General features: G+C 35.1%; 59 protein-coding genes, 1 pseudogene and 1 riboswitch (2 of these 61 cut by a window edge). Of the genes and pseudogenes, 6 read left to right on the forward strand and 54 right to left on the reverse strand.

Going from position 1 to position 57671, the window contains the following annotated elements:
• The 16 genes and pseudogenes from JNUCC72_RS03080 to JNUCC72_RS03155 form a co-directional block, all read right to left on the reverse strand.
• Positions 1-171 carry the 5' portion of an HU family DNA-binding protein gene (locus JNUCC72_RS03080; RefSeq protein ID WP_056974976.1) on the reverse strand. Its footprint begins 105 nt before the window's first position, so 171 of the gene's 276 nt are visible here — the first part of the coding sequence; the start codon lies at positions 169-171; the stop codon falls past the left edge of the window.
• A gap of 162 nt (positions 172-333) precedes the next feature.
• A complete protein-coding gene (der, locus tag JNUCC72_RS03085; RefSeq protein WP_454142792.1) occupies positions 334-1644 on the reverse strand; it encodes a ribosome biogenesis GTPase Der in 1311 nt (436 codons plus the stop codon).
• A gap of 64 nt (positions 1645-1708) precedes the next feature.
• Positions 1709-2890, reverse strand: a complete 1182-nt coding sequence (gene rpsA, locus JNUCC72_RS03090; protein WP_454142794.1) for a 30S ribosomal protein S1 — start codon at positions 2888-2890, stop codon at positions 1709-1711.
• Positions 2891-2947: 57 nt separating this feature from the next.
• Positions 2948-3613: a (d)CMP kinase gene (gene cmk / locus JNUCC72_RS03095; protein ID WP_454142796.1), complete on the reverse strand. Its 666-nt coding sequence runs from the start codon at positions 3611-3613 to the stop codon at positions 2948-2950.
• 13 nt (positions 3614-3626) lie between these two features.
• The gene (locus JNUCC72_RS03100; protein ID WP_454142798.1) at positions 3627-4193 is read right to left on the reverse strand and encodes a LysM peptidoglycan-binding domain-containing protein; all 567 of its coding nucleotides are present in this window, start codon (positions 4191-4193) and stop codon (positions 3627-3629) included.
• Between the two features lie 56 nt (positions 4194-4249).
• The gene (locus JNUCC72_RS03105) at positions 4250-4825 is read right to left on the reverse strand and encodes an ECF transporter S component (RefSeq protein ID WP_454142800.1); all 576 of its coding nucleotides are present in this window, start codon (positions 4823-4825) and stop codon (positions 4250-4252) included.
• Positions 4826-4916: 91 nt separating this feature from the next.
• A riboswitch (FMN riboswitch) is annotated at positions 4917-5042 on the reverse strand.
• Between the two features lie 23 nt (positions 5043-5065).
• Complete coding sequence (locus JNUCC72_RS03110; protein ID WP_454142802.1) at positions 5066-5788, reverse strand: pseudouridine synthase; 723 nt, start codon at positions 5786-5788, stop codon at positions 5066-5068.
• The gene (gene scpB / locus JNUCC72_RS03115) at positions 5788-6351 is read right to left on the reverse strand and encodes an SMC-Scp complex subunit ScpB (protein WP_454142804.1); all 564 of its coding nucleotides are present in this window, start codon (positions 6349-6351) and stop codon (positions 5788-5790) included. The genes JNUCC72_RS03110 and scpB overlap by 1 nt, the downstream gene beginning before the upstream one ends.
• A complete protein-coding gene (locus JNUCC72_RS03120; protein ID WP_454142806.1) occupies positions 6352-7089 on the reverse strand; it encodes a segregation and condensation protein A in 738 nt (245 codons plus the stop codon). It lies immediately after the preceding gene.
• Complete coding sequence (locus JNUCC72_RS03125; RefSeq protein WP_454142808.1) at positions 7079-7447, reverse strand: reductase; 369 nt, start codon at positions 7445-7447, stop codon at positions 7079-7081. The genes JNUCC72_RS03120 and JNUCC72_RS03125 overlap by 11 nt, the downstream gene beginning before the upstream one ends.
• A 22-nt stretch (positions 7448-7469) precedes the next feature.
• Positions 7470-8375 (reverse strand): site-specific tyrosine recombinase XerD, encoded by a 906-nt coding sequence (gene xerD, locus JNUCC72_RS03130; RefSeq protein WP_454144702.1) that lies wholly within the window; start codon positions 8373-8375, stop codon positions 7470-7472.
• A complete protein-coding gene (locus tag JNUCC72_RS03135; protein WP_454142810.1) occupies positions 8353-9252 on the reverse strand; it encodes a CvfB family protein in 900 nt (299 codons plus the stop codon). Before JNUCC72_RS03135 ends, xerD begins: the two co-directional genes overlap by 23 nt.
• Before the next feature lie 10 nt (positions 9253-9262).
• A complete protein-coding gene (locus JNUCC72_RS03140) occupies positions 9263-9724 on the reverse strand; it encodes a DUF441 domain-containing protein (protein ID WP_454142812.1) in 462 nt (153 codons plus the stop codon).
• 169 nt (positions 9725-9893) lie between these two features.
• Positions 9894-11258, reverse strand: a pseudogene (gene pyk, locus JNUCC72_RS03145) (pyruvate kinase); the annotation flags it as partial.
• 24 nt (positions 11259-11282) lie between these two features.
• Complete coding sequence (pfkA, locus tag JNUCC72_RS03150) at positions 11283-12242, reverse strand: 6-phosphofructokinase (RefSeq protein ID WP_339969494.1); 960 nt, start codon at positions 12240-12242, stop codon at positions 11283-11285.
• A 108-nt stretch (positions 12243-12350) separates the two neighbouring features.
• Positions 12351-15479, reverse strand: a complete 3129-nt coding sequence (locus JNUCC72_RS03155; protein WP_454142815.1) for a DNA polymerase III subunit alpha — start codon at positions 15477-15479, stop codon at positions 12351-12353.
• Positions 15480-15589: 110 nt separating this feature from the next.
• Between JNUCC72_RS03155 and JNUCC72_RS03160 the strand changes: the two genes are divergently transcribed.
• Positions 15590-15769: a YjzD family protein gene (locus JNUCC72_RS03160; RefSeq protein WP_056974961.1), complete on the forward strand. Its 180-nt coding sequence runs from the start codon at positions 15590-15592 to the stop codon at positions 15767-15769.
• Between the two features lie 10 nt (positions 15770-15779).
• Here the strand turns inward: JNUCC72_RS03160 and JNUCC72_RS03165 are convergent, their stop codons facing one another.
• The 10 genes from JNUCC72_RS03165 to JNUCC72_RS03210 all read right to left on the reverse strand — a co-directional run bounded on the left by JNUCC72_RS03165 (position 15780) and on the right by JNUCC72_RS03210 (position 27299).
• Positions 15780-17345 carry a bifunctional metallophosphatase/5'-nucleotidase gene (locus tag JNUCC72_RS03165; RefSeq protein ID WP_454142817.1) on the reverse strand — a complete coding sequence of 522 codons (1566 nt, stop codon included), beginning with the start codon at positions 17343-17345 and terminating at the stop codon, positions 15780-15782.
• A gap of 129 nt (positions 17346-17474) precedes the next feature.
• Complete coding sequence (gene rpmF, locus JNUCC72_RS03170) at positions 17475-17657, reverse strand: 50S ribosomal protein L32 (protein WP_339969483.1); 183 nt, start codon at positions 17655-17657, stop codon at positions 17475-17477.
• 143 nt (positions 17658-17800) lie between these two features.
• Positions 17801-18106 (reverse strand): lipopolysaccharide assembly protein LapA domain-containing protein, encoded by a 306-nt coding sequence (locus JNUCC72_RS03175; protein WP_454142819.1) that lies wholly within the window; start codon positions 18104-18106, stop codon positions 17801-17803.
• Positions 18103-18900 carry an SDR family NAD(P)-dependent oxidoreductase gene (locus JNUCC72_RS03180; RefSeq protein WP_454142821.1) on the reverse strand — a complete coding sequence of 266 codons (798 nt, stop codon included), beginning with the start codon at positions 18898-18900 and terminating at the stop codon, positions 18103-18105. Before JNUCC72_RS03180 ends, JNUCC72_RS03175 begins: the two co-directional genes overlap by 4 nt.
• A 5-nt stretch (positions 18901-18905) precedes the next feature.
• Positions 18906-19835 (reverse strand): ribonuclease Z, encoded by a 930-nt coding sequence (gene rnz, locus JNUCC72_RS03185; RefSeq protein ID WP_454142823.1) that lies wholly within the window; start codon positions 19833-19835, stop codon positions 18906-18908.
• A 7-nt stretch (positions 19836-19842) separates the two neighbouring features.
• On the reverse strand, positions 19843-21795 hold the full coding sequence (locus tag JNUCC72_RS03190; protein WP_454142825.1) for an acyltransferase family protein: 1953 nt from the start codon (positions 21793-21795) through the stop codon (positions 19843-19845).
• A gap of 20 nt (positions 21796-21815) precedes the next feature.
• Positions 21816-23111 carry a GTPase ObgE gene (gene obgE, locus JNUCC72_RS03195; protein ID WP_454142827.1) on the reverse strand — a complete coding sequence of 432 codons (1296 nt, stop codon included), beginning with the start codon at positions 23109-23111 and terminating at the stop codon, positions 21816-21818.
• A 100-nt stretch (positions 23112-23211) separates the two neighbouring features.
• Positions 23212-25011, reverse strand: a complete 1800-nt coding sequence (gene uvrC / locus JNUCC72_RS03200) for an excinuclease ABC subunit UvrC (RefSeq protein WP_454144704.1) — start codon at positions 25009-25011, stop codon at positions 23212-23214.
• A gap of 73 nt (positions 25012-25084) precedes the next feature.
• Positions 25085-25831 (reverse strand): amino acid ABC transporter ATP-binding protein, encoded by a 747-nt coding sequence (locus JNUCC72_RS03205; protein WP_454142829.1) that lies wholly within the window; start codon positions 25829-25831, stop codon positions 25085-25087.
• The gene (locus tag JNUCC72_RS03210) at positions 25824-27299 is read right to left on the reverse strand and encodes an ABC transporter substrate-binding protein/permease (protein WP_454142831.1); all 1476 of its coding nucleotides are present in this window, start codon (positions 27297-27299) and stop codon (positions 25824-25826) included. Before JNUCC72_RS03210 ends, JNUCC72_RS03205 begins: the two co-directional genes overlap by 8 nt.
• A gap of 145 nt (positions 27300-27444) precedes the next feature.
• Between JNUCC72_RS03210 and JNUCC72_RS03215 the strand changes: the two genes are divergently transcribed.
• Positions 27445-27573, forward strand: a complete 129-nt coding sequence (locus JNUCC72_RS03215; protein WP_454142833.1) for an SPJ_0845 family protein — start codon at positions 27445-27447, stop codon at positions 27571-27573.
• Between the two features lie 4 nt (positions 27574-27577).
• Here the strand turns inward: JNUCC72_RS03215 and yihA are convergent, their stop codons facing one another.
• The 7 genes from yihA to rpsO all read right to left on the reverse strand — a co-directional run bounded on the left by yihA (position 27578) and on the right by rpsO (position 35453).
• Positions 27578-28168 (reverse strand): ribosome biogenesis GTP-binding protein YihA/YsxC, encoded by a 591-nt coding sequence (gene yihA, locus JNUCC72_RS03220; protein WP_454142835.1) that lies wholly within the window; start codon positions 28166-28168, stop codon positions 27578-27580.
• The gene (clpX, locus tag JNUCC72_RS03225; RefSeq protein WP_454142837.1) at positions 28155-29405 is read right to left on the reverse strand and encodes an ATP-dependent Clp protease ATP-binding subunit ClpX; all 1251 of its coding nucleotides are present in this window, start codon (positions 29403-29405) and stop codon (positions 28155-28157) included. The genes yihA and clpX overlap by 14 nt, the downstream gene beginning before the upstream one ends.
• A 143-nt stretch (positions 29406-29548) precedes the next feature.
• Positions 29549-30862: a trigger factor gene (tig, locus tag JNUCC72_RS03230; RefSeq protein WP_454142839.1), complete on the reverse strand. Its 1314-nt coding sequence runs from the start codon at positions 30860-30862 to the stop codon at positions 29549-29551.
• 164 nt (positions 30863-31026) lie between these two features.
• Positions 31027-32217, reverse strand: a complete 1191-nt coding sequence (gene tuf / locus JNUCC72_RS03235) for an elongation factor Tu (RefSeq protein ID WP_454142841.1) — start codon at positions 32215-32217, stop codon at positions 31027-31029.
• A 178-nt stretch (positions 32218-32395) separates the two neighbouring features.
• A complete protein-coding gene (locus tag JNUCC72_RS03240; RefSeq protein ID WP_454142843.1) occupies positions 32396-33295 on the reverse strand; it encodes a hypothetical protein in 900 nt (299 codons plus the stop codon).
• Between the two features lie 13 nt (positions 33296-33308).
• On the reverse strand, positions 33309-35036 hold the full coding sequence (locus tag JNUCC72_RS03245; protein WP_454142845.1) for a ribonuclease J: 1728 nt from the start codon (positions 35034-35036) through the stop codon (positions 33309-33311).
• A gap of 147 nt (positions 35037-35183) precedes the next feature.
• Positions 35184-35453: a 30S ribosomal protein S15 gene (gene rpsO / locus JNUCC72_RS03250; protein ID WP_454142847.1), complete on the reverse strand. Its 270-nt coding sequence runs from the start codon at positions 35451-35453 to the stop codon at positions 35184-35186.
• A 207-nt stretch (positions 35454-35660) separates the two neighbouring features.
• On the opposite strand from rpsO, the gene rpsT reads away from it, so the two are divergent.
• Positions 35661-35918, forward strand: coding sequence for a 30S ribosomal protein S20 (rpsT, locus tag JNUCC72_RS03255; RefSeq protein WP_454142849.1), 258 nt, complete (start codon positions 35661-35663; stop codon positions 35916-35918).
• A 74-nt stretch (positions 35919-35992) separates the two neighbouring features.
• On the opposite strand, the gene holA is transcribed toward rpsT, so the two are convergent.
• The 10 genes from holA to JNUCC72_RS03305 form a co-directional block, all read right to left on the reverse strand.
• Entirely contained in the window at positions 35993-36994 is a 1002-nt protein-coding gene (holA, locus tag JNUCC72_RS03260) for a DNA polymerase III subunit delta (RefSeq protein WP_454142851.1), read from the reverse strand.
• Complete coding sequence (locus tag JNUCC72_RS03265; protein WP_454142853.1) at positions 36991-39243, reverse strand: DNA internalization-related competence protein ComEC/Rec2; 2253 nt, start codon at positions 39241-39243, stop codon at positions 36991-36993. The genes holA and JNUCC72_RS03265 overlap by 4 nt, the downstream gene beginning before the upstream one ends.
• The gene (locus JNUCC72_RS03270) at positions 39230-39868 is read right to left on the reverse strand and encodes a ComEA family DNA-binding protein (RefSeq protein ID WP_454142855.1); all 639 of its coding nucleotides are present in this window, start codon (positions 39866-39868) and stop codon (positions 39230-39232) included. Before JNUCC72_RS03270 ends, JNUCC72_RS03265 begins: the two co-directional genes overlap by 14 nt.
• A gap of 54 nt (positions 39869-39922) precedes the next feature.
• Positions 39923-40933 carry a SepM family pheromone-processing serine protease gene (locus JNUCC72_RS03275; RefSeq protein ID WP_454142857.1) on the reverse strand — a complete coding sequence of 337 codons (1011 nt, stop codon included), beginning with the start codon at positions 40931-40933 and terminating at the stop codon, positions 39923-39925.
• Between the two features lie 3 nt (positions 40934-40936).
• On the reverse strand, positions 40937-41419 hold the full coding sequence (gene coaD, locus JNUCC72_RS03280; RefSeq protein ID WP_454142859.1) for a pantetheine-phosphate adenylyltransferase: 483 nt from the start codon (positions 41417-41419) through the stop codon (positions 40937-40939).
• Positions 41416-41979, reverse strand: a complete 564-nt coding sequence (gene rsmD, locus JNUCC72_RS03285) for a 16S rRNA (guanine(966)-N(2))-methyltransferase RsmD (protein WP_454142861.1) — start codon at positions 41977-41979, stop codon at positions 41416-41418. The genes coaD and rsmD overlap by 4 nt, the downstream gene beginning before the upstream one ends.
• Before the next feature lie 4 nt (positions 41980-41983).
• Entirely contained in the window at positions 41984-42289 is a 306-nt protein-coding gene (locus tag JNUCC72_RS03290; protein WP_454142863.1) for a DUF2129 domain-containing protein, read from the reverse strand.
• A gap of 1 nt (position 42290) precedes the next feature.
• The gene (locus JNUCC72_RS03295; protein ID WP_454142865.1) at positions 42291-43475 is read right to left on the reverse strand and encodes an FtsW/RodA/SpoVE family cell cycle protein; all 1185 of its coding nucleotides are present in this window, start codon (positions 43473-43475) and stop codon (positions 42291-42293) included.
• Between the two features lie 98 nt (positions 43476-43573).
• Positions 43574-45421, reverse strand: coding sequence for a translational GTPase TypA (gene typA / locus JNUCC72_RS03300; RefSeq protein WP_454142867.1), 1848 nt, complete (start codon positions 45419-45421; stop codon positions 43574-43576).
• 168 nt (positions 45422-45589) lie between these two features.
• Entirely contained in the window at positions 45590-45862 is a 273-nt protein-coding gene (locus tag JNUCC72_RS03305) for a UPF0223 family protein (RefSeq protein WP_454142869.1), read from the reverse strand.
• A gap of 169 nt (positions 45863-46031) precedes the next feature.
• On the opposite strand from JNUCC72_RS03305, the gene def reads away from it, so the two are divergent.
• The 3 genes from def to rnjA all read left to right on the forward strand — a co-directional run bounded on the left by def (position 46032) and on the right by rnjA (position 48620).
• Positions 46032-46586: a peptide deformylase gene (gene def, locus JNUCC72_RS03310; RefSeq protein ID WP_454142871.1), complete on the forward strand. Its 555-nt coding sequence runs from the start codon at positions 46032-46034 to the stop codon at positions 46584-46586.
• Positions 46587-46715: 129 nt separating this feature from the next.
• Entirely contained in the window at positions 46716-46928 is a 213-nt protein-coding gene (locus JNUCC72_RS03315; protein ID WP_454142873.1) for a DNA-directed RNA polymerase subunit epsilon, read from the forward strand.
• A gap of 6 nt (positions 46929-46934) precedes the next feature.
• A complete protein-coding gene (gene rnjA, locus JNUCC72_RS03320) occupies positions 46935-48620 on the forward strand; it encodes a ribonuclease J1 (RefSeq protein WP_454142875.1) in 1686 nt (561 codons plus the stop codon).
• Between the two features lie 44 nt (positions 48621-48664).
• Here rnjA and recD2 read toward each other — a convergent pair whose 3' ends face one another.
• The 11 genes from recD2 to ileS form a co-directional block, all read right to left on the reverse strand.
• Complete coding sequence (recD2, locus tag JNUCC72_RS03325; RefSeq protein WP_454142877.1) at positions 48665-51004, reverse strand: SF1B family DNA helicase RecD2; 2340 nt, start codon at positions 51002-51004, stop codon at positions 48665-48667.
• Complete coding sequence (locus tag JNUCC72_RS03330; RefSeq protein WP_454142879.1) at positions 50997-51650, reverse strand: tetratricopeptide repeat protein; 654 nt, start codon at positions 51648-51650, stop codon at positions 50997-50999. The genes recD2 and JNUCC72_RS03330 overlap by 8 nt, the downstream gene beginning before the upstream one ends.
• Complete coding sequence (locus JNUCC72_RS03335) at positions 51650-52312, reverse strand: histidine phosphatase family protein (protein ID WP_454142881.1); 663 nt, start codon at positions 52310-52312, stop codon at positions 51650-51652. Before JNUCC72_RS03335 ends, JNUCC72_RS03330 begins: the two co-directional genes overlap by 1 nt.
• A 122-nt stretch (positions 52313-52434) precedes the next feature.
• Positions 52435-53526 (reverse strand): tRNA 2-thiouridine(34) synthase MnmA, encoded by a 1092-nt coding sequence (gene mnmA, locus JNUCC72_RS03340; protein WP_454144706.1) that lies wholly within the window; start codon positions 53524-53526, stop codon positions 52435-52437.
• Positions 53527-53575: 49 nt separating this feature from the next.
• Positions 53576-53920, reverse strand: a complete 345-nt coding sequence (locus JNUCC72_RS03345) for a hypothetical protein (protein WP_454142883.1) — start codon at positions 53918-53920, stop codon at positions 53576-53578.
• Positions 53921-53978: 58 nt separating this feature from the next.
• Positions 53979-55136: a cysteine desulfurase family protein gene (locus JNUCC72_RS03350; protein WP_454142885.1), complete on the reverse strand. Its 1158-nt coding sequence runs from the start codon at positions 55134-55136 to the stop codon at positions 53979-53981.
• A gap of 20 nt (positions 55137-55156) precedes the next feature.
• Entirely contained in the window at positions 55157-55849 is a 693-nt protein-coding gene (locus JNUCC72_RS03355) for a 5'-methylthioadenosine/adenosylhomocysteine nucleosidase (RefSeq protein WP_454142887.1), read from the reverse strand.
• 21 nt (positions 55850-55870) lie between these two features.
• Positions 55871-56092 carry a hypothetical protein gene (locus JNUCC72_RS03360; protein ID WP_454142889.1) on the reverse strand — a complete coding sequence of 74 codons (222 nt, stop codon included), beginning with the start codon at positions 56090-56092 and terminating at the stop codon, positions 55871-55873.
• Positions 56089-56637 carry an NUDIX hydrolase gene (locus tag JNUCC72_RS03365; RefSeq protein ID WP_454142891.1) on the reverse strand — a complete coding sequence of 183 codons (549 nt, stop codon included), beginning with the start codon at positions 56635-56637 and terminating at the stop codon, positions 56089-56091. The genes JNUCC72_RS03360 and JNUCC72_RS03365 overlap by 4 nt, the downstream gene beginning before the upstream one ends.
• A gap of 60 nt (positions 56638-56697) precedes the next feature.
• Positions 56698-56904: a cold-shock protein gene (locus JNUCC72_RS03370; protein ID WP_454142893.1), complete on the reverse strand. Its 207-nt coding sequence runs from the start codon at positions 56902-56904 to the stop codon at positions 56698-56700.
• On the reverse strand, positions 56904-57671 hold the 3' end of the coding sequence (gene ileS / locus JNUCC72_RS03375; RefSeq protein WP_454142895.1) for an isoleucine--tRNA ligase. 2013 nt of this gene lie beyond the right edge of the window; 768 of the gene's 2781 nt are visible here — the last part of the coding sequence; its start codon lies off the right edge, out of view; it ends in the stop codon at positions 56904-56906. Before ileS ends, JNUCC72_RS03370 begins: the two co-directional genes overlap by 1 nt.

The following is a 57671-nucleotide window of genomic DNA, read 5'->3' on the forward strand; positions in this document are numbered from 1 at the left end:
AGAGCGAGTACGAACTTCGAAAGTTCCAAAGCCAATCAATTGAACTTTTTCTTCTTTAGAAAGGTCTTCTACGATTGAGTTGAAAACTGCGTCAACAGCTGTTGTAGCTTCTTTTTTAGTAATGTTAGCTTTTTCTGCAACACTTGAAATTAATTCAGCCTTATTTGCCATCTTAGATTTCACCTCCTAAATAATTGGAATATGTATTATATACCCAATGATATAATTTTTAACAACACTTGTTAAAAATTGGAAACAATGAAGACTACCACTCACCATTCCTAACCTTAAAATTATCATAGAAAAGGCTTGGCGACAAGGTTTTTTTGAAATTTATTTCCTTGCACGAGCAATAATATGAATTGGTGAACCTTCAAAATCAAAAGTTTTTCTTAATTGATTGATTAAGAAACGTTTATATGAAAAATGCAGTAATTCAGGATCATTAACAAAGATCACAAAAGTTGGTGGGTTAGCTGAAACTTGTGTCATGTAGTAGACTCTTAAACGTTTTCCTTTAACTAAAGGTGTTGGTGTTAAGCGGGTTGCATCCAATAATACGTCGTTTAGGACAGCTGATTGAATACGTTGGCTATGGTTAACACTAACACGTTTAATTAAGTCTGGTAAATTAGATAGACGTTGTCTTGTTTTGGCTGAAACAAACACAATCGGTGCATAATCTAAATATTGAAATTGTTGACGGATTTTGTCTTCAAATTTCTTCATGGTATCTGTATCTTTTTCAACAGTATCCCATTTGTTTACAACAAAAATGACACCACGGCCGGCTTCGTGAGCATATCCAGCAACATGCTTATCTTGTTCAATAATTCCACGACTAGCGTCAAGAACGACTAGAACAACTTGAGAACGATCAATCGCACTCATCGCACGCATAACAGAATATTTCTCAGTTGATTCATAAACACGTCCACGTTTACGCATACCAGCTGTATCAACCATCGTAAACTCTTGACCAGATTCATCAACGAACTTGGTATCAATAGCGTCACGAGTGGTTCCTTCAACATCAGAAACAATCACACGATCTTCACCTAGCATTGCATTAACTAGAGAAGATTTACCAACATTAGGACGTCCAATCAAACTAAAACGAATACTTTTATCTTCTTCTTGGTCTTCATCTTTTGGTAATTTTTTAACAACTTCATCTAGTAAGTCCCCTAAACCAGTTCCTTGCGAACCAGAGATAGGATAAGGATCACCTAATCCTAAACTATAAAAGTCGTAAATGTCTTGTCTTTGTTCTGGGTTATCTGCTTTATTAATTGCTAAGATTACAGGCTTATCTGCTCTGTATAAAATTTGGGCAATTGTTTCGTCATCATGAGTTAAATGAGTTTTGACATCAGCGATGAAGATGATAACATCTGCTTCTTCAATCGCAATCTCTGCTTGAGCTCTAATTTCTTGTTGAAACATACCTGGTCCTAGCTCAATCCCACCTGTATCAATTAAGTTAAAGTGGTGACCAAGCCATTGACCATGGGCATAAATTCTATCACGAGTCACACCTGGTGTATCTTCTACGATAGAAATTCTTTCGTTAACGATTCGGTTAAAAATCGTTGACTTTCCAACATTAGGACGACCAACAATTGCAACAGTTGGTGTAGCCATATTTTTTCTCCTTTTTTCATAAAAAAAGCTGACTCACTGTCAGCCTTTTTTAGAATGATTAATTTTAGTTATTTTTTAGTTCGTCACCAATGATATCTCCGATTGAGAAGCTGTCATCGTTATCCATGTAATCTGCTTCATTTTGAGCTGATTCGTGGTTTTGAGATGCTTCGTTTGAATCGTCTGACTTCATTGATAGTGAAATACGTTGGCTATCTTTATCAATTGATAGTACGCGTACTTCAACTTGGTCGTTAACTGAAAGAACGTCACTTGGAACACGTACGTGATCGTTTGAAATTTCAGAAACGTGTACTAAACCTTGAACACCTGATGCGATTTCAACAAATGCACCGAAGTCAGTTAATGATTTAACTGTACCTTCTACAACATCACCTGCTACAAGATCAGAAGTTGCTTGTTCAAATGGTGAAGGTTGTGTTTGTTTAATTGATAACGCAATTCTTTGGTTTTCGCTATCTACTTCTAGAACTTTAACTTTAACATCTTGTTCTGGAGATAAAACATCAGAAGGTTTTTCAACACGTTTGTATGAAATTTCTGAAATGTGTACTAAACCAGTTACGCCACCTAAGTCAACAAATGCACCGAATTTAGTTAAGTGTGCAACTTTACCTTCTACAACATCACCAGGCATAATTTTTTCTGAGATGTTTTCAAATGCTGCTTCACGTTTTTCGGTTACAAAGTCTTTACGTGATAAGATAAGACGGTTTTGTGATGGATCAATTTCAGTAATCTTGAATTCTAATGTTTGACCAACATATGGTTTCAAGTTTGATACGTAGTGATCACTAATTAATGAAGCTGGTAAGAATCCGCGTGCACCAACATCAACAAGAAGTCCACCACGAACAGCTCCTGTAATTTTACCTTCAACACTTTTATCTGCTTCAAAGTCTTTTTGTAATTGTTCAAATGCTTTTCTAGCAGCTAAACGAGTTACGCTGAAGATGAATTCTCCGTTTTCTTTATCGCCACCAGCACGTCTTAGTACTAATGCTTCAAAGTGATCGCCAGATTTTGCTAAGTCTTTTAAGTTAGCGCTACGATCTGCAGTGAATTCGCGTTTTGGAATAACACCTTCAACACCAGCGTTATCAACACCTACTACAAGTTGTCCATCTTCTACAACAAGTACTTCAACGCCAACGACGTCTCCAATGTTAACACCTGTCAATTCATCTAAAATATCTTTCATCATGATTTCGTTATTATCAGCCATAAATAAAAATTCCTCCCACTTTCTCAACTCTATTTTAGAGTAAAACCTAGTAAATGACTAGCTTTTTTTACCTTTTTCTATAATTTTTTTTAATTCATCAACAACTTCGTCTATAGATAAACTTGTTGTATCTAATTCGATAGCATCCGCAGCTTTAACTAAGGGTGATATTGCACGATGCTGGTCTTTATAATCTCTACTTTTAATATCTTCTTCGATCTGACTTAGCGAGATTTTTTCACCACTTTGTTGATAATCCAACAGTCTTCTTTGTGCACGTTCTTTTACGCTTGCTAATAAGAAAACTTTGACTTCGGCATCGGGTAAAACAGTTGTTCCAATGTCTCGGCCATCCATTACCACATCGTGTTTCCCAGCGATTCGTCTTTGTTCAGCAACTAAGAATTCTCTAACCTGTTTGATTGAAGCAACATCGGAGACTGAATTAGTCACCTCAACGCTTCTAATTGCTTGACTTCTATCTACACCATTAATTAAAATGTGCTGTTGATCATTAATGCTCTCAAAAGTCAGGTTAATATTCTTTAGTTTTTGTGATAGTAACTCTTCGTTAGTTAAGTCAATATCATCCTTAAGAAATTCAAGTGTGACGCCTCGATACATAGCACCTGTGTCTAAATACATATAATTCAAATCGTGTGCTAATTTTTTTGCAACCGTACTTTTACCAGCAGATGCTGGTCCATCAATTGCGATTTGCATTTAAACTCACCTACTATTTAATTTTTAAGTTCATACCAGGTTGCAATACAGCCTCTGTTGTCAAGTTGTTTAACTTAACCAGTTGGTCAACAGTAATACCTTGTTTTTTAGCAATCAAGTATAAGCTATCACCATTTTTAACAGTGTAAGTCTGTGCCTGCACTGTTTCTTGTGTTGATTGGTCTTGAGCTTGATTAGTTGTGGTAGACTGTTGTGCCTGTTGTTGAGTCGTGTTTTGATCTGTAGTAGTTTGTGATGAACTTGTCACCGATTCACTAGACTGTTTTTCTTCGACGCTACTACTTGAAGAAGCAACTGAAGACTCAGAACTAGAACTACTACTTGATTCACTACTTTGACTCTGAGAACTTGAAGACATAACCTCAGATGAACTGTCAGAGCTCGAACTAATACTAGGCTCACTACTTCCACCGTTGAATCGTGTCCATATAAAAATTATTATAACGATCATTACAATAATTCCTAAAAGCCATAGAAACCAACGTGGCTTTTTACTTTGTGGATGTCTTGATTTCATCCTAGAAAGAGATTGCCTTGAATCGGTACGTTTATCTTCCATAAAAAAACCCCCATGCTGTCTATAATTTTATCATAAACATGGGGGTATTTGATATATTATTTATTAGAAACTTCTAACATTCTTTTTAATTTTGTAATGACTAAGCGATAAACGACTACAGAGGTTATCGTTAAAATGATTCCTTTTACTAAATTAAACGGCACAATCACTGTTACTACATAGTTAATCAATGATGTTCCTAAGTTGAAGTTAAGTAAGTTAATGTAAAGTGGTGTAAATATAAACAGGTTCCCTAAAGCTAGTAAAACAGTTAAGGAAACAACTGAAAGCGTTCCGCTCTTAACCCAATTCCATACCGTATCTTTCTTCAAAGTCCCAATTAGTGGCAATGTAAAGGCAAGTGATGCTACAAGTGACGAACTCATTCCAATCAATGATACGACATTTCCACCGAATAAAACAAAATTCAAGAATACTTTTATTAGTGCCGTCAAAATAGCACCCATTGGTCCAAATAAGCCACCACCAATAACTACCATAATATCACTGAAATCAAACTTTAAATAAGGAAACATGGGAATTATCGGGAATTCAAACTGCATCAAAACTAATGACACAGCACCAAATAACGCTAAAATAATGACCTTTTGTAACGACTTTTCTTTAAACATAAAACAATTCTCCTAAAAAAATATATTTTAGAAAAATAAAAAAATCTATTGCTTCAATATTCAACAACAGATTTTTTAGACGCACAAAAAAATCTGCCTTCTTCCATCTAGACTATAACTATCGGTTTCGTAATTTCAACGAATCAGCCAACTTAAAAAAGTTAGGTCGCGGACTTTGACCGCCGGTCGGGAATTACACCCTGCCCTGAAGACAACAATTTAATTATTTAACTAGTGTCACTATTTTACTATAAGTTTCTTAAGTTGTGCAACCTCTTGACGAGATAGTTCACGATATTTACCTGAAACTAGACCTGTTAAGTCTAAAAACGCATACTGTTCACGGCTTAGCTTATCTACAGGATGCCCAACTGCTTTGAACATGTTCTTCACTTGATGGTTTCGACCTTCATGAATAGTTAGACGAACAATACTTGTTTTCTTCTTAGAATCAGAAGAAATCACCTTCACCTTAGCAGGAGAGGTTTTGCGCCCATCAATCACAATTCCTTTTTGAAGCTGTTTTATTTCGTCTTTCTTCAAAAAGCCAGCAACTTTAGCTACATAAACTTTATCAACCTTGTTTTTAGGGTGCATTAATCCATTAGCTAAATCACCATCATCAGTCATCAAAATCAAACCTGAAGTATCATAGTCCAAACGGCCTACTGGATACAAACGATAGTCAAAATCTTCAAAGAAAGATGTCACTGTCTTTCTGTCTTTTTCATCTTTAGCAGAAGAAATAACACCTCTTGGTTTATAGAACAAAAAGGTATGTGACTTAGTTTGTTTTTCAATAGGAACCCCATCTACTTCAACAATATCTTGAAAAGAAACCTTAGTTCCCAGTTCCTTTACGACTTGATGGTTTACACGAACACGACCATCAATAATCAATTGTTCTGCTTTTCTTCTGGATGTTACACCAGCATTTGCAATCACTTTTTGTAATCTTTCCATTATGATTCACTCACCTCTTCTTCATTGATACTTTGTGTATCAATTAAACTTTCTGTCTTAAATTCTTCTATTTTTGGCATTTCATCTATTGATTCAAATCCAAAATATTGTAAAAAATAGTCTGTTGTCACAAATAGTTTGGGACGTCCAGGAACATCTTTTTTACCATTTTCGGCAATTAAGCCACGTGCATTAAGCGTTTGAATTGCTGCTTGACTTGCAACCCCTCTAATTTCATCAATTTCTACACGAGTAATAGGTTGTTGATAGCAAATAATAGCTAAAACCTCTAGTGCTGCCTGGCTTAGATGGACTTGCATATCTTTTTTATAGTACTTTTTCAGCACAGATTCTGCTATTGCTTTAGTGACAAGCTTATAGGTTTGATTCACTTTAATCAGCTGTAATCCACGTTTGCTATCTTGTTCAAGTAGTTCTTGATAATCCTTAATGACTGGCTCTAGTTCTTCAGCTGTTAGATTAAGTAGTTCTTGTAGACTTTTATCATCAATGCCTTGATCACCGGCCACGAACAAAACAGCTTCTAACTCAGCATGGTGCATCTAGATACTCCTTTCTGAAATGACAAAATCATCATTTTGATTTGCCTGTAGTACCTTGATTTTTTGGTTTTTACTTAACTCTAAAATTGCTAAAAACAGTGCAACTAAATGAGAAACCGTCTTAATTTTTGCTTCATGAACAAAATTAAAAAAGGAAAATGAAGAAGACTTCTTAAATTGATTCATGACCAAGTTAACCTGATCTTTAACATCATACTTATCAGGCTTGATTTTAGTTAAAGTCAATTTTTCGCTTTTAACTTTTTTTAGAAGTACAGAAAAAATATCTGCTAACTTTTGCGGTTTAACTTCTCCATCTTCAAGTTCTTTGGGATATTCATCAGGAACAACCGAAACTTCTTTTGATAAAGCAATCGGTTGATTCTCAAGTGCATCCCCTAAGTAGTGTGCTGCCTTTTGATAAATTTCATATGTTAAAAGCTGATCAACTAATTCTTGCCGAGGGTCTGCAACTTCGATGGTACTTTGATCTTCAAAATCATTTTGAGGCAACAAAACATCGGACTTTATTTTGAGTAACGTAGATGCCATAATAAAGTACTCACCAGCCACTTCAAGCTGTAGTTGTTGCATTTTTTCGAGATAATTCAAATATTGCTTAGTAATTTCAGCAATTGGAATGTCATAGATATCAAGCTCTTGTGATTTTATTAAGTGCAAAAGTAAGTCCAAAGGACCTTCAAAATTTGGCAAAGTTACTTGTAGTTTATTCGTCATGTTTTGAACGACTCTCTTCAAAGTTTTGGATTAATTTAGCATTTTCAGGAGTCCCAATGATTAAATCTTTGGGATAAGTATACTGTAATTCACTTAGCATATCGTTGATGTAAGGTGTATAGCGATAATTAGGCGATAATGAAACATACCGCACCATCACAAATCCTGCGCCTTCTTGAACACCTAAAACACCAATAAAGTCATTCGTCTTTTCTTTGTATAGATAAAGCACAAACTCACTTTTACTTTGATATAGCTTCATTTCTTCTTTTAAATTTTCAACAGACTTTAAATCATCTAAATAAGACAAAAAGCCCATCGCTATTTTTTCATAATCATTTTTGTATTTAATTAACACGTTAAGGTTCACCTACATTTTATTAAGATCTTGGGAAAGATTTTTGATAAATCTTTGCAATTCTAGCCTTAGAGATATGTGTATAAATCTGTGTCGTTGAAATATCACTGTGTCCGAGTAATTCTTGGACAATTCTCAAGTCTGCGCCATTTTCTAACAAGTGTGTTGCAAAAGAGTGTCTCAAAGTATGTGGTGTGACATCTTTGTCGATTCCTACCATTGCAACGTACTTTTTAATCATCTTCCAAACGGTCTGTCTAGAAATTTTGGTTCCGCGATGATTCAAAAACAGTGCCCTTGTTTTGACACTTGATTTTGCTAATAAAAATTGACGTGAATGATTAATATAGTCTTTAATCCAAGAAATTGCAACATCACTAATTGGAACTAATCGTTCTTTATTACCTTTTCCGACAATTCGAATTAATTTAAGCTCTAAGTGCAAATCATTCATCGTTAAGTTAACAATTTCGCTAACACGTAGACCTGTTGCATACATCACTTCAAAAATTGTTCGATCGCGTAAACCTAAGATTTGTTTTGTATCTGGTGATGCTAATAATGCATCAACTTCTTTCACCGAAAGCGAAACAGGTAGATGCTGTTGTTTCTTAGGTGAAGAAACATTTTGCATTGGATCAGCTTGAACATAGCGATGTTTAAACAGCCACTGATAAAACTTTCTAAGTGCAGAGATATAGCGCATCATAGTAGTTGATGATTTTTTTTGGTGATGTTGCTCACTAAGAAAATCATCAATTTTGAACGTATCAATATTAAAATCAGCTATTTTTTGTTTGACGAGAAAATCAATGAACGTCTTAATATCACGTCGATATGCTTGAACAGTATTGAATGACAATCCCCGTTCGATTCTAACAAACCGGAGATAGTCATCGAGTAAATCAGTCATTTGTTGCTGGTTCATCTTCATTTAACCTTATTTCGCCTTTTTCTTTATCTTGCGTAATTAGATTTTGCTTCATTAAGTTACCCAGTGCACGCTTGAAACTAGCTTTACTAATTCCAAATTGACTTTTAATTTGCTCAGCATCACTTTTATCATAAAAAGGCAATGTGTGCGTTTTATTACGTTTTAGCATCATAACTATCATTTGAGCATCATCATCAATTACCTCAAATGCTCGAGGCATTAAACTCAAGTTCAAACGACCATGCTGGCCATTACCAATCACTCGGGCTTTTACTTTTTCACCAAGTCGTAGTGCTTCACCATACATTTCGGTGTGGTGAATAAACCCTAAGTAATATTCCTCAGTCACAATGAATGCACCAATTTGTTTGGTTGCATAAACCGTTCCTTCTAGTTCTGTATTCTTCAAGTCTCTAGGATAGCGAACGCTTAATTGATCCATGACTTCTTCATCAGCTAGTTTACCCCAGATACGGTCTTTGTGATCAATCTCTAAACGAATCATGACGCGGTCATCTACTTTAGGCCATTTAAATGAATCTAGTGGTAAGTCATCTAATGAGATTACGATATCTTTGTCCTTTAAGCCAATATCAACAAAAACACCTAGTTCTCTTCTAACTTCTCTGATAGTACCGTATCCATAAACATCTACCATTGCTTCTGGATAGAATTGTGTCATCTTTAATTGTTTATGTTGATTTTCATAAGCGAATCCAATAATTTGATCCCCTTTATCTTTGATATCAATGTCTTGAATATCGTTTTTGCCAAGGTAAAAAGTCTGGCCATCTACCTGTGCAAAAAACGCATCCTTATTCATATCTGTTATTGTTGCTTCAATAACTTTTCCTAATTTATCTTGTAACATATTTTCATCCTTAATTTTGTATAAATTGGTTGATGACCATCAAAATAACATAGGTCATTCCTGATGCAATAACTGGACCTGCTGCAATACCTTTTAAGAAAACCACACCAAAAATGGTTCCAAAAACTAAAGCAACTGTTATTTCTGGACTCTGAGCAAGTAACCCAACACCTTTAGCAGACAAAATGGCAACTAATATTCCACAAGCAACCGCTATATATCCAGAAGGTGTTTTGAAGGCTTCAAGCAAATCTTTAAAAGTAATTCGCCCGGTCGCAATCGGTACTAGAATTGCCATTGAGATAATCGTGATACCGACATTCATTCCTTTAGCTTCAACATAACTGAGTACTTTTGTTGAATAAGGGACAAGTTTGAATAACATGACCGCTAAAGTTGCAACAATCAGCGAAGTATTTTTTCCAAAAATGGAAACTGCCAAAATTAGGGCAAGAAAAATCCAGCTTTCCAAAATCCCACTCCTTTATTTACTTACTAGTACTCTTTAGTATACGTGATAACAAGGCTTTAAACAAATGAAAAAGCCAATCCATATGGATTGGCTTTTTAACTTATCTTAAGCTAATAAAGAAGTATTAAACTTAAAGAATGAATTAAGCTTCAACAACGCTTACTGTGTTACCTGAGATAACAACAACTTTGTCTCCGCTTGCTACTACATCGTTATCTTTAGCAGCTTTAACTGCATCGTCGAATGCTTTGTCTTCTGTTGTAAGAACTGGAAGAACACCCCAAACAACTGTTAGAGAACGTTGTGTGTTTTCGCTAAATGTTGAAGCAACGATTTTAGCGTTTGGACGGAATTTAGATACTAAGTTAGCTGTGTGGCCTGATTTTGTTGAAACCACGATAGCTTTAGCACCTAATGATTCAGATGTACGAACAGCTGCTGCTGCAAGAGCTTCTGTTTCTGATTGAGCTGGGTAATCAGCTAATCTAGCTTTTGATAGAGTGTTGTTTGCGTACATTGATTCTTCACTACGTAGGTCGATAGCAGCCATAGCTGAAACAGCTTCAACAGGGTATTCACCGTTTGCTGATTCACCTGAAAGCATTGTACCATCTGTACCATCTAAAACAGCGTTAGCAACGTCAGAAACTTCAGCACGTGTAGGACGTGGGTTTTCTTGCATTGAGTCAACCATTTGTGTAGCTGTGATAACTGGTTTACCTAAAGCGTTACATTTTTGGATAAGTGATTTTTGAACGAATGGTACGTTTTGGAATGGAATTTCAACACCCATGTCACCACGAGCAATCATAAGACCATCTGAAACTTCAAGAATTTCATCGATGTTGTCGATACCTTCTTGTGATTCGATCTTAGGAATGATGTGAACGTGTTCGTTACCTGTTTCTTCAAGAATTGCACGAATATCTAAAACGTCTTGAGCTTTACGTACGAATGAAGCAGCGATGAAGTTAATGTTTTGTGTTAAACCAAAACGGATGTCGTCTGCATCTTTTTCTGTAATACCTGGAAGGCGAATTTCAACACCTGGTGCGTTAACACCTTTTTTAGAACCGATTTTACCAGTGTTTTGAACTTCAACAACAAGTTCTTTGTTAGCTTCGTCTTTTTCAGTGATTAATAGGTCAACTAAACCATCATCGATTAAAACGTGTCCGCCAACGTGTGTATCGTCGAATAAACCTGGGTATGTAACAGCGATTTTATCAGGGTTACCTACTAAAGTAGCATCCATTGAAACGCGCATTGTTTTACCTTTTTCAGCGATGAATTTTCCGCCTTCTTGGTCAGTTGTACGCATTTCAGCACCTTTAGTATCTAAAAGAATACCTACTAATTTACCAGTTTTCTTTTCTGCTTCGTGAACCATTTGAATACGTTCTTGGTGTTCTGCGTGGTCACCGTGTGAAAAGTTGAAACGGAAAACGTTAGCACCTGATTCGATTAATTTTGCGATTGTGTCAACATTATTACTTGCAGGTCCTAATGTACTTACAATTTTTGTTTGTTTCATAGTAATAGTCCTCTTCCTTGTTTGTTATTTTGCTAATGATTTGTTCAAATCATATAGTGATAAATCCGCATGATGTTTTTCATCGAATAAATCTAAGATTGAGTGATGTGTAATTTGATTATTTTCCATACCAACGGCTAATCCACCTTGGCCATCCAATAATAAATCAACAGCATAAGCTCCCATTTTACTTGCTAAAACACGATCTCTGGCTGTTGGAACACCACCACGTTGCATGTGTCCTAAAGTATTAGCACGGGCATCAAAATCACCATGTTTCTTAAGCTCAGCTAAGAAATCTTCTGATGACATCACACCTTCAGCTAGTACGATAATACCGTGCTTCTTGCCGTTTTCGAATCCTTTTTTAAGATCTTCAGCAATTTGCTTGATGTCGTAATCCTTTTCAGGAACAACAATAGCTTCAGCACCAGCAGCAACACCTGACCATAATGCAAGGTCTCCGGCGTCGCGACCCATCACTTCAACAACGAATACACGTTGATGACTTGACGCTGTGTCTCGAATTTTATCCAATGCATCAACAGCTGTTGTTAAAGCTGTATCGAAACCAATAGTGAAATCTGTGTAAGGGATATCATTATCAATTGTACCTGGTAAACCAACTGCATTATAACCATGTTCAGTTAGTCTTAAAGCACCGTGATAAGATCCGTCTCCACCGATAACAACTAATGCGTCGATACCGAATTTTTTAAGCTGTTCAATACCTTTAAGTTGCCCTTCTACCTGAGCAAACTCTGGATATCTTGCAGAGTATAAAAAGGTTCCGCCTGTATTAATACGATCTGCTACTGTTTCAGAAGTCATTTGGAAAATGTCTCCTGCAACAAGTCCTGCAAAACCGTAGTTAATTCCAAACACTTCAAGTCCAGCATCCATTGCTTTACGAGCAACGGAACGAACTGCTGCATTCATGCCTGGGGCATCGCCACCGCTTGTTAAAATCCCAATGCGTTTCATGAATTCACCTCAAACCTTCTTCATAAATTTGCTTATCAGAACCATTATTATAGTAACATTTTTTTATTATGATGTCTTTAACTTTGTCTGATTTTTACAGTTTAATTCTTATTTTTTGTCCTGTTGTGCCCTGTCATTAGGCTTATTTATCATAATTTTTTTAACATTTTCTAAGATTAATTGCATTTGTGAAATATCGTAACGATCTGGCTGGGTTTTTACTCTCAATAAGTAGACGCCAGATTCTGCCATCAGATCTTGATACTCTTGCCACTTCTGTGGAAACACTGTCACAGAAAATGGTTGATGTAATTCAACAAAGTGTAAAAATGCCATCTCAGCACCAGCCTTAGTTTTAATAACCTTAATGTCCGTTAATTGTCCAACAAGATTTACCGTTTCGTTCATTTGAATATCTTGAAAAGATTTAGCACCTCGTTGATTAAAATACTTAATCACTTCTTCAATAGGATTTTTACTAATCGTTGTACCAAGTACAGACTCTTCTTGAATCAATTTTTCTTGTTGAGTATAATCCGAAACATTTGGCAATTTAGGTAACAAAACATCTAACAACGATAAATTATTACCTGATAGCTTCAAACTTTCGAGCAATTCTGGTAATTTAGCTAATATTTTACGTCTATTTGGCTCTAATGAATCAAAAAATCCCGCGTATGCTAGATTTGTAATGAGCTCTGGTTTTAAAAACTGTTTAGGTAGTCGTCTTAAAAAGTCAATAACATCGTGATAGTTCTTACTTTCACGTTCTTCTAAAATAGACTTGATAAAATCACGACGCATCCCTTTAATCGCACGTAATCCAAAGTAAATTTGATTATTTTTAAATCTAAACTCACCCACACTTTGATTGATATCGGGGCCATTTATTTTAACGCCTGCTTGACGAGCTAAACGTAAATAAGTAACTAGTTTTTCTTTGTCATTTATATGGCTATTTAGCAAACTAGCATAAAAAGCTTGAGGATAATGTGTCTTTAAATAAGCTAACCAATACGCCACTTTACTATAAGCTACCGCATGAGAACGGTTAAATCCGTAGTTGGCAAAGGCTTCAATATAAGAATAAACCTTATGTGCGATTTCACTAGAATGTCCCTTAGCCATGCTTCCTGTGATGAACGCTTTCTTCATTTCAGTTAATTTTTCAGTATTTTTCTTAGAAATAGCTCGACGTAACATATCAGCTTGTCCCAATGTAAAACCCGCAAGTGCTTGTGCGGCCTGCATAACTTGTTCTTGGTAAACCAAAATACCATAAGTCGGTTCCAAAATTTGTTTCAAACTGTCATCTGGGTAATCTATTGGCAGTTCGTGATGCTTTCGTTTAATAAAAGTCTCGATATTTTGCATTGGACCAGGACGATACAAAGCATTGGTACTGACAATATCTTCAAAACTATCGGGCTTAAGTTGTTTAAGTACACGGCGAATACCTGTTGACTCAAATTGAAAAATACCGTCTGTATCACCTCTTTGAAAAGTCTCAAAAGTCTTCTTATCAGTCAATGGAATACGGTCTAAGTCAATAGAGATATTCTCAGACTGTAGATTAGCAATAATTTGACTTAAAATAGTTAAGTTTTGCAAGCCTAAAAAGTCCATCTTCAAAAGCCCTAACGATTCACAATAGCCCATGGTTTGCTGCGTGATTGGGATATCAGCAGACCCCTTTTGTAAGCCAACCTTTTCTGAAAGTGCTTCTTTTGAAATGATAACTCCAGCAGCATGCGTTGAAATATGACGAGGTAGACCTTCAAGTTGCGTTACAGTTGTTTCAATTAGTTGATTCAAGGGACTTTCACCCAATTTTTTTACAAGCTCGGGGTTCTTTTGTTTTGCTTCTGCAAAAGTTTGATGAGCTGTTTTTGAAATCAGTTTGGACCATTTATTTGCTTCTAACTGACTGAAGCCTAAAACTTTTAGCGTATCTTTCATCGCTTGTTTTACACCAAATGTCCCAAAAGTCATAATCTGAGCTACATGATCAAATCCATATTTTTGATAAACATAATTAATCACTTCGTCACGTTTGATGTCAGGAATATCCAAATCAATATCGGGCATATTCTGACGTTCGGGATTTAAAAATCGTTCAAAAAGTAAATTATAAGCAATTGGATCAACATCTGTAATCTTCAAACTGTAGGCTACAAGTGACCCCGCTGCCGATCCTCGACCAGGACTAGTCAAAATATCATGTGTTAACGCGTAGCGAATAACATCCCAAACAATTAAAAAGTAATCGCTAAATCCCATTTGTTCGATTACATTTAACTCGTAAGCCAGACGTTCAGCGTAAGCCTTAGGTAGTTGCTCAGTGTTAAAACGCTGCTTTAAGCCATACAGCGTAAGATGTTTTAAATAATCGGTTGATGTTTCATATTTTGTTTGTTTGAATTTTGGTAACTTCACACTCGAAAAGTCGATTGTGACCTGACACGTTTCACTGATTAACGCTGTATTCTCAAGTGCCTCTTCATAACCAAAATTACGATACCTCTCTGCGACTCGTTGACTTTCATCTAAAAACAAGTTCCCCGTCTTTTGTTCATCAATAACGTCCTTATCAATTAAGCTACCTGCATCAACTGCCTGCAACACGCTCTGCGTAAAAGCATCTTCAGATTTTAGATATTGAACATCTTCCAAAGCTACTGAACTTAAGTGATATTGTTTAGACCAATCTAAAACTTTTTGATTATAAACAGCTTCACTATCTACTGCCTGTATACCAAAGTAAAGAGCCGAAGTTTCAGGAATCAAATCTTGTAGTTGCCTGATTCCTTGATCAATTAAAGAGGGATTGTTTTGAACTAGATAAGCTAATTCGCTGTATTTAGGCGGAATAATAATGACAAGTTCGTCTAAATGCTTGGATACATCAGCTAATGAAAACGTAGCTTCATTTAGTTGCTTTAAGGAAGATAATTTCAAAATGTTTTGATAGCCTTTATTATTTTTAGCAATTAAAACAACCCTGAAAATTTCTTGAGCTTGGATATTTCCTCGGACTTCTAATTGCATCCCCAAAAGCGGATGAATACCAGCCTGTTTTGCAGCTTGATAAAAGTCAATTAATCCATAAGTGACATTGATATCTGTCAAAGCAAGACTTTGATAGCCTTTGACTTTAGCAGCATTCACCAAATCTTGAACTTTGGTTGGACTTTGCAAAAGACTATAACTACTGATGGTTTGTAAATTTGTAAACATTTGACCAAGCTCCTTTATTTTAAATTTAGTATAACAAATTTTAGACTTGTCTTATAAATGATTTATCTTTAAAATGATGTTGAATTACACGACTGAAAGAAGGGAAAAGTATGAAATATATCGTTGTGATGTTTTGGTCAATCGTTTTTTCAATGGTGACTGGTTACCTTGCAGGTTCATTGACTCAAACTTCTTTTGAACCAATGCAATCCTTAATTATGGGAATTGTAATGGCTGTTTTACTTAGTGTAACAATTACTATTGCAGAGCGCCAAAATAAAAAAGCTTAACTTTGATGAGTTAAGCTTTTTTTATTTTGTATTCGAAATGCTTAGGCACCTCAATAGGTGCATTTTCTTTAATATATTGCGCGATTAACTCGGCCATGTCTGTTGATACTTCATAACTAATATTATCAGCACCATAGTGAGGATAATTTCCTCCTCCAACAGCTCGATACTGACTTAATGCTACTTTGAATTTATCAGTCGCAGCTACTGGTTGTTTTTGATAAGTCAGACTTGATACCCGTTGCCCATATGGTTTAGCGATATCAAATGTATAATCTAAAGGATAAAACATATCGTAATTATATAATTGGGGTTTTGGCACACAGAAGGCAGGATTGATTTTGATTTCATTTTGATCATCTAAATCAAAGAATGTTGCCGCATGCTCTAAAACATCTTTTAATTGTTCCCCTGTTAGTTCAATCACAGCTAATATGTTAGGAAACGGATAGTTACTCAAGATATCCCTCATAGTTACTGATTCGGGTAGGCCTTTAGCCTGGTCGTTTAAGATTGCTGTAGCTGACAAATCAGCTTTTGTTGCACTCAATTGAATCTGATTAATCAAGTCAATATAATGACTACCCTCAATACGTGAGACCAGTGGATCACTTATTGTGAAGTCTCCTGTGACTTGTCCTAATTTTTGGTCTAAAAAGTCCTCAGTTTCTTGATGTAACGGATCAATTAAAGTTGTCACTTCTTTTGATTCAGAAAATAGCTTTGTTGGAACCAACTCAGCTGTTTTATCGCTAATCTTAACTCCAGATTGATCTTTATCAAAAGTTAATTCAACTTTCCCATAAAATTGTCCGCGGTAACCTGGTTGGATGACAGCGATACCATTTACAATTTCGGCTATTTGACGGTGCTGGTGTCCGGTTAATAAGACATCAATGCCTGGAATCTCAGTCAAAATACGATAGCCTTCATTCTCGCCCGTTAACGCTTCTGTAGGTTCACCAGTCGTAAGGTCTCGCTCAAAACCACCGTGATAACATACAACCACAATATCTGCCTCTTGTTTTATAACAGGCACCCATTTTTCAGCCATTTTATAAGCCGATTCAAAGTGTAGTCCTGCTATTTTTTGAGGCTGTTCCCAATTTGGAATATAGGCTGTTGTAAGTCCTAATAGACCAATTTTCACACCTGATTGCTCGTAAATATGATAAGGCTTGCCAAACGCCGATTGATCGGTATTTTCAGCTAGAATATTAGCGTTTAGAACTTGACTATCTTGATTAATAAATTGTTTAAGGTAATCAAAGCCATAATTAAACTCGTGATTACCCACAATAGTAGCATCAAATCCGATGGTATTAAAAACGTCATTAAATCGCTGAATATTTGATTTAGCATGATTTTTATTAAGATAAGTAGCTAAAGCTGAACCTTGAATGAAATCACCATTATTGATTTTTAGTAAACAATCAAAGTCCCCTGTTGTTTCTTCTTGCTTAAAAGCTGTGGCAAGTTTTGAAACGCCAAAATCCCCGGTAATATCGCGATTTTGATAAGTTGTGGGTCTAATGAATCCGTGGGAATCACTAGTTAGTAGTAATTTTAATTTCAAAATATACCTCCAAATATGAATACTATTTATTAACACTATCCATTTAACCATAAAAAAATAAAACCAGTTAGTAAATAACTGATTTTATTAAAAACTTAACGCATATAAAAAAGACACTAAATTAGTGTCTTATTTTTCTTCGTTAGATTTTACAACTTGTTGTCCCTTGTAATATCCTTTAGGGGATACACGGTGACTTAAACGGTATTCGCCGTTTACTGCATCGTAATGCATGTTAGGAACACTCAATTTGATGTGTCCACGACGTTGACGTTTCTTTTGTTTAGAAGTTCTACGTGCTGGTACAGCCATTCAAAACACTCCTTACTTAAAAATAATATTTAATTGATGGTTATTCATCACGCTAAAAAAGCTTTAAGCTTTAATAACTCACAGAATACATCATACTATCTATTCTAGATATTATCAAGTCATTTATGATTTGTAAATCTAAATTATTTAGTTTTTTTAGTTTCTTTTTTAGAATTTGCTTTTTTTGTTGATTTTAATTCACTCGCTTGTGTCTTAACTTCATCTTTTAAAGACTTAACTTCTTTAGAATTAGTTTTTTGTGTGTTTAATGTTACCAACATACCCAACACTGCTCCAATAATTAAAATCACGACAATTAGCAAGATAAGTGGGACGCTAATAGAAGTAATCCCAAAATTAACATTTACTGAATGAACATTTGCTAAAGCAAATAAGACAACCACTAATAATAATACTAACCCAATAATAAATTGTTTTTGATTCTTCATTTTTTATCCCCCCATTTCATAATAATATAATCACCAATTGTTGGAAATAGCAAGTAAAATTTGGATGCTATATTTAATGAAAATGGTAAAGTTAAATCTTTTTTTGAATCTTCAAAGTGGCTCACAACTTTTTGAGCTAGTTCATCGGGTTTTAGCATAAAACTACCCACATTTTCAACATAGTGACCATCTTTATCGGCAACATTGAAAAAATTGGTTGAAACAGGCCCAGGATTAACCGTCATTACTTTAACATTAAATGGCGCTAGTTCTAAACGTAAAACATTTGAAAATTGAATAACGGCCGCTTTTGTAGCTGAATACGCAGCTGCTTTAGGTGTTGGAATTTTACCAGCAACAGATCCTAAATTAATAATCTTACCAGATTCTGCTTCCATCATGTCACGACCGATTAAACGCGTAAAATACATTAACCCTAAAACATTAAGATCAAACATGTCATTTGCGGTTGTCATTGACATTTCAAAGAATGGATCAAAGTTACCAAATCCAGCAGCATTTACAAGATAATCAAAATGATCAATTTTTGACTTCATTTTGTTATAAACTTGTTCAATCATCTCTGGTTGGCTCATGTCAGCAGCAATCAAAATAACATCAACGTCAGACACCTGTTTAATTCGTGCTTGAACATGTTGTAACTTTTCGATATTGCGAGCAATTAACACAACCGTTGATTGCTTCTGCGCTGCTTCAATTGCAATTTCAGCACCAATACCACTTGATGCTCCTGTGATAACTGTTATTTTATTTTCTAGATTTACATTTTTCATCGTAACTACCTCTTCATTGGTACATCAATAATGTCAAAATCTTTCACTACTTTTGTATTCTTAAAGACTTTTTTAGCTTCTTTTTCTAGTTCATATGAGTAGCTGCCATTATAACGAGCAGAAATATGAGTTAACAGTAATTTTTTGACATTTGCCTGTTTTGCAATATTAGCTGCTTGAACATTGGTTGAATGATAATAGTCATAAGCGAGCTTACCTTCAGACTTCCCAAAAGTACTTTCATGAACCATTACATCTGCATTTTGAGCAAGCGCAGTACTTTGAGGTGTCTTACGTGTATCACCAAAGATAGAGACAATTCTACCTGGGTGATCAGGACCCAAGAAATCTTTTCCTTGAAGGACTGTCCCGTCTTCAAGTGTGACCTCTTCTCCACGTTTAAGCTTACCATAAATCGGACCAGACTTAATACTGTAAGCCTTAAGCTTATCAACTAACAGCTCTCCTGCTCTTGGTTTTTCTTCTACACGATAACCAAAACTAGTAATACGGTGTTCTAGCTTTTCGCAAGTTACTTTAAAACCATGATCATCAAAAACTAAACCTGATTCAGTAATTGGAACATAATTAATTTTATATCCTAAATGAGTATCTGAAACCGATAGAGCTGTTTTGACAAATTTTTCAACTTTTGGAGGTCCATAGATAGTCAACGGACCATCTCCTCCTTGAAATGATCGAGAAGATAACAAACCTGGCAATCCAAATAAGTGATCTCCATGCAAGTGAGTTAAGAATATTTTTGTGATTTTACGCGGTTTAATGGTTGTTGATAATATTTGATGTTGCGTTGCTTCTCCCACATCAAAAAGCCAAACTTCATTAAGCTCGTCTAATAGTTTTAATGCAATACTTGTTACGTTTCTTGACTTAGCAGGTACGCCCGCACCTGTTCCTAGAAATTCTAACTCCATTCATCGATCACTCACCTTTTAAATTAATACTTTCAAGAATAGTCTTTGCAATATATGTTGCATAATATTTTGCACCCTCTGGATTAGGGTGAATTTGGTCTTCATAAAACCAATCATCGTGACCTTTTGAGTAATTGTACCAATCAATTACTTTAAAGTTTTGATGCTCTGTTGCAGCTTGTTGTACAACTTGATTTACACTGTTTTGCCACTGACGGCTTGGAACATGTGTATTAATCCAAAAAATTGTGTGACCTGCGCCTATTTGGCTAATCAATTGGTTCAAATTATCACTTGAAAAAGGACCATTTGTTCCTAATCCAATTAAGACAATATTATTCAAGGCCTTTTCTTGTTGATATTGCGCGACAATGTCAAAACTTTGAATCATTTGTCTTGAAATTGTTGCATCAACAATCATTTGTGGAAACAATGTTTTCAAAATGTTAGATGATCCTGCCATAACAGAATCTCCTATACCCGATATTGGTAAAAACTGCATCAATTGTAGTTGTGATTGTGTCAGACCATAATTTTGATAATCCACATTTACGGGGCCGTTCTTTTCATTTTGCTTAGCTTGATCAATCACAGCCTGGAAAGGTGAAACTTTTTTAGCCTCTGCTTCAGCAGCTTGTTTTTGTCTGCTTTGAGCTTGAGCAATCAATTCCTTATTTTCAGATTGATTCTTTTCACCGTTTGAAGCAATTGTTTTAGCAAGTTGACTGTCTTTTGCATCGGCAGCTTTGACAAATGGTGATGTTACAACTGCACCTATGAATAATCCCAGTATAACAGCAGATAATCCCCATTTAACTTGTAATTTAACGCCTAAAGATTTAAACGACTTCACTTGGATAATTAAGCCCTTAATCGTTAGCTTATGAGCTTGTTTTTCAATTAATTGATAAGATATCTCTGAAACCGCTAAAATTAACATCACTTCTATTACAGGATACAAAATAGGATGATCCGCAATATTTCTAAAGCGATTTTCAAAGAAAATCATAATTGGAAATTGATATAAGTAAATGCCATAGCTTCTAGTTCCTAAATAACTAAAGACTGGATTTGTTAGCAATCGATTAAACATAGCTGCAGGATGAACAATCACAGCCACAAGCAGCGTTGTGAAAAGTGAAAATATAGCCATACCGCCTAAATACGTAAACCCTTGTTGAGGGTTCATAATAGGCAACAAACTCATCATAAGAATAATCAGAAAACTCACACCGCCGACAGAATTCAGCACAGTAGAAGTGAGTTTTTGAACATTTTGAGTGAGCTTTTCTCTAGGCCAAATCATACCTAAAAGTGATCCCATCATTAGGGCGAATAATCTAGTATCTGTACCATAATAAATTCGGCTAGTATCAATACCTGGACGATATAAGCCCGCCATCAGTCCAATCGAAACAATTGTTAAAACAATCGCTACAATAATTGGATAACGTTTTTTCTTTGAAAAATAATAACAAGCAACCAGTACTAACGGCCAAATAATATAATATTGCCATTCAATAGATAAAGTCCACAAATGAATAAATGGTGACTCATTTTGTGCAAAACGTTCAAAATAAGACTGGCCATTAAAAATCTGCCAGAGATTATAAACGCCGACTAAATTTGTGACAACTATTTGATAAAGCTGTGCTAATAAATTACGTTGAAAAAGCAAAATATATGTACTTGTTAGTGCCAAAACACTAACTAGTTGTGGATATATTCGTTTCACTCTTTTAATGTAAAAATCACGAAAACTAAATGTATTACTTTCCATGTTTTTAATCAGGTGACTTGTAATAAAGTATCCTGACAAAACAAAGAATACTAATACCCCCAAATAACCGCCAATAAATTGGTTAGGATTAATATGGTATAAAATCACCCCAATAACAGCAAGTGCTCTTAACCCATCAATCCCGGTTAGATAACGTTTCTTTTCTTTTTCCTTTTTCATTTGGTGCTACCCCTTTTGTCCTACTCAACAAATTCAAATGAGAAATCACCAATAAAGACATCGTCACCGTTCTTGGCACCGGCTTCACGTAATGCATCATCAATACCAAACGAACGTAATTGTCTTGCAAAACGCATAATACCATCGTTGTGTGTCAAGTTAGACATTTGAAGCAGTCTTTCAACTTTTTCACCTTTAACAACGTACATACCAGCATTTTCTTTTTCAATGTAGAAGTCATCTTGTTTGTCTTCTGCCTTGAAGTCGTAATTTTGATGTTTAACATCTTCTGCTTCAGCATCTACAGACTTGATTTCTTTTGGTAATGTTTCTAGCACATCCGCTGTCTTTTGAAGTAATACTTTAACACCTTGGTGTGTCACTGATGAGATCTCAAAAATTTCAGGTGCAGTTTCAAATTCAGCTTTAAATTCAGCTAGTCTATCTTCTGCACCCGGCACGTCCATCTTAGTTGCCACGATAATTTCCGGTGTTTGCATCAAATTGTCATCATATGTTTTTAGTTCTTTACGGATAGTTTGATAGTCTTCATAAGGTTCACGACCATTATTAGGATCCATATCAATTAAATGTAAAATAACTTTGGTACGTTCAATGTGTCGCAAGAACTGAATCCCTAATCCGACACCTAATGAAGCACCTTCAATAAGACCAGGTAAATCAGCCATAGCAAAATCTTGACCACTATCTAGTTGAACCATTCCTAGGTTAGGAACTAGCGTTGTAAAATGATAAGCTGCAATTTTAGGCTTTGCAGATGTTGCAACTGAAAGTAGTGTTGATTTCCCTACAGATGGGAATCCTACTAATCCAACATCAGCAATCACTTTAAGTTCTAGCCTTAATTTACGAAATTGGCCTGGTTCACCATTTTCAGCTACTTCTGGTGCTGAATTTTTAGCTGACTTAAAGTGAATGTTTCCACGGCCTCCACGGCCTCCTTTTGCTACAACTAATTCTTCACCATCATGTGTTAAATCACCAATTACTTCATTGGTTTCATCATCATATACGGTTGTTCCAGCTGGAACCGCAATTATTGAGTCCTCAGCCTGACGACCGTACATTGATTTATTCATACCATTTTCGCCGCTTTTAGCTTTAAATTTACGACGGAATTTAAAATCCATTAATGTTCTAAGTCCTGGATCGACTTTAAAAATGATACTACCACCGCGGCCACCATCGCCTCCGGCTGGTCCCCCCATAGGGACATATTTTTCACGGCGGAAACTTATCGCTCCGTCTCCACCTTTTCCTGCTTGTACTTCCACTCGGGTATGATCAACAAACATTGTATTCCTCCTTACGAGTATTTCTGACTCTAACTATCATACCATGATTGTATTTGCTTATGATATTGATTTTAAAAATAAAATGTACAATAGCTTGAATTTAAGACGTTTTTTGAACCGATAACGATAGGCTAAGTGTTTGAGCCTGTTTTTTGTTTAATCCCGCTTCTTGTAATTCTAAAACGGAAGCTTGCTTAATCTTGGTTAGTGAGCCAAAATGTCGCATTAGCTTTTGTCTAGTTTTAGGCCCGATACCTGGAACAGTTTCAAGTTGAGAGGATAGTGAATTTTTACTTCGTTTTTGACGATGAAAGTTAATGGCAAAACGGTGAACCTCATCTTGAATTCTTTGCAGTAAGTAAAAACCTTGTGAATTGCGTTTTAAACTCACGACCTGTAAAGGCTCGCCGAAAATCAATTCTGAAGTACGATGCTTATTATTTTTGACCATTCCTGCAACAGGAATCGCTAAGCCTAGTTCATTTCTCAAAACATCTTTTGCAGCATTAACTTCAATATCGCCACCATCCATTAAAATCAGGTCGGGTAATGATTGTTTTTCTTTTAACAATCGTTCATAACGTCTGCGAATAACTTCTCGTGTATTCGCTGCTTCGTCTGCCCCATTTTGATGTTCAAATCTACCAGATAGCTTGTATTTTCGATAGTTGTGAGTATTCTTTTTTCCATCTTTAAATTGCACCATTGCTGAAACAGGATCTGTTCCTTGAATATGTGAATGGTCAAATGACTCAATGGTTGCGCCGTATGGCAAATTCAAAGCTGTAAAAATTTCACGTTGTGCACCAATTGTCTTTCTCTCATCTAATTCAATCAGCTTGAACTTCTCTTCTAAAACGATTTGACTATTTTTCTTAGCCAAGTCTAACAATTCTTTTTTAGTCCCTCGTTTTGGCGAAACCACTTTTGCACCAATCAAATCGCTTAGGAAGTCTGTATCTAGTTCTGACGGCACAACAATTTCTTGTGGTAACAGCTGATTTTCCTGCTTATAAAATTGCAAAATAAAAGTTGTCATTTCATCAACAACATCATCAGTTAGTGTAAACAACTTCTTTTCACGTTTTAAAAGACGAGATTGGCGAATGAAGAAAATTTGAACTGACACCCATCCTTTATCAACATAAAAATTGATAATATCTCGTGTTGTTTTATCAGTTGTAATAATTTTTTGTTTCTCAACTGTCGCTTCAATGTAGTGAATTTGATCACGCAATTCACCGGCACGTTCAAAGTTAAGTTCTGCAGCTGCATCCCTCATCTTTTGTGTCAATTCTTTCTTCACATTAGCAACATCACCATTTAAAAACCGTTTGATTTTTTTGATTTGGTCACGATAGACACTTTTGGGTACTTCTTTGAAACAAGCTCCCAAACATTGGCCCATGTGGTAATACAAACAAGGTCTTTTCAAGTTACCTTGGCAGCGTCTTAAAGGATACACTTTTTGAATAAAGTGCATCGTTTCTTCTGCCGCATAAACATTAGGATAAGGACCAAAATAAAAACTGTGATCATTTTTGATTTCACTAGTAATTTTGATGATTGGGTCACGTTCATTTGTAATTTGAATATACGGGTAACCCGTCCCCTGTTTTAATTTAATATTATAGTGTGGTTGATGCTTTTGTATAAGTGTGACTTCAAGCAAAAACGCCTCTTTATCGCTAGACGTCACGATTGTTTCAAAATCGACGATATCTGCGACAAGACGCGCTGTTTTACCTTCATGTTGGGTTTTAAAGTAAGAACGAACACGGTTCTTTAAGTTCTTCGCTTTTCCAACGTATATAATATGATTATCTTTGTTCTTCATCAAGTAACATCCCGGAAGATCGGGAAGCAGCGCTAATTTGTGATCTAAATATTCAGAAATAATAGTTAACACCCTTTTCTTTATCAGGATTATTTCATTCTACTCTATGATACCACAAATTAGTCTGTACTTAATTCTATAAATCTGTGTCTAAAACCTGTGACAAGAATAATTGAGTCCGTTCATTTTTTGGATGGTCAAAAATTTGTTCAGGTGTGCCAACTTCAGCAAAACGACCGCCATCCATAAACCAAACTTTATTAGCAACGTGACGGGCAAAACCCATTTCGTGAGTCACGATAACCATTGTCATACCTTCTTTAGCTAAATCTTGCATCACTTTTAGCACTTCTCCAACCATCTCTGGATCTAAAGCACTAGTGGGTTCATCAAACAGCATCACATCTGGTTTCATTGCTAACGCACGGGCAATCGCCACACGTTGCTTTTGACCGCCAGATAAAGAAGTTGGATAACTTTGTTCAAATTGATCCATGCCAACTTGTTTTAGTAAAGCTAGCGCTTTTTGGTTAGCTTCTACTTCATTCATTCCCTTTACTTTTTTAAGGGCTAGCGTGATATTTTGCTGAACAGTCATATTACTGAATAAGTTAAAGTCTTGAAAAACCATTCCCATTTTTTCACGCAATTGATTCAAGTTTTTATCTGATAACTTTGTAATATCCTGTCCTTCAAATTCAATTGAACCTTCAGTAACAGATTCTAGTGAGTTTAGCGTTCTTAAGAATGTACTCTTACCTCCACCAGAAGGGCCAATAATTGCGATGACATCTCCTTGGTTCACTTCTGTACTAATATTTTCAAGAACTTTTTTGTCCCCATATGATTTGCCAAGTCCTTTGACTTTAATTAAATTATTCATGCTTCATCTTCCCTTCAAAATGGTTTAATAGTTTAGTTAAGCTGTACGTAATAACAAAGTAGATAATCATTGCAATTACGATTGGAATAACACCTTGATAAGTCACGGACTGAACAGCTTTAAGTTGGTAGATTAAATCTGCTACCCCGATAATGGATACGATTGACGTTTCCTTAATTAACGAAATAAATTCGTTACCTAGTGAAGGCCAAATGTTTTTGATAGCTTGAGGGAAAATAACACTCATAAATGTATCTTTTGCTGATAATCCCAAGCTTCTTGCAGCTTCTTTTTGTCCTTTAGGAACTGAGTTAATTCCACCACGAATAATTTCTGAAACATAAGCTGCACTGTTAATTGATACAGCTATTACACCTGAAATTAAGGCTGGAATATTGATGAATGATCCAACACCAAAGTAGACAAACATAATTTGAATCATCAAAGGTGTTCCACGAATGAATTCCACAAAGGCTGCTGTTACCATGTTTAATAATTTAAAGTGTGAAATTCTAAATAAGGCGAAAATAACACCTAAAATAATACCGAAGAAAATTGAAATAACTGTAATTAGTAATGTTGTGCCTAATCCCGATGCAAAGTATGGCCAGTAGCTTAATACCAATTGCCATGGTCCTTGATCTTGAGGAGAAGAGGATTCTAAATAATTACCTGCATCTGCAAGATACTTGGAAATCAAGTTGTTATCTGTAATATTTTTAATAGCTGCGTTAGCTGTGACTACTAGATCATCAGAATTTTTAGAAAAAGCAATAGCTGTTCCACTCATGTCTTCTTCATTAACATCAGCGCTTATACTTGTAATGTCTGAATTATGACTAACATATGCCTCCGCTACAGCTGACTCGGTTAGAAAAGCTGAAGCTTTCTTTGATTTCAATGAAAGTAATAAATCGTTTACATTAGTTAAAGCTGATGCCTTGGCTTCTGGAAAGCTTGTTTTCAAGATATCTTGTTGCATGCTTCCAACTTGTACACCCACTGCTTTGTCTTTAATATCACTTGCTGATTTTATTTGATCTGCATCGTCCTTACGAATAACGAACATTTGTTTTGACTTGTAATAAGGATCAGAGAAATCGACACTTTTCTTTCTTTCCTCTGTTGCGGACATTCCTGAGATAACCATATCAATTTTTTTGGTTTCTAGTGCCACAAGCAATGAATCAAAATCCATTGTTTTAACGACTAATTTCACACCGAGTTTATCAGCAATATCTTGTCCAATTTGGACATCCATTCCCACAACTTTTTGTGAACCATCTACTGTTGCTAAAAATTCATAAGGTGGATAATCGGGCGAGGTCCCCATAACCAACTCACCTTTTGATTTAACTTCATCTACTGTAGATGCTTTAACTTGTGAATGATTAGTTGATAGTGTAACCGCTGTAACTAGCAGCGTCAAAAATCCTAATATTTTAGTCACTACTTTTTGACTTTTCATAATTTGTTCCTCCTACGTGTTTTCTTTATAAGTCTGTTATACCCTCTTTTGTATATTTATACAACTTATATTCAAATATACAGAATTATACATTTTGACATCAATCACTTTTTTAGTATAATACGGGAAAAGGAGTTGTTTAATTATGGGATTAAGTTTTAAGAACCAAAATCAACTAAACGATTTATTCGATAAATTTGCTACAGTGCCTGATGAAAAAAAGAAGAAATCAGAAAAAAATGTAACAAAAGAAAAAGAAGACAAAAAAAAATAACGCATTAAGCGTTATTTTTTTTGTCTTCAACCCACTGCCATAAAGCATCAATGTTGTATTTCTTTTCAGAACTAAACAAAATCAAATCATCTGCTTCATCTAGTTCCAAAGTATCTTTAAAGTTTTTAACAACTTTATTCCACTGACTTTTTTTAACTTTATCTATTTTTGTTGCAACAATCAACAAAGGCTGATTGAGATATTTGGCATACTGGTACATTGCCACATCATCTTGCGTTGGTTTATGACGTGAATCCATGAGTAAAATCATACCTTTTAATTCTTCACGACTTTCGAGGTAGGTTTCAATCATTTGACCAAATTTTTCACGCATTTTTTTAGAGACTTTGGCATAGCCATATCCTGGAACGTCCACTAAATATAAATCATCATTAACATTAAAAAAGTTAAGTGTCTGTGTTTTACCTGGTGAACTTGAGGTTCTAGCTAATTTCTTACGATTTAAAATCGCATTAATTAAGCTAGACTTACCAACATTTGAACGACCAGATAATGCAAACTCAGGATAGTGAGATGTCGGATATTGATCCGGATAAGCCACTGTCTTTTCTAAATCAACTTTATGAATTTTCATGATTTTTCCTTACAATTTCAACTGGTTTATTATCTGTAATCACTTCTTTTGTCACGATTACTTTTTCAACATCTTTTTCACTTGGTAAATCAAACATAATATCGCGCATACTATCTTCAATAATTGAACGTAATCCACGAGCACCTGTGTCACGTTTGATTGCTAACTTAGCAATCTCTTGAAGTGCTTCAGGTGTTACTTCAAGTTCAACGTTATCTAATTGGATGAGCTTCTTATATTGTTTAACCAAAGCATTTTTTGGTTGAGTTAAGATGTTAACTAAATCATCTTCAGTTAGTTTGTTTAAAACAGCCATGATAGGTAAACGTCCAATTAATTCTGGAATAATACCGAACTGCATTAAATCTTCAGGGATGATTTGTTGTGTGATGTTTTTAGCATCTAGCTTTTGTTTTTCATCAGAAGCACTGAATCCAATTGTTTGTTTGCCTAAACGACTTTCCACAATAGATTCAATACCATCAAATGCCCCACCAACGATGAATAAAATGTTAGTTGTATCAATCTGAATCATATCTTGTTGAGGATGTTTACGTCCACCTTTTGGTGGTACATTCGCAATTGTTCCTTCTAAGATTTTAAGTAATGATTGTTGAACACCTTCACCTGAAACATCTCTTGTGATTGAAACATTTTCACTCTTTTTAGCAATCTTATCAATTTCATCAACATAAATAATCCCATGTTGTGCACTTTCAATATCAAAGTTAGCGTTTTGAAGTAGTGATAACAAGATGTTTTCGACATCGTCTCCAACATAACCTGCTTCTGTCAAACTTGTAGCATCTGCAATGGCAAAAGGAACATTTAAAATTCTAGCAAGTGTTTGTGCTAAGAATGTTTTACCTGACCCTGTTGGGCCAATTAGTGCTACGTTACTTTTTTGAAGTTCAGTATCATCATCACTTGTAACATCTACTTGTGTGATACGTTTGTAATGGTTATATACCGCTACAGAAAGTACTTTCTTAGCTTCTTCTTGTCCAATAACGTAATCATCTAAAATGGCACAAATTTCTTTTGGTGTAGGCAATTCTTTCAATTGACTCATTGCGTTATTTCTGAATTCTTCATCAATAACTTGTTTACTTAATTCTATACATTCATCACAAATATAAACACCATTTCCGGCAACCATTTTCTTCACTTGACTTTGGTCTTTGCCGCAAAAAGAACATTTAATTTGATCTGAACCTTCTACATTATCAAAATACATAAGCGTCTAATCCTTATTCTAATCTAGTATTCATTTACTTACATCTACTAAAGTATCATTTTTTAAACTATACATAAAGAAAAAAGTTTTCAAAATAAAAAGCGGGAAATTTCCCGCTTTTTAAAGGCTATAATAACAAGTCATTATTTTTTCTTGCTTTTTAGTTTTGAAGGCACAACTTCTGTTGCTGTGTCTGAAAGTAAAGCAATTGCTTTCTTGATTGAGATATCGTGAACTAGCATGTCTTCAGTCAATGTTTGACGAACAACTTTTTCGTCCATGTTGTATTGAGCTGCTAAGTTTTTGATTTCTTCATCAATTTCTTCTTTAGAAGGTTTGATTTCTTCAGCTTTTACAATAGCTTCAAGAACAAGTGTTGATTTAACACGTTCTTCAGCATCTTTTGCAAATTGTGCTTTCATATCTTCTTGAGTTGTACCTGTGATTTGGAAGTACATTTCTGGAGAAATACCTTGTCTTTGCATGTTACCTAAGTATTGGTTCATTTGATTGTTAACTTCGTTATCAATCATAGCTTGAGGTACTTCAGTAATTTCAGCGTTATCTACAGCTTCTTTAATAGCGTAGCTTTGGATGTTATCTTCAGCTGCTTCTTCTTTAGATTGTTGAATTTCTTGTTGAATCTTTTCTTTCAATTCGTCTAAAGTTTCAACTGAATCGTCGATATCTTTAGCAAATTCATCATCTAATTTTGGCAATTCTTTTGTTTTGATTTCGTGAATCTTTGTATCAAAGTGTGCTTCTTTACCTGCTAATTCTTCAGCTTGGTAATCTTCAGGGAAAGTCACAACAACGTCCACGTCATCTCCAGCTGAATGACCAATTAATTGATCTTCAAATCCTGGAATGAATGATTCTGAACCTAATTCAAGTGAATGGTTTTGAGCTGTTCCACCATCAAATGCAACACCATCAATCATACCTTTGAAGTCGATAATAACTGTATCACCTTTAGCTGCTTTACCTGTTTCTTTTAGAACAAGTTCAGCGTTTTGGTCACGTCTTTTATCTAGTTCAGCATTTACTTCTTTTACAAGAGCTTTACGATCTTGTTTTGGAACGTTTAGGTTTTTGTATTCACCTAATTTAACTTCTGGCTTAATAGTTACAGTTGCTTTCATTTTCCAGTCAGCATCGCGTTCCATTGATTCTGGTAACACTTCAGGTTGGTCCACGGGTTCTACACCAGTTTCTTGTAAAGCATTGTTGTAAGCTTCAGGAAGCACAATGTTTAGTGCTTCTTCATATAAAGCTTCTTCGCCGTACATACGGTTGAACATAGCACGTGGCAATTTACCCTTTCTAAATCCAGGAGCATCGATGTTTTTCTTTACACGATCAAATGCTTTATCTAGACCTTTTTTTACTTCTTCTTTTGAAATTTCGAATGTCAGTTCGCCGGTAATATTACCTGTTTTTTCCCATTTTGCAGACATTAAAATCTACCTCCGATGTCAATTTTGGGTTTATTTTCATAATCCATCATACCCATTTATCTTACATGATATCACGCCAAAACTCAACGTATTAGCGGGATTTTTTCAAAAAAAAAGAGCTTAGGATTAACCTAAAGCTCTTTTTTATCATTAAATAATGAAAATTATTCAACGATTTCGTTAACCATACCAGCACCAACAGTACGTCCACCTTCACGAACAGTGAATTTTGTACCTTTTTCGATAGCTACTGGAGCAATCAAGTCAACTTCAAATGTTACGTTATCACCAGGCATAACCATTTCAACGTTATCAGGTAATTCGATAACACCAGTTACGTCAGTTGTGTGGAAGTAGAATTGAGGACGGTAGTTTGAGAAGAATGGAGTATGACGTCCACCTTCTTCTTTACTCAAGATATAAACTTCACCCTTGAATTTTGTGTGAGTTTTGATTGAGCCTGGCTTAGCCAATACTTGTCCACGTTCGATTTGTTCACGGTTAACACCACGTAGAAGTGCACCAACGTTATCTCCAGCTTCACCAGAATCTAGAGTTTTACGGAACATTTCTAGTCCAGTAACAGTTGATTTCATGATTTCAGGTTTTAGTCCGATGATTTCAACTTCATCACCAACGTTAACCACACCACGGTCGATACGACCTGAAGCAACTGTACCACGACCTGTGATTGTAAATACATCTTCAACAGGCATCAAGAATGGTTGGTCTTTGTGACGGTCTGGAGTTGGAACGTATTCATCAACTGCATCCATTAAGTCATAGATAACTTGTTCTTGTTCTTCGTCACCTTCGATAGCCTTCAATGCTGAACCACGTAGTACGGGAACATCATCACCAGGGTAATCGTATTCTGAAAGTAATTCACGAACTTCCATTTCAACTAAGTCGATCAATTCTGCATCGTCAACTAAGTCAGTTTTGTTCAAGAATACTACGATGTAGTCAACACCAACTTGGTGAGCAAGTAAGATATGTTCACGAGTTTGTGGCATTGGACCATCTGTAGCAGCAACTACTAAGATAGCACCGTCCATTTGAGCAGCACCAGTAACCATGTTCTTAACGTAGTCCGCGTGTCCTGGAGCATCGATATGAGCATAGTGACGGTTTTCTGTTTCGTATTCAACGTGAGCTGTATTAATTGTAATACCACGTTCTTTTTCTTCAGGAGCTGCATCGATTGATGCGTAGTCTGAAGCGTCTGCTAGACCTTTCTTAGCTAAAACTGTTGTGATAGCTGCTGTTAAAGTTGTTTTCCCATGGTCAACGTGTCCGATAGTACCAATGTTAACATGGGGCTTAGTTCTTTCGTAATGTGCTTTTTCTGCCATTATAAAATACCCTCCTGTAAATTAGAAGAATTCCGTATAGGCAAAACCCTAAACGGATAATTCTCTGTTGATTATTGTACTACTTTCAAGACAAAAATAATAGTCATGCCTTGAAAATATCCGTATTTGATTATACGTAGAGACTTCAAAAAAGTAAATACTTTTTTGAGAAGTTGTCTCAAATTTCTTCACTTTGATTAAGCTTTTTAATCAAAGCAAAATAAGGATTATCATTTTTGTCAAAATCCTCAACTCCTAATATACCAAAGTATGCTAAAAAAGAAAAGACAAACTCTGATATATTTTTGATAAATAAATCAAAGCGCGGATAAAGCTGTGCTAACAGCAATGTATATTGCGAAATAGCAAGTTGCTGGATACTTGGATCAACGATTTCTGACTGAATAATCGCAATAGATTGTGTCATAAATTGGCTATCAAAGTAAAGTGTCGTTTGCTGTAAATCAACCTCTGTTATTTTATCTAAAATAAACACAGGGATTGTATCAACTTCCTCTAATTTAACCAAATCTTCAATCAAGGCCACTCGTAATTCTGGTTGTAATCCGGGTGCTAAAAAAGCTGTCCTGCATATTTGAGCAAACTCATTGATAGGTAGTTCCTTTAATTGCTCATAGCTTTTACGACTTTTAATCAGACCTGCAGCCATATTGTTGAAAAATTCCGCTTTAATTGTTTGATTATCTTTAGGCAAAGCTAAGGATTTAAATCGTTCTTGATATTGGTTGTACACTGTTTCAAATTCAACACCAAAAAGTTGTCCCCTTTTTAAATGAAACGGAATCTGAAAAAATGGGATGATTAGATGATTTTGGTATAAGACTTGTAAATAAATTTCAAAGCTTTGATCATTTTGATAAACGTTCAAATACTTCAATTCATCTAAAGCCTGCGTATATTTTTGTAATTTTAAATAATTTTGGATTAATTCCGCTGTTATTTTAGAGTCTGGGCCAAAATTTTGAGCTTCTTCCAAAAAAGCAACTGCTCCTTGATAATCTTTTTGGGCAGTTGCTTTTTTTGCTGATTTTAACAATTCAGTTTGCGAAGTATTCACGTTTATAAATCTCCTACTTCTTTTTGGGTTGTGGTTTATTTCCTTGAGGCTTATTTGCATTACGACGATGACGATTTTGGTTAACTTCCATAATCACCGGCAATACAACGGGGCGACGTTTTGTTTTTTGGAATAAGTATTTTTCTAGTGAATGTCTAACGTCTTGCTTCAACTCAGACCAGTCAAATTTTTTGGTTTGTAGATTTGTATCAATTGCTTCTTTAGTTAACTCGATACTTTCATAAATCAAATCTTTATTTTCTTTAATGTATACAAATCCACGTGTCATAACTTTAGGCTGTGCAACAATTTTCTTTTTCTTACGATCAATAGTTACAACAGCAATAAACATACCATCATCAGCTAAAATTTTTCTGTCACGCAATACAATGTTACCAATATCGCCGATTCCTGCACCATCAATCATGGTATCTTCTGAGGAAACCGGTTCAGTTAGTTCAAATTGGCCTTTTTGGTAGTGATAAACATCACCTTTTTTGGCAATAATGATGTTACTTGAATCAATACCCGTTTCTTGTGCAGCTTCTTTGTGTGCTGCAAGTAGACGGTATTCTCCCTGGATTGGGAATAAGTACTGAGGATTTAACAAGTTGATCATCATCTGCAATTCATAACGTGAAGCATGTCCTGAAGCGTTAATTTCACGGCCGATTTCTTTAACTACTCCACCTGCACGATAAATCAGGTCAGATGTTTTTGCAACAGTTGTTTCCATAGCATGTGATGGCGTTGTTGTGATGAAAACCAAATCACCGTCTGTAATGTTAACAAGCTTATGTTGTTGCATTGCCATTCTCTGAAGTGATTTTAAAGGTTCACCCATACGGCCTGTTTCTAGTACTAAAATATCTTCTTTATCGTAATCATTTATTTTAGTAGCGGGAATAATTAGGTCTTCATCTGGAATATGCAACAAGTCTAAATCCATTGCAGTTCTCACAATTTTTGCAACATCTTGACCAGTTAAAATTACTTTTCTATTTGATAAATGCGCTGCATTTAAAATTTGTTGAACACGAGCAATATTTGAGGCTACCGCAGAAACAATTACACGACCTGGATGATCTTTTAGCGTTTCAATAATGTAATCGCCAATTTCTTTTTCATTAGCACCTTCATGTGGCATCTCGGCATTTGAAGAATCACTTAATAGTGCTAAAACTCCCTCTTTGCCAATTTCCATAATACGACCGTAATTAGTTTTATAGCCCTTATTTACACTTTGGTCGAACTTAAAGTCACCCGTGTAAACAATTTGACCAGCATCAGTTTTGATAGCAACACCTAGTGTTTGTGGAATGTTGTGTGTTGTGTCAAAAAATGAAACAGTAGCATTTTTAAAGTCGATTGCCGTATTTTGGTCGATTTCATGGAAATCACTAAAATCAGCATTCTTCTTAGCGTTTCTCACTGCAATCTTAGCTAATTCAATCGTTAGTTTTGATCCAAAAACTGGAATATCATATTTGGTAATAAAGTATGGAAGTGCACCAATTGCATCAGCATGACCATGTGTTAGAAACACACCCATAATTTTGTCTGCGTTATCTTCAATGAAAGATAAGTCCGGAATGACGTAGTCAATCCCCAATAATTGTGTGTCTGGATACTTCAATCCAGCATCTAAAATAAAAATCTCATCATCAACTTGCACAGCATACATGTTTTTTCCATTCTCACGTACACCGCCAAGTATCATTACTTTGATATCTTGTGCCATTTATTATCTCTTTTCTAAATTTTTTAATTTATCAATTTTATCCCCTATCGGGTTACTTGACTTTAACTACTGTAATTTTATCATATATTTGTATAAATTAAAGAATATAAAAAAGAGACCTTTTAAAAGGTCTCTTTTTTATATTGATTAACGACGTAATCCTAAAGCTTTGATTAGGTCACGGTATCTTGAAACATCTTTGTTTCTTAGGTAACTTAATAAGTTACGACGGTGACCGATTTTTTTCAATAGACCAACGTGTGAGTGGTGATCTTTTTTGTTTTCTTTTAAGTGAGCGTTAAGAAGAGTAATTTCTTCTGTTAAAACTGCAACTTGAACTTCTGGAGAACCTGTATCTCCTTCGTGACGAGCAAATTGTTGAATTAATTCATTTTTTCTTGTTTTTGAAATAGCCATTTGTATTTCCACCTTTCTTAAAATCCCCGTAAACATTGCCTAACGTTGGTGATTCGATTAAACAAAGCAAACGGTTCGAGATAAATGATACATTAAATCATGAAAAAAAGCAACATTACTGTCTTGCAAAACTTAAACAATTTCATTATAATTGAAGTCGCTGAGTTTTCCTGTGAAAACTCTTGTTATAAATTGGAGGTGACAAATATGCCACAAATCAAATCTGCTATCAAACGTGTTAAAACTATTGAAGCTGCTAACAATCGTAACGCTACTCAAATGAGCCGTTTACGTACAGCTATCAAAAAATTCAAAGTTGCTAAAGCTAACAACGCTGACAACACTAACGAATTATTTAACCAAGCTTTACGCGCAATTGACATGGCTGCATCAAAAGGTTTAGTTCACAAGAACAAAGCTAACCGTGATAAGTCTCGTCTAGCAAAACAAAATGCTGCTAACTAAGATAACTTAACTTATTTTAGTTTTTAATATTAAAGACTAAAAAGAAGCCCTCTTTTATAAGAGAGCTTCTTTTTTTAGCATTTTAACAGAAATAACTGCAAAAAATCATCATGATACTGATAACCCGATTTGATTCGATACTCTATTTCTATTAATTGATTAATCAGATACACCAGGTGTGAGGTACTAATTTGAGTTTGACTGGCTAACTTTATACGGTAAGGATGTGCCTTTAAAGTTTGTTCAATTTGTTTTAACGATTTATTTTGCTTTTGTAATAGCTTAACCTGCAACAAAAATCGAAGTTGAGAGGTCATAGCAGCGACCAGTTGGACCTCATTAACCCCTTGATTAATTTGCTCCTTCAGTAATTCAATAGCCTGTTGGTAGTCTTTTTTTAATGCTAAACTCAAAATATCAAAAATATTATCCGATAAATTTTGCTCAACGTTATCAATAACTAGCTTTTGTGAAATGATCATCGTATCTAACGCTGCAATTTTAAGCTTTTCTATCGCATTCATTAAGGCGGTTACATCAAAAGCCGCACGCTTAACCAATAAATTGGTTACTTGAGGCTCGATTTTATAGCTATCTTTTTCAACTAATTGCTGTGCAAACGCATTTAAATTACGATAAGATAGTTTATCTTCTATTGTCATCAAATGCTTTTTCAAAACTTTAGTTATTTTTTTTCGCTCATCTAATTTAGGGTAATTAAAATCAAATATTAAATAACTATCGCTAATTTCTTGGGACTCAATCACCTTAATTAGTTGATTTAATACTTTTTTGTTCTTAACTGCAGGCGCTTTAGCAGTTAAATTCTCAAGTTCAGAAATAATCAGGATTTTTTGGGATGAAAACAAAGATGATTGCGTGAGTTCATTAACAAGTCCCTGATAGCCCTGCTTGGCTAAATCAAATCGAACAATATCAACATCCCCATGTTGTTCTTGATATTCTTTAACCAGCTGTTGAATCAAGTAATCATTTAGTAAATCCGTTGATGTATTAACCAATGCTCCTAAAGTGCTTTGGTTATTTTTTATGTCTAAAAATTGACTAAGTGTCAACCAGAATCCTCCTCATTAGTTTGGTAGCGTCGCTTTTCCCACTGACCAAAACTGTTGAAATATACGTTAATCATACCATATTGATGGGTACCGTCATATTTGATTTTAAGATTACTTAGCGCATTAATTGTCTCTTGATGCGGATGGTGATAGCGATTATTTTTTCCAGCTGAAATAAAAGCATAGCTTGGATTGAGTTGTTTCAAAAATTCAAATGAACTTGACGTTCGACTTCCATGATGCCCTAATTTTAAATAATCAATCTTTAGGTCTTTATATTTCTTTAAAATTGCCAGTTCCTGATTTTTTTCTAAATCTCCTGTAAATAACCATTTTTTATCTTGAACGCCCACTAATAACGCCAACGAATCTTTATTTTCGCCCATTCCAGGATTTTCAGGATATAAAACACTAAAATCAAGTGACTCATACTCACGCCTATCTCCTGCTTTCAGCGCATGAAAGGTTGTTATTTCAGAATAACGTTGCATGAGACTTTTAAACTTAGTCACTCGTTGCATCCCTATCCCATAATAGACTGTTTCAACTTTTATTGACCTTAATAATGGCTCCAAATCACCAATATGATCATCGTCTTGATGAGACAAAAACAGAGCATCAATTTGTGAAATACCTTGAGCATTCAAATAAGGAACCGTTATTTTTTCTACAATGGATTTGGTGTTGGTCGTTTTTCCAAAGTTTAACCGGCCACCTGTATCTATCATTACCACTTTACGTTTAATTGGCGTTGTCAAAACAATACTATCTCCCTGCCCCACATCCATAAATGTCACTTGCCCATAAAAAGGAAAATGGATAAGTATATAAGCTATGCTATACATCGCTACCATCGTCACAATTAACCTTGACTTCATCCGTTTAAAGGTAAAACTTGCAATCGTTAATCCAATAAGTAATATCACGATTATAAATTCCGGTTTACCAAAATTAACCATGCCATAATCTAACTGCCCCACATAACCCAAAAAATCAAATAACTTGAGTAATAAATAAGCTATACCATCAAAAACTAGTGGAACTAGCGGATACAAAAAACTGAGTAAAACAAGCGGTAAAATAATATAATCAAATAAGGGAATTGCTATAAAATTGTATAAACTCGTGAAGATGTTATAACTATAAAAATAATAGAGCAAGAGTGGCAAACTAGTCAGATTAAGGTAGATAGATTGTTTCAAATAAGACATATTTTGCGTCAAAATCAAAATAAGTACTAAGAAGTAACTCAGTTGACCACCTACTGTGGTAATCATCAAAGGATCAATTAATGAATGACAAACAAACCCTAGTCCCAGCTGATCTAGTGGATTCAATTTCACTTTAAAAACATTAACTAAGACCAAAGCCACCCAATAACTAACAACAGCACGTACCAGTCCGACTTGTTCATTACCAATAAAAACAAAGATAATCAAAGCTAATCCTGTTATTATTTTAGTCTGTTTTCGCCGTATTCGTAGTAAATATAATAGTTTCTCAAGTAATTTTGCAATAACTTGAACATGCAATCCAGATATTGAAATGATATGAATAATCCCTAATTTTTTGAAGGTCTCATCATATGATAGTTCCTTAAATTTTTCACCTAGTATTAACTGAAAGCCCAACATATTCAATGGCTCAGGTAACTGTTGATAGAACTTTTTGAGCTCAAAACGTACTTGGTGAATTAAACTGACAGGATTAGAAAGTATAAGTGTATCGGGTGATACAACCTGATAGTCTTTAATACTCAACTGATAGTGAATACCTGAACTTTGATAGTAATTCTGACTGTCGAATTCAGCGATATTAGTTGCCTTAGTCAATGGTTTGAGCTCCGCAGACCTAATGAACAATTTTCCAAACGCTATCTTTTGATTTTTAAGCTGTTTAATCTTGTTCCCACTAATCAAAACCTTTTGAGAATCTAGTTTTCCTTCACCAAAAAAGCTATCAGCTTCTTGATTAAAAGTCACTTCATCTAAGTAAAGTTCAACTATCTTTGTATTCTCAGGTGGTTGATAAGTTGCTTGATGACTATATAACAAGCCATAGCTAATCAATACTACTGCTAATATAGCTAGATAAACTAGACTTTTTAGTACCTTTTTTAGCCACCACAACAAGCTCATTAAAAATAAACTAACACTCAAATAATGATGACTAGATAAAGCAAAAACCAGTGTTAACAACATAAATGCGAGTATAAAAATGTCACCTGGTAACAGCTTAAACTTTAACATCCGCACGAATGCTTTCAATAAACTTATCACCAATCCCCGTTACATTTTTTAAATCATCAACCGATGAAAAGTTACCGTGCTTCTTACGATAGTCAATAATACGTTGTGCTTTCTTTTGACCAATCCCTGTAATCCCCTGTAGTTCAGATTCAGTGGCCGTGTTCAAATCAATTTTCCCTGATTCTTTTTCGCCGTCTTGTGTTTTATTATCGCCAGTCTCTAAAGTTTCGGAATTAGCACTTGTCATACTCTTAATAATGATTTTATCTTGGTCTTTAAGCACACGTGACTGATTAGTCGCATTGAGATTAGCAGATTCTGTCACGCCACCTGCTAGCTTTATTAGATCGTGAATGCGTGAATCCCGATTCAATTCATAAACACCTGGCATTTTAATCTCACCACTAATATCAACTTTGATTGTTTCGGGTTGGCTTTCGTGAGATTCCTCACTTACATTATCGCTCTTTTCCAAGTTATTGATTCGAATAAAACCACTAGTTTCAGATTCAAATGACTGTTTGTTCATTTTAGGGTTTAAACTATAAATCAATAAACCCCCAACAAAAATAATAGCTACGGCTATCATAATCAATTTAGTTCGATGCTTTTTAACTTGTTCCATGGTATTCTTCTCTTTTCATTTTTACTTAACTACGAAAAAAAACACAGTGTTCATTTACACTGTGTTTTTTAAATAATTAAGCGCATCGTCAAATGTTTTAACCGGCACTATTTTCATAGATAACTTCATTTCTTCAGCTGTCTTTTTAGCTAGTTCATAATTCGTTATATTATTTTCACCCATTGCTTCAGGCGCAAAGAAAACTTGTGCACCAGCATCAGAAGCTGCAACAACTTTTTTATCAATACCACCAATAGCACCAACATTGCCATCTGTATCAATTGTTCCTGTTCCTGCTATTTTTTGGCCATGTGTGAGGTCTTCTTGGGTTAGCTGTTGATAAACACCCAGTGAGAACATTAAACCCGCACTAGGTCCACCAATCGAGCCAGCGTCAATTGTGACTTTAGGATTTGTTGTTAGTTCAGTTTCATCAACTAACGAAACCCCTATTCCCACTTTATTGGTTGTAGCAAGTCTCATTGTTTGACCCGATAGTTCAATTGTTTGGTTTGAACGTCTAACTTCTAATTTGATTTCTTGATTTTCATCAAGACTTGAAACGTACTGTATTAAATCACTAGTTTGATCGAAGTGACGACCATTAATACCAGTTATAACATCACCAGATTTTAGCGATTGATAAAAGTGAGACTGAGGATCCACCTGCAAGACATTAACTCCCAAGTATTTTTGATCATATGGCGTGTTCGTCTTTTTATAGGCATTGATAATAGCTGCATTTTGTGAATTTTGCATAAAAAATTGTTGAACCTTTAGATACTGCTCATCACTTACACCACCCGTCAAGTCTTCACTCGAAACAGCTGTCACATGCGGTTGAAATCGACTTAAAAATAAACTCAGGTTCGTGGCTTTTTTTATCCCAACAGTTGTTAAATAAAATTGATTATTCTTAACGGTTTTATCATTATCAACTTTTACAAACTTAGCGACATCTTCTGCTGAACCAGGTACTTCAAGATAGTACGAAGTTGGAAAATTTAAAAAGACACCCAAAGCAATAATTAATAGCGCGATTATGACCGTCCATCTTCGTCTCATTCACTAGTCCTCCAGTTTTTTAATTAATAATTGACTAACGACATCCGGCACAAAGTCACAAACATTACCACCAAATCCGGCGACTTCTTTAATCATGCTAGAAGACACAAATTCATACTTTGAATCGGTCACTAGAAACACTGTCTCAATCGCATTATTTTGATGAGCATTCATCTGACTAATCGCTTTTTCATAGTCAAAATCGCTCCCATTTCTTAACCCTCTCACAATATGCGTAGCACCATTTTTTTCAGCAACATTAACCGTTAAATCTGAAAAATCACTGACAACTGTAACGTTTTCAGTATCTGAAAATACAGACTCAACAACTTGCTTTCGCTCGTCTTGCGAGAATAAATAGTTCTTTTTTGTATTAGTCATAACGGCAACAACAATTTCATCAAATAATCTAGCAGCACGTCTAACTAGGTCAACATGTCCATTGGTAATGGGATCAAAGCTTCCTGGAAAAATCGCTTTTGTCATGATGCAGACACTCCTTCGTATCGAAAAATACGAATCATTGTTTGACCATATTTCTTTTCTTTAACCAACTCATAATTATCTTCTACAACAACTTCTGTATCTTTGTCAGTTTCAGCTATAATAATGGCATCTTCTGCTAGTAATTTTAGTTCAACTAGTTCATCCATAATGTCAGCAATACGCTGTTTAGCATAAGGTGGATCTAAAAAAACATAGTCGAAATGGTGCCCATTCATTGCCAATTTTTTAAGCGCTGCTTCATCAGGCATTTTTAAAACTTCGAATTTTGATTCTTCTTTAGTCATGGCAACATTTTCTTTGATAATTTTAATTGCTTGATAAGCTTTATCAACAATGACCGCTTTATCCATACCACGAGATACAGATTCAATTGCTAACGCACCGCTACCACCATATAAATCAAGTGCGGTACCGCCATCAAAGTACTGTCCTAAAGAATTAAATAGTGATTCTTTAACCTTGTCACTGGTTGGTCGTGTCAATTGACTTGATAATGTTTTTAAAGTTCGCTTAGAGTATGTTCCACCAATCACTCTCATTTTGCTACCTCATTTCGTGATTTTGATTATAAACTTTTGCTTCAGCCCTTAAGGATTCCATCAAATCTTTTTGATTATCAAAATCTAACGCTAGTTCTTCAAATTTTGATTGTTTGACTCTTATCACAAAACTTTTTTGAGATAAATGATCCATCAACTTACGATGATTTTTCGCATCAACATATAGACAAACGTAGCGAAAAGTTTTGGATACGTAAGTGATAAAGCCGTAACGTTTTAATTTTTTGATATCTTTAACTTGTTTTATCCAGACAATTAATTTTTTTCTTGAAGTTAACTGTGTAGTCACTTTATCTCTTCTTCTCCTTTAAACTTTTTTCACAACTACTAATATTTAGACAAAGTCCAATTCCAACCGTTAGAATGGCTAAAGAAGACCCTCCATAACTAATAAAAGGCAAGGTCACTCCCGTGATTGGTAGTAACCCCACAACTGCCCCAATATTAAAGATGGTTTGAATTAGAATAGTTGTTGCAAAACCATAGCAAATAAGGGAATTAAATTTGTCAGATGCATGTAACCCTGTACGCATTAATCGCCAAATTAAGTAAAATAGCAGTCCTAAAACAACTAACGCTCCAATTAGCCCTAATTCTTCAGTGATTACTGACATAATAAAGTCTGTATAAGGTTCAGGTAAAGCACCTCTTTTTTGGATACTGTTTCCTAAACCGACACCGAAGAACCCACCATTAAAAATGGCATAGTATGAGTTAACTAGTTGTGCTCCTTGAGTAGCTTTCAGTTGAAATGGATGCAAGAATGCTAGGATTCGCATGTAAGCATATGAACCCTGGAGAAAATCAGGATTCCATTTTACTAATAATGCTACAGACATCACTAAAAATAAAATCAAACCAACGTTAATCGTGAACATTCTTTTGGCTGAAATTCCAGAAACCGTAAATAAACTTAGTGAAATTACAGCTAAAATAGCAGCCCCACCCATATCAGGTTGAACTAACGCTAAAACAAAAAAGCTAGTGGCAATTACAATCGGGCCAAACAACTCATTTCGAATAACTTTTTTAGTTAGACGGTTTGTCCGCTTATTAAAAATATAGGCTAAATACAAAATCAAAGCAAATTTTGCAATTTCTACTGGTTGAATCGTAAAAGGCCCTAATGGAATCCAACCTACAGCACCATTTACTTCGAACAGTCTGACAATGCTTTTAGGAGCTAAAAATTTGATACCTGCTAAAAACAACATCAATATCCAAGATATACCCAGAGATAACAAAATTACCCTGGGATTTTTTAGTGTAGATAACTTGACTCGAAACGAGACAAACCCCAACACTAACGAAACAACAACCCACATCAACTGCTTAGTTAAATAAGCAAAGGGCGATAAATTGTTCACCAATAATATGTATGAGCTAGATGAGTAAATCATCACCATTCCAATTCCTATCAGAAGTAAAAATGGGATTAAAATACCATAATCCAAATTATTTAACTTTTTCTTCACAAGTACACGCTCCCTAGTCGTTAAGCTTTTTTTATTATATCACGGATACAAAAAAGCCTTAAGGATGATTTGTCCTTAAGGCTCTTTAAAACTAAAAACTATCCTTTTTTAGAAGCTAGTTTCTTTTGTTTTGAAGCTTTTTCACGTTCGTTAGTATTCAAGATTTTCTTACGTAGACGAATGCTTTGTGGTGTTACTTCACAATATTCATCATCGTTCAAGAATTCAATTGATTGTTCAAGTGTTAATTCTTTAGGTGTTTTAATACTTGAAGAGTGATCTTTACCTGAAGCACGAGTATTAGTTAATTTTTTACCTTTAGTTGCATTAACTGAAATATCGCGATCACGACTGCTTTTACCAACAATCATACCTTCGTAAATTTCAACACCTGCACCGATAAATAATGTTCCACGTTCTTCAATAGATTGTAGAGAGTATGTTGTAGATGGTCCTTGGTTGATAGAAACAAGAGCACCTTCACGACGACCTGGTTCCCAGTTTTTAATAGCTGGTTGGTAGCTGTCGTAAGTATGGTTCATGATTCCGTAACCACCAGTCATTGATAAGAATTCTGTTGAGAATCCAATCAATCCACGAGATGGTGCCAAGAAGTGAAGACGAGTTTGTCCGTTACCCATTGGTTCCATGTTCTTCATGTCAGCTTTTCTTTGTGATAAAGCTTCAATGATTGAACCAACATATTCATCAGGTGTATCGATTTGAACTGCTTCGTAAGGTTCACTCATAACACCATCAACATCTTTGTAGATAACCTCTGGTCTTGAAAGTTGTAATTCGTAACCTTCACGACGCATTTCTTCAACTAAGATTGATAAGTGAAGTTCACCACGTCCTGAAACTGTCCAAGCATTTGGTTCATCTGTTGCTTCTACACGTAGAGAAACATCAGTTCTTGTTTGTTTGTGAAGACGTTCTTCAATTTTTCTAGCTGTTACATATTCACCTTCACGTCCTGCGAATGGTGAGTTGTTTGCAACAAATTTCATTTGAAGTGTTGGTTCGTCAATTCTTAAAACAGGTAGCGCATCTTGGTGGTCAACAGGTGTTACTGTTTCACCAACATAAATATCTTCCATACCTGAAACGGCAATTAAATCACCAGCTTTAGCTGAGTCGATTTCAATTTTCTTAAGACCGAAGAAACCAAATAATTTAGTTACACGGAAGTTTTGTGTCGAACCATCTAGTTTAAGAACGGAAACTTGGTCCCCAATCTTAATAGTTCCACGGAACACACGACCAACACCGATACGTCCAACATAATCATCATAATCAAGCATAGCCACTTGGAATTGTAGTGGTTCATCTTCATTATCGATAGGAGCTGGGATTTCTTTGACGATTGTGTCAAAGACAGGGTTCATTGTTTCTTTTTGAGTATCTAATGCTTCATCAGTACTTGAAGTTCCGTTAATTGCACTTGTGTAAACAATTGGGAATTCAAGTTGGTCTTCGTTAGCACCTAATTCGATAAACAGTTCTAGCACTTCGTCAACAACTTCTGCTGGGCGAGCACCAGGACGGTCAATCTTATTGATAACAACGATAGGTGTTAGGTTTTGTTCTAGCGCTTTTTTCAAAACAAAACGTGTTTGTGGCATTGTTCCGTCGTAAGCATCCACAACAAGTAAAACCCCATCAACCATTTTCATGATACGTTCTACTTCCCCACCGAAGTCGGCGTGTCCGGGTGTATCCAAAATGTTGATTGTTGTATCACCATATTTAACAGCAGTGTTCTTTGATAAAATAGTGATTCCACGTTCTTTTTCAATATCGTTTGAGTCCATCGCACGATCGTCTAAGTTAATGTGTTCATCCAATGTATCTGATTGTTTCAACAATTCATTAACTAATGTTGTTTTACCGTGGTCAACGTGGGCAATAATCGCAATATTGCGAATGTCGTTTCTTCTATCCAATTGAGTTCCTCCTAAAGTCCATAAAAAAACTGTGACTCATTCTCACAGCTTTCTTACGCCAAAACATCACATCAGTATTGTGATGTTTTCTAGTACTTATTACTATGTTTCCTAATTCTAGCATACTATATTTATAAACGTCAATTTATTGTCAGAATCAGTCAATAATTAACTAGCCATCACGAATCGGCCTGTTTTTAACTTTTTGGCCTGATGGATTGTGTCATAAATTGAGTATCCAGATACTTCTTCAAATTGTCGACTAATTCGTCTTTGTTCTGCAATAGCTGGCACAATTCTTGAAAACGCATGATAGCGCATCAAGAATTGTTCGCAATCAATCGATTCTTCATATGCCTGTTCCACAGCATTGTAAAAAGCAATCGCTTGAGTCGTTTCTTCTATAGACCAAAAATCTTCTAAAGGATAAGCATAATTCATTTCTTGTTCTCCCTTCACTAGTCATTCTCATTTTAGCGCAATTTTTTGAAACATCAAAGAATTTTTAATAGAAATAATGTCTGCAAACCTTCCTAATATCGTATTTTTTGTTTCTATAAATGTGGTAAAATAAATTAATAGAGATTATATTTAATATGGAGGCTTAACTATGCTATTAATGAAAGATATTGTCCGTGAAGGAAATGATGTCTTGAGAAAAGTAACTGATGAAGTGACTTTCCCTCTATCAGATGAAACAAAAAAACTAGCTGAAGAAATGATGGCGTTCTTGAAGAACTCTCAAAATCCTGAACTAGCTAAAAAACATCAACTACGTCCAGGTGTTGGACTGGCTGCTAACCAAGTTGGCGTATCAAAAGCTATGAGTGCTGTTTTGATTCCAGATGCTGATGACAACATTATCATGGAAGAAATGCTAATTAATCCAAAAGTGATTCGCCAATCTGTTCGTAAAGTAGCACTTGGTGAAGGTGAAGGTTGTCTAAGTGTGGACCGTAATGTTCCAGGTTACGTGCCTCGTGCTAACAAAATTACTATTCGTTACCAAAATATGGATGGCGAAGTTATCGAAAAAACACTTAGAGGTTATGAAGCTATCGTTTGTCAACACGAAATCGATCACTTAAATGGTTACCTATTCTACGATAGAATTAACCAAGAAAATCCGTTCTTCGTTGAAGATAATATGCTAATTTTAGAATAGAAATTGTACTTTATAAGGCCATAAGATTTTTGTACTTAACCCGGCTTTTATGCTATTATTCAACTATCTGTTGGTCTTTTCCAACCTATTGTTCGTTAAACTATTATTTATTAAAAAGGAGATTTTACTTTGATTTACAAAGTTTTATATCAAGAAAACACAATTCAAAACCCACGTCGTGAAACGACACAAACACTATACTTAAATGCTACATCACTTGTTGATGCTCGTGAACAGATTGAAAAAAACACCCCCTATAATGTTGAATTCATTCAAGAGCTAACAGGTAACTCTTTAGCTTATGAACAAAAATCTGAAGCATTTAAAATCACGGAGTTTTAATCGATTATGAAACTCAATGTTAAAAATCATGAAACCGCCGTCTTTGCCATAGGGGGATTAGGTGAAATTGGTAAGAACATGTATGTTATCCAATTTCAAGATGAAATCATCATTGTTGATGCTGGAATTAAATTCCCAGAAGATGATTTACTCGGTATTGACTACGTTATTTCTGATTATTCATACTTAATCGAAAACCAACATAATATTAAAGGTTTAGTTATTACTCACGGACACGAAGATCATATTGGTGGGATTCCTTACCTACTTAAACAAATCCCTTCTATCCCTGTTTATGCTGGACCGTTAGCTTCTGCCTTAATCAAAGGCAAGTTAGAAGAACATGGTTTACTTAATACCACTTCTCTTCACGAAATCCATGAAGACACTGTATTGAAGTTTCCAAAAATCACTGTTGATTTCTTCCAAACAACCCACTCAATTCCAGATACTTTGGGAATTGCCATTCATACGCCACAAGGTGTTATTGTTGAAACCGGTGACTTTAAATTCGACTTCACACCTACCAGCAATCAACCTGCTCCTAACCTACAAAAAATGGCTAAACTTGGTGAAGAAGGTGTTCTAGCATTACTATCTGATAGTACAAATGCTGAAGTTCCTGAATTTTCTAAGTCAGAGCGTTTTGTTGGGGACTCTATCAAGCATATTGTTGAAGGTATTGAAGGTCGTATTATTTTTGCAACATTTGCCTCAAACCTTTACCGTGTTTCTCAAGCGGTTGAAGCTGCTATCGAAAACAACCGTAAAGTGGCTGTTTTTGGACGTAGTATGGAAAACTCTGTGAAAAACGGGCTAGAACTAGGTTACTTAAATATTCCAGATGGTGTTTTAATTGATGGCCATGATATCAACCAATACCCTGCAGAAGAAGTTATGATTATCTGTACAGGTTCTCAAGGTGAACCAATGGGTGCTTTAAACCGTATTGCAAATGGGACTCACCGTCAAATCACACTAAACCCAGGCGATACTGTTATCTTCTCAAGTAACCCTATTCCAGGAAATACAATTAGTGTTAACCATTTAATTAACCTATTGTATGAAGCTGGTGCTGAAGTTATTCATGGAAAAGTTAACAACATCCATGCTTCTGGTCACGGTGGTCAAGAAGAACAAAAATTAATGCTTCGTTTAATGAAGCCTAAATACTTCTTGCCTGTCCACGGTGAATACCGTATGCAAAAAATTCATTCTGAATTGGCTATTCAATGTGACGTTGATCCAGATAACATTTTTATTATGCAAAACGGGGATGTCTTAGCTCTTGGTTCTGACTATGCAAGACCAGCCGGACATATCCCAGCAGAAGATGTTTATGTTGATGGATCTGGTATTGGTGATATTGGTTCGGTTGTCTTGAGAGATCGTAAGATTCTATCTGAAGAAGGTGTCGTTGTCGTAGTTGCTACTATTGATTATGACAAAAAACGCGTTCTAGCAGGTCCAGATATCTTATCTCGTGGATTTGTTTACATGAGAGAATCAGTTGAACTGATTAATCAAGCTCAAAAACGCGCTTACCACGTTATGCGTTCAGCAATGGAAAATAGCGATAAACCTTCTGAAAAAATCATTCGCCAACGTGTGATTGACTCACTTCAAGAATTTTTATTCGATAAAACTGAACGTCGTCCAATGATCTTACCAATTATTATTAGTAAAGATTAAGCTAAATAAAAAAAGTCTAAACTCAATTGCGAGTTTAGGCTTTTTTAGTTTAATTGGACACCAGCCATTCCTATCATTGGATCGATTTGTTGGCTCAAAATCAACTCTTCTGTTAGTAAATAGCTTTCTTGTTGAGGTATCTCTGTCGATTTATCTGCTACCTCTTTTGAGTTAACTTTTGGATAAAAAGTTGTTTGAAGCCTCAACGCTAAAGTCGTTTTTCGGTTGCTACCATCAGTTGCAATTGCAGTTTGGAAAGCACGTCTTTCCCCTACCATTACCAAACTTTCACTAGCACGTGTAATTGCTGTATATAATAAGTTACGTTTTAGCATACGGCTATTTTGCATCGTTAGCACCAAGACAATAAGTGGAAATTCACTTCCTTGTGACTTATGAATCGAAATTGCATAAGCAAGCGTCAAATCATTCAATTCTTTTTTGCCTAGCGTTACTTCGTGACCATCAAAGTCAACAATCATTGTTTCAGCCTGATTATTAGGTGTTAAACTAACAATTTCACCGATTTGACCGTTATAAATATCTTTTTCTGGATTGTTAACCAGTTGCAATACACGGTCATTAATTCGAAACTTGTGTTTACCTATTTCAATTTCTTTAGTCGTTGATTCTTCTTTAGGGTTCAGCAAAGTTTGTAGTGACTGATTTAAATTATCGATACCACTTTCACCACTATACATAGGTGTTAACACCTGAACTTGATCCATTGAAAACCCTTTTTCCGTTGCTTTTTTGACAATTTGGTTCACAACGGCAGGTACTTGATTTCTCGAGCAGGCAATAAAACTGCGGTCTTGTTGCTGTTCAAAAATTAATTCTTTATTTTGCTGATGATTAATTTCATGGGCTAATTCAACAATTGAAGATGATTCAGCTTGGCGGTGAATTTTTTGTAACTCTGTCTTTTCAAAACAATTGGATTTCAATAAATCAGAAAATACATTTCCCGCGCCAACTGATGGTAACTGGTCTTGGTCACCTACCAAAACAACTTTTGTTTCTGGTGTCAGTGCTTTTGCTAGTTGATAAAATAGCAATAAATCAACCATTGACATCTCGTCTACAATCAACAAGTCTCCTTTGATTTCAGTTTCAGTGTCTTCTTGGTTTTGCTGACCATCAGAAACAAGTCCGAGTAAGCGATGCAATGTTGTTGCTTGATATCCTGTTACTTCAGACATTCTTTTAGCAGCTCTACCTGTAGGCGCTGCAAGTAGAATTTTAGGACGATTAGTCTCATCTAACTGATTAAATGATTCAATAATTCCTTTGATAACTGTTGTTTTCCCAGTACCTGGTCCCCCAGTTAAAAGTGATAATTGATTAGTCAAAACCATAGCAATCGCATCTTTTTGAGTTTGATCGTAATCAATATCAAGCTTGATTTCAGCTTGATTAATCACTGCTTCAACATCATCTGCTTGATTAACTTCGGTTTTATAATCTTCAAAACGTTTTAACTCATCAGCAATGTCTAGTTCTCGTTTGTAAAACAACGGCAAATAAAGTCTTTGCTGGTCGATGACGACTTTTTGAGCCTGTACCAAATCTTGTAACTGCTCCAAAATTTGTTCATCAGCTATTTCACCAGAAAAATGTGACTGATTTAAAATCTGATGCGTATCATCAATTAATAAAGTTGCATCTTGGTAAGTGTCACCATTCACAGCTGTATTGCTAACCAATCCCTGTAAAATAGCACCTTGAATTCTTTTCTTTGAATCATAAGTGATTCCCAACTTTAAGGCGATTTCATCTGCTCGCTTAAATCCGATTCCACTAACTTCAGAAATTAATTGATAAGGGTTATCTTCAACTAATTCTAAAGCCTTATCACCGTACAATTTATAAACTGCTGTCGCTACTTTTTTGGGAAGTCCTAAATTTCCCAACTGTAAAATAATTTCTGAAAAATTATCAATCTTCAAAGCACCCAAACTCAAAGATTCTTGTTGTTTTTTGGTTAGATTTAGTTGCTGAAATTCATCAGCATCTAATCCCTGTTGCAAAATAGGTAGTGTTTTTTCTCCTAGCTTATCAACAATTTTTTGTGCTGTTTTTTGGCCAATACCTGGGAAATTTTCGCCACTTAAGTACTTGATCAATCCCGCTGTACTAGAAGGTTCAAGAACATGGTAATAGTGACACTTAAATTGATCTCCGAATTTTGGATGAGTAGTTATTTTACCTTGAAATTCATAATCGGTATCATAGTCTAAGTCACCAATGGTCCCTGTCACAATGATTTCTGGTGTAGGCCAATCCAAATCTCTTCGGTCACTGATTTCAACACTAATAATCTTGAATAAATCAGCCGTATTTTCAAATATTATTGCCTTTAGTTTTCCTACAAAATCAGCCATTTAACTTACCATTTTTAACTGCTGAAAGTAGCGATTCATATTGTTGTAATACTTGTTTGGCTACTTTAGCATTTATTTCATTAGCTTTTTCAAAATAAGCCTGCGCTTTTTCATAGTCTTCACTATATACACAAATTCCCAAAAAGACATATGATTTCGCTGTAGGGTTAATGGTTGCAGCTTCATTAAAATAACGAAAGGCTTGTTTCAAGTCTCCCATAGCTAACCAAAGATCTCCTAGTAGTTCTTTGCTTTGGCTATCTGATGGATTTTTTTGGTCCGAAGTCATTGCATAGGCTAAGGCCTTAGGATATTGTTGCACGTTGAAATAGACCAGCGCTTTTTGATATAAATTATCGGCTGTATCAGGTAATTGATTCAGTAAATTAAGTGCTTTTTCGAGCTCACCTTTAAGGTAGTAAGCAGTTGCTAAATTAAAGTATAAGTCTTTAGGATTTTCCACGATATTTGCAGCCTTCAATAATAGCTCAATCGCTTTTTCAAGTTCGTTCCCTTTTACCAAAAATAATGATAACTGTAAGTATCCTTGCGTATCTTTAGGGTTATGATCAATTTGATTGACTAGCAAGTGAACTGCTTTATCGGTTTGGCCTTGTTCAAATAGTTCTTGCGCTTGTTGATTCATTAAACTGTGTCACTCTTTTCTGGTTTTTTAGTTAAGTAAGATGTGTTATTAAGCATTAAACAATCAAAATCTTGACTATTACCTTTATTTTCAAGAATAGATAAACTTGTGTTTGCTAACCCGCCATCTTTTCTCATATCAGCTAATGGGACGTGTAACTGGCTTTTAATAATTGTATTCAACGCTGCCCCATGACTAATGACCAAAATGTTAGCTTCAGTATCACCATACTTAGCTAGAACATCTTTAATGAATGCATCACCACGCGCAATAACTGACTGAAATGTTTCGCCGCCAAATGCAGATGGATCATACTCAGCTGGATTTTCACGAAAGGCTTTAATTTGATTTGGATAATTTTTTGTACATTCTACAAAGGTTTTTCCTTCTAATTCACCCAAATCGAATTCTTTAAGTCTTTCATCTTTAATAACTGAAACTTGTTCTTGGTGTAAAGCTTTAAGTAACTCTTCTGAAGTAGTTATCGTTCTTTTTAAAGGACTTGTATATAACACATCAAAAGAAACATCCTCAATAAAAGAAGCTAATTGCTTGATATCTTCATAAGATTGAGGCAGTAATGGCGAATCCCCATTAGCCCCTTGATATCTTTTTTCTAAATTCCATTGTGTTTTTCCATGACGAATAAAATATAATTTCATAAGCAATAACTCCTTTTTAGTCTTTCTTTTATTATGGGAAAAAATCACTTAAAACTCAATGACATTTGACCAAAAAGAAAATAAAAAACCGAAACTCCCTCAAAGTTAGAGAGATTTCGGTTTTAAACGTATTGTAATACTTTTTCGTTTTGGTAAGCACGGTCGATGATACCGCCACCTAGACATTCTTCACCATCATATAATACAACGGCTTGTCCGGGTGTAATCGCACGAACAGGTTCGTCGAATACAACATTAGCTGTATTATCTTCAGCATTATAATGAACAGTCACACCAACATCAGGTTGACGATATCTGAACTTAGCTGTCACTTTGTAAGTGCCTGTTTCTGGGAATTGTGTTGTAAATGAAAAATCAGAAGCTTCCAAGCGATCAGCATAAAGGTGTTCGTTATGGAATCCTTGATCGACATACAAAATATTTTCGTTAATATCTTTACCTACAACAAACCATGGTTCGTTAGATGAACCGTGAGTTCCACCGATTCCAAGTCCAGAACGTTGGCCAATTGTGTAGTACATTAGCCCTGTGTGTGTACCCATTTCTGTACCATCAGGTGTCATCATTTTACCTGGTTGTGCTGGTAAATATTGACCCAAGAATTGACGGAAATTACGGTCACCAATGAAACAAATTCCTGTTGAATCTTTCTTCTTAGCAGTCACTAAGCCAGCTTCTTCGGCAAGTTTTCTAACTTCAGGTTTAGTCAAACCTTGAAGTGGGAACATTGTTTTATCTAGTTGTGCTTGGCTCAATTGACATAAGAAGTAAGTTTGATCTTTATTTGTATCAGTTGCACGCATCAAGTGTGTATAGCCTGCTTCATCACGATAAATTTTTGCATAGTGTCCCATTGCAACATAATCAGCATCTAAATCCATTGCGTAATCTAAAAAGGCTTTGAATTTTACTTCTTTATTGCACATTACATCAGGGTTAGGTGTACGACCTTTACGATATTCAGCTAAGAAATATTCAAACACACGGTCCCAATATTCTTTTTCAAAGTTAACTGAATAGTAAGGAATTCCTATTTTTTCTGCTACTTTACGAACATCTTCATAATCTTCTGTTGCGGTACAAACACCAAATTCATCTGTATCGTCCCAGTTCTTCATAAAGACGCCAATAACGTCATATCCTTGTTGTTTTAGTAATAAAGCGGTAACAGATGAGTCTACTCCACCACTCATTCCAACAACAACACGAGTCTTGCTGTTATCCAAAAAATCAACTTCTTTCTTATTTATCTTCAGTAATAATATGTGCTTCGACTAAATCTTTTAAGATAAATTCAAGTAGTTCTTTTGCAGCAGATAACTGGTCGTTTTTAAATAAGTTCACCTTCTGCAACCCATTTTTGTCTGTGATAACCATTTTTAATTGTGTCATCTCTTGAGAGATTGTTATCTTGAATCTCATAGTTGCATTATAAGGTGAGTCATTATATAAAGGACGATCATAACTAAAATTACCATTTTTAGTTTGTTTGAATCCAGCATCAATTAACGAATAACGCTTGATATCATCGTCTACTGCAAATTGTCTTGAATCACCATTTATTGAAACAAATTTAGATTTTGCCATCATAAAACTCCCAACGAATTATTATTATAAAATAGATTAACTAAAAATGCACGCATTTTTACTTATTTTTTGTTAGTAATCTTGAAACAATTTTCACTAGCTGGCTAGATAAGGCTTCAACCTCAACTTCTGTATTAAATTCACCAAAACTAATTCGGATTGACTCGTTTACACGTGGACTGCTTTCACCATACATAGCTGTTAGTACGTGAGAAGGCTCTAAAGACCCAGCAGAACAAGCTGATCCACCAGATACCGCAATATGGTTAAGGTCTAAGTTCATCTGTAAACGATCGGTTTCAACACCTTTTATCCAAAGATTTAACACATGATAGGAATGATTATCATCTAATTGACCATTTACTTCAAAATCAACTTGATTTTCTTCTAAGTGATTAAGTAATTGGTTTGTCAATTGTTTAAAGAATGTCTGTTTATCTTGTTTTGATGCTTCATCCAATAGGCTAACAGCTTTAGCAAAACCCGCAATAGCAGGGACATTTTCTGTTCCAGCACGTCTTTTGCTTTCTTGCTCTCCACCCAAAATAAGTGGTTTGATAAAGATATCTTTGTTAAGGTATAAAAATCCAATGAATTTAGGCCCATTAATTTTGTGAGCACTAGTTGAAAGTAAATCAATATGGTCACGTCTAACATCAATACTATCCAGCCCATAAGATTGAACTGCATCTGTATGAAAAGCAGCTTGATGGTCTTTTAATAGTTCACCAACCTCATGGATAGGTAATCTTGCACCTGTTTCATTATTAACACTCATAAGTGAAACCAAAATTGTATCTGGTCTTAGTGCTGATTTCACATCATCAATACTCAAACTACCCTGCGAATTAACAGGTAAATAAGTAACTTCAAATCCTAAGCTTTCTAAATATTCCAGAGTTCTTAGGACTGAGGGATGCTCAATAACAGTTGAAATAATATGCTTACCTTCGTTTTGCTTAATTTTAGCAACTTGGCGAAGCGCCATATTATTACTTTCTGTTCCGCCACTTGTGATAATAATTTCTTTATCTGTCGCATTAATACTTTTAGCTAAAGTTTCTCGACTATCATCTAAAACCTTTTTAGCTTGACGACCGAACTCATGAGTGCTTGATGCATTCCCATAAACGCTTGTCATCTTATCAGTCATTTCTTCAATAACTTCAGGTCTCATCGCTGTTGTTGCAGCATTGTCAAAATATAATGAACTCACTTGTAAACGCCTCTTCTTTTTTATTTTAAATTATCTAAGAAGTGGAATACGATTTTCGCAGCATTTTTACCAGCAAATTTAACAAAATGATCAAATGTCATATCTGAGCTCATATCACTTTTATCAGATATTGAGCGAATTCCTACCATTGGAACTTGATAGTTATTCAATACTTGCGCAATCGCAGCCCCTTCCATTTCAACACATAAAGCATCGGGGAAGTTAGAAATAATATGTTGTTTTGTTTCTAATTTTCCAACAAACATATCTCCTGTTACAACTAATCCTGTCGTGTTTGGCACACTTAGTTGTGTCAATGCCTGTAATAATTGATCGTTGTAATAACGACTTGTTTCATATCTTTCAGGTTGTCCTGGTAATTGTCCTAATTTATAGCCATCTTGAGTAGAATCAGCGTCATGATAAACAAGTTCGTTTGCTACGACAACATCACCAATTTCTAAATTATCTGATAAAGCTCCTGCTGAACCTGTCATGATTACTAAATCGGGTTTAAATTCTTGCATTAACAATGTTGTTGTCATTGCTGCTTGAACTTTACCAATACCACTTAATACGATAACAATTTCAAAATCATGGTACTGTGCTTCATAAACTTCAGTTGGACCTACCACTGATCTCTTAACATTTTCGAATTGTTCTAAATAATACTCTCGTTCTTCTGACATTGGAACAATAATACCAATTTTCATTTAAAATTTCCTCACTTTAAATTAAAGATAAATCAAAGCTAATATTGTCAAAATAATCAAAGCGCTAACGCTTAATATGGCAATATTAAGTTTCTTTTTTAATCTTCTTACTTTTTTTTCTTGCTCTTTAAGTTTATCAGTATCAATCGGATTTTCCAATTCTTTATTGGACAAAACCTTATCCCCTTCAGCATTTTGCTGCTGTTTTTTAAGTTCTTCTTGATATTCTTTTCTAGTTTTCATTGAGCTACCTCAATTGTTTTCCAGTAATTGATTGCCATTATTGTTTTCAAATCCACTATTTTGCCAGATTCTATCAGCTGTTCTGCTTCAGACAGCGTTAACCAATTAACACTCAAAAACTCATCATCATCAAGTGGTCGCTTATTTTTTAACTGGCTTAGTTCATCACAATAATAAAAATACATCTTTTCATCACTAAATCCTGGAGAAGTATAAAAATCGTAAACTTTCTTCCAATTATTAGCTTGATAACCAGTTTCTTCATTTAGTTCTCTTTGAATTGCTTCAAAAGGAACTTCTGAAGCTGAATCTAACTTTCCTGCAGGGATTTCAATACTAACACTTTTAAAGGGTTCACGCCATTGTGTCACAAATAACGCCTTTCCCTCATTAACTGCTAAACAACTAACTGCTCCATTATGACGTACAACTTCTCGAAAAGAGACTTCCCCATTAGGTAATTTGACTGTTTCAACATCTAAACTAATAATTTTACCTTTGAATTTTTCCTGTCTTGATAACTCAATTTCGCGATAATTATCCATCTATTTCCTCCTGATAAAAAAGAAAAGAAAAAGCTGAGTAATTCAACTTTTTCTTTTACTTTAATCTAAAACTGTAACGTTGATTGCTTGGTACCCTTTGGGCCCTTTAGCAAGTTGGAATTCAACATTTTGTCCTGGTTTCAAAGTCTTAAAACCTTCTGTCATAATGGCTGTGTAATGAACAAAATAATCGGCATCCATGAATTCATCATAAATGAATCCAAATCCTTTTTTTAAATCGAATTCTTGAACAGTTCCCTTTAACATTAGTCTTCGAACCCTTCTGCCACTGCTTCTGGAAAATCATTTTCAACGATTTCAGCACAGTGTGCACATAATTCTGGTAATTTTTCATTTACACCAGTATCTTGACATACTTTACGACATCTTGGGCAAACTTCACCTTCGGCATGTTCAACAACAACTGACATATTTTCATAGTGATCAGCATTTTCAGGTGCTTTTTCATCACTAACTTCTAAATCAGAAGTAATTAATAATACACGAACATCTGAATTTAGGTTATTTAGTAATTGTTTCAATTCTGCATCTGGGTAGATAGTTACTTTTGATTCAAGAGATTTACCGATAACTTTTTGATTTCTAGCTTCTTCTAGAGATTTCAAGACATTATGACGGAACTTCATGAATTCTGCCCATTTTTCAAGTAGTTCTGCTTCGTTATCATAACTTAGGACTTCTGGCATTTCAGTTAATTGGGCATATTCTTCTGGTTCTTTCAAGAATGACCAAACTTCTTCTGCTGTGTGAGTCAAAATTGGTGTGATTAGTTTAGTTAATTTAACTAAAACATCATACATTACTGTTTGCATTGTACGACGTGCTTTAGAATCAGCAGATTCAATATAAACAACATCTTTAGCAAAGTCTAAGTAAAATGCTGATAAGTCATTTGTAATGAATTCAAATACTAATTTATAAACATCGTTAAAGTCATAATTTTCGTATGCTTCTTCAACAGCTTTAACAACTTGATTCAAACGAACTTCAATGTATTGATCAGCACCAGGCAT

The organism is Holzapfeliella sp. JNUCC 72 (genome assembly GCF_053668685.1).

Excerpts from the sequence above, each read along its gene's own strand:
- der (WP_454142792.1), bottom strand. The coding sequence starts at position 1,644 with ATGGCTACACCAACTGTTGCAATTGTTGGTCGTCCTAATGTTGGAAAG.
- rpsA (WP_454142794.1), bottom strand. The coding sequence starts at position 2,890 with ATGGCTGATAATAACGAAATCATGATGAAAGATATTTTAGATGAATTG.
- cmk (WP_454142796.1), bottom strand. The coding sequence starts at position 3,613 with ATGCAAATCGCAATTGATGGACCAGCATCTGCTGGTAAAAGTACGGTT.
- JNUCC72_RS03100 (WP_454142798.1), bottom strand. The coding sequence starts at position 4,193 with ATGGAAGATAAACGTACCGATTCAAGGCAATCTCTTTCTAGGATGAAA.
- JNUCC72_RS03105 (WP_454142800.1), bottom strand. The coding sequence starts at position 4,825 with ATGTTTAAAGAAAAGTCGTTACAAAAGGTCATTATTTTAGCGTTATTT.
- JNUCC72_RS03110 (WP_454142802.1), bottom strand. The coding sequence starts at position 5,788 with ATGGAAAGATTACAAAAAGTGATTGCAAATGCTGGTGTAACATCCAGA.
- scpB (WP_454142804.1), bottom strand. The coding sequence starts at position 6,351 with ATGCACCATGCTGAGTTAGAAGCTGTTTTGTTCGTGGCCGGTGATCAA.
- JNUCC72_RS03120 (WP_454142806.1), bottom strand. The coding sequence starts at position 7,089 with ATGACGAATAAACTACAAGTAACTTTGCCAAATTTTGAAGGTCCTTTG.
- xerD (WP_454144702.1), bottom strand. The coding sequence starts at position 8,375 with ATGAACCAGCAACAAATGACTGATTTACTCGATGACTATCTCCGGTTT.
- JNUCC72_RS03135 (WP_454142810.1), bottom strand. The coding sequence starts at position 9,252 with ATGTTACAAGATAAATTAGGAAAAGTTATTGAAGCAACAATAACAGAT.
- pfkA (WP_339969494.1), bottom strand. The coding sequence starts at position 12,242 with ATGAAACGCATTGGGATTTTAACAAGCGGTGGCGATGCCCCAGGCATG.
- JNUCC72_RS03155 (WP_454142815.1), bottom strand. The coding sequence starts at position 15,479 with ATGTTTACAAATTTACAAACCATCAGTAGTTATAGTCTTTTGCAAAGT.
- JNUCC72_RS03160 (WP_056974961.1), top strand. The coding sequence starts at position 15,590 with ATGAAATATATCGTTGTGATGTTTTGGTCAATCGTTTTTTCAATGGTG.
- rpmF (WP_339969483.1), bottom strand. The coding sequence starts at position 17,657 with ATGGCTGTACCAGCACGTAGAACTTCTAAACAAAAGAAACGTCAACGT.
- JNUCC72_RS03175 (WP_454142819.1), bottom strand. The coding sequence starts at position 18,106 with ATGAAGAATCAAAAACAATTTATTATTGGGTTAGTATTATTATTAGTG.
- JNUCC72_RS03180 (WP_454142821.1), bottom strand. The coding sequence starts at position 18,900 with ATGAAAAATGTAAATCTAGAAAATAAAATAACAGTTATCACAGGAGCA.
- rnz (WP_454142823.1), bottom strand. The coding sequence starts at position 19,835 with ATGGAGTTAGAATTTCTAGGAACAGGTGCGGGCGTACCTGCTAAGTCA.
- JNUCC72_RS03190 (WP_454142825.1), bottom strand. The coding sequence starts at position 21,795 with ATGAAAAAGGAAAAAGAAAAGAAACGTTATCTAACCGGGATTGATGGG.
- obgE (WP_454142827.1), bottom strand. The coding sequence starts at position 23,111 with ATGTTTGTTGATCATACCCGAGTGGAAGTACAAGCAGGAAAAGGTGGA.
- JNUCC72_RS03205 (WP_454142829.1), bottom strand. The coding sequence starts at position 25,831 with ATGAATAATTTAATTAAAGTCAAAGGACTTGGCAAATCATATGGGGAC.
- JNUCC72_RS03210 (WP_454142831.1), bottom strand. The coding sequence starts at position 27,299 with ATGAAAAGTCAAAAAGTAGTGACTAAAATATTAGGATTTTTGACGCTG.
- JNUCC72_RS03215 (WP_454142833.1), top strand. The coding sequence starts at position 27,445 with ATGGGATTAAGTTTTAAGAACCAAAATCAACTAAACGATTTATTCGAT.
- yihA (WP_454142835.1), bottom strand. The coding sequence starts at position 28,168 with ATGAAAATTCATAAAGTTGATTTAGAAAAGACAGTGGCTTATCCGGAT.
- clpX (WP_454142837.1), bottom strand. The coding sequence starts at position 29,405 with ATGTATTTTGATAATGTAGAAGGTTCAGATCAAATTAAATGTTCTTTT.
- tig (WP_454142839.1), bottom strand. The coding sequence starts at position 30,862 with ATGTCTGCAAAATGGGAAAAAACAGGTAATATTACCGGCGAACTGACA.
- tuf (WP_454142841.1), bottom strand. The coding sequence starts at position 32,217 with ATGGCAGAAAAAGCACATTACGAAAGAACTAAGCCCCATGTTAACATT.
- JNUCC72_RS03245 (WP_454142845.1), bottom strand. The coding sequence starts at position 35,036 with ATGGCACAAGATATCAAAGTAATGATACTTGGCGGTGTACGTGAGAAT.
- rpsO (WP_454142847.1), bottom strand. The coding sequence starts at position 35,453 with ATGGCTATTTCAAAAACAAGAAAAAATGAATTAATTCAACAATTTGCT.
- rpsT (WP_454142849.1), top strand. The coding sequence starts at position 35,661 with ATGCCACAAATCAAATCTGCTATCAAACGTGTTAAAACTATTGAAGCT.
- JNUCC72_RS03265 (WP_454142853.1), bottom strand. The coding sequence starts at position 39,243 with ATGTTAAAGTTTAAGCTGTTACCAGGTGACATTTTTATACTCGCATTT.
- JNUCC72_RS03270 (WP_454142855.1), bottom strand. The coding sequence starts at position 39,868 with ATGGAACAAGTTAAAAAGCATCGAACTAAATTGATTATGATAGCCGTA.
- JNUCC72_RS03275 (WP_454142857.1), bottom strand. The coding sequence starts at position 40,933 with ATGAGACGAAGATGGACGGTCATAATCGCGCTATTAATTATTGCTTTG.
- coaD (WP_454142859.1), bottom strand. The coding sequence starts at position 41,419 with ATGACAAAAGCGATTTTTCCAGGAAGCTTTGATCCCATTACCAATGGA.
- rsmD (WP_454142861.1), bottom strand. The coding sequence starts at position 41,979 with ATGAGAGTGATTGGTGGAACATACTCTAAGCGAACTTTAAAAACATTA.
- JNUCC72_RS03305 (WP_454142869.1), bottom strand. The coding sequence starts at position 45,862 with ATGAATTATGCTTATCCTTTAGAAGATTTTTGGTCTATAGAAGAAACG.
- def (WP_454142871.1), top strand. The coding sequence starts at position 46,032 with ATGCTATTAATGAAAGATATTGTCCGTGAAGGAAATGATGTCTTGAGA.
- rnjA (WP_454142875.1), top strand. The coding sequence starts at position 46,935 with ATGAAACTCAATGTTAAAAATCATGAAACCGCCGTCTTTGCCATAGGG.
- recD2 (WP_454142877.1), bottom strand. The coding sequence starts at position 51,004 with ATGGCTGATTTTGTAGGAAAACTAAAGGCAATAATATTTGAAAATACG.
- JNUCC72_RS03330 (WP_454142879.1), bottom strand. The coding sequence starts at position 51,650 with ATGAATCAACAAGCGCAAGAACTATTTGAACAAGGCCAAACCGATAAA.
- JNUCC72_RS03335 (WP_454142881.1), bottom strand. The coding sequence starts at position 52,312 with ATGAAATTATATTTTATTCGTCATGGAAAAACACAATGGAATTTAGAA.
- mnmA (WP_454144706.1), bottom strand. The coding sequence starts at position 53,526 with ATGAGTGGTGGAGTAGACTCATCTGTTACCGCTTTATTACTAAAACAA.
- JNUCC72_RS03345 (WP_454142883.1), bottom strand. The coding sequence starts at position 53,920 with ATGGCAAAATCTAAATTTGTTTCAATAAATGGTGATTCAAGACAATTT.
- JNUCC72_RS03355 (WP_454142887.1), bottom strand. The coding sequence starts at position 55,849 with ATGAAAATTGGTATTATTGTTCCAATGTCAGAAGAACGAGAGTATTAT.
- JNUCC72_RS03360 (WP_454142889.1), bottom strand. The coding sequence starts at position 56,092 with ATGAAAACTAGAAAAGAATATCAAGAAGAACTTAAAAAACAGCAGCAA.
- JNUCC72_RS03365 (WP_454142891.1), bottom strand. The coding sequence starts at position 56,637 with ATGGATAATTATCGCGAAATTGAGTTATCAAGACAGGAAAAATTCAAA.
- JNUCC72_RS03370 (WP_454142893.1), bottom strand. The coding sequence starts at position 56,904 with ATGTTAAAGGGAACTGTTCAAGAATTCGATTTAAAAAAAGGATTTGGA.